Origin of the sequence: Pseudomonas sp. BN417 (assembly GCF_029871205.1) — a bacterium.
Classification (GTDB): domain Bacteria; phylum Pseudomonadota; class Gammaproteobacteria; order Pseudomonadales; family Pseudomonadaceae; genus Metapseudomonas.
In genome coordinates, this window is the sequence record NZ_SSOJ01000154.1 from 1 (window position 1) to 56,212 (window position 56,212).

The window sequence follows — 56,212 nt, forward strand, 5'->3', positions numbered from 1 at the left end:
CCCCGCACGCCTCTCGCGGCATCCATGCCGCTCGTCCCCCTGCGCAACGCTTCCGCTCGGCCTTCTGACGGGGCGGAGTCGCTGCCCCACCTCTTCTGCACAGGTTCAGGCAATGAGCAGGCATCAGGATTGCCGCGCCTTGTCAGGCGCGAGTCACCCCTCTCCCACTGGGAGAGGGGCCGGGGGTGAGGGAGGTGCCAGGCGGGTACGGAGATCTGAAAGACCCGTACTAGAGGCTTCTATTCGGCGCTGCAACAGCTAACGCAGACATAGCCAATTCATTCGCCAAGCAGACCGCAGGTCTGCCCTGCGATGCTTCCATGGGGGCTGCTGCGCAGCCCTAAGCGAATGAATTCGCCCCCACAGGAGAAGCGGCAGGCCGGCGCGCTTGGGCTCAACGCAGCAGCTTGGTATCCAGCACGTCCGACGCGCCGCCCATGATGTTCTCGCTGATCTCGACGAAGTCCTTGGTGCTGGCCTTGTTCAGGCGCATCAGACCGCGGGTTACGTCGTCCATGGAGCGCTTGCCGTCGGTGCGCAGGCGGATTTCCTTGTCCAGGTCCTGCAGCAGCAGCACGGCACGGGCGGTGACTGCACCGCTGGCGCGTTCGCCGCGCAGGCTTTCGACCTTGCCGCTCCACTGGCGCAGCTGCTTGCGGATCGCCTCGTAGCGGTCGTCGCCCATGCCGCCGGCGCGGCGCATCAGTTCGATGGCGTAGTACTCGGCGATGCCTTCGCTGATCCAGTCACTGCGATCGGTGTCCTTGATCCGGCTGAGCACATGGACCAGCTCATGCACCAGGGAGCTGGTGCCGTTCTCGCTCACCAGTGGTCGCGCCGAATGCATGAAGAAGGAATTGGGTGCGGACAGCCCGCCGCGCCACATGGGGTCCTTGGCGCCGACTATCAGCAGCTTGCCCGGCTCCCGCGGGAAGACTTCCTGGGCATGGGGCCAGACGAAGGTCAGCAGGGTGAGGATGTCCATGCGGCGCATATCTTCGCCCACGGGCGCACTGACGGTGACGTCGGTGCTGCCCAGAGTGGCGCGGCGGCTGCCGAGCTTGCCGGCCAGGACCCAGCCGGTGGGACGGTCGAACAGGCGCTCGGGATTGTCGATGCGGAAACGGTTCTTGCCGACCCGCGGCCAGCCGGTTTCCACCGTTTGCCAGCCCTTGGGCAGGTCGAACCCCAGGCGCGAGACCAGTTCGGTGCCATCCACCAGGTCGAGGCGCGCGCTCGGTACCAGGTCATCGCCGCGCAGCAGCGCCCAGTCCGGAGTCATGCGCGCATCGAAACGGCCGTCACCGCGCGGATGGCTGACCCGCACCTTGTAGCTCAGGCTGGCCTTGCCGCTGCCGGGCGTCCAGGTGCCGTGGGCCGGGTCGTCCTGGGTCCAGCTGCCGCTGGCCTTGAAGTCGCTGTAGTAGCCCTTGTTGCCCAGGTCGAAGCGCAAGCTGCGCACCGCCTCGCCCTTCTCCAGGATCAGGCTGACTTCCGCCTGGTCGCTCTCGGGCAGGAAACGCACCTGATAGTCGAGATCGACCCGCTTGGCCGCCCACAGCGGGGCGCTCAGGGTCAGCAGGAGGGAGGACAGCAGAAGCTGGGAACGGGCGGACATCGAGGATGGCTTCCTTGGTGGGTATGACGGTCAGTCCCTGAGACTCGAAAGACGGCGGTTTGATCCCTGCCTTGGCTCAGCCCGCGCGAAAAATCAGATAGTCCTCCCAATCGTCCTCGGCCACGCTGTTTTCACTGAGCATGCGCCCGGACTGGGAGATACCGGCCTTGTGCACCGCTTCGGGGTCATTGCAGACCAGGTGGTGCCAGGGCGGCAGGTCCTTGCCCTCGGCCACCAGGCGATAGCCGCAGGTGGGCGGCAGCCAGGCGAACTCGTCGGCCTGGGCCGGGGTGAGCTGGATGCAGTCCGCGACGAACTGGCGGCGGTTGGCGTAGTCGGTGCAACGGCAGGTGTTGAGGTCCAGCAGCTTGCAGGCGATGCGCGTGTAGTAGACGCTGCCGTCGTCCTCGTCTTCGAGTTTCTGCAGGCAGCAGAGGCCGCAGCCGTCGCAGAGGGACTCCCACTCCTCCTGATCGAGCTGTGCGAGGGTCTTGCGCTTCCAGAAGGGTTCGACTTTGGCGGCCATGGCGTACGGGGGAAAATTTCGGGGCGACTAGTCTAGTCGCGTCAAAGGTGTCGGCCAAGCATAGCTGACGCGCGGCGACTCAATAGCCGCGCTGGAAGTCCACCCAGCCACGCAACGGCTCGCCCGAGCGGTGTCTATTCAGGTTGTCGACGAAGAGTGCGGCCATGGCGCTGGGCAGCGTCGGCGCCGAACTGTGGCCGGTGATCTGCAGGTTGGGCGCGCTCCAGAACGGGTGCCAGGCGGGCAACGGTTCTTCGCGGCAGACATCGATCACCGCGCAGGCCAGCTGGCCGGCCTCGAGCGCCGCCACCAGGTCATGGTCCACCACCGCCACGCCGCGGCCGGCATTGATGAACAGCGCCGTGCTGCGCATCCGCGCGAAGAACGCGGCGTCGTAGAGATCGCGGGTGGCCGGGGTATCCGGCAGCAGGTTGACCACGCAGTCGGCCCAGCCGGCCTGCTCGGCCAGCGCATCCATGCCGAAGACCCGCTCGAATGGCTCCAGGGGCCGCGGCTCGCGGGCGATGCCATGGAGCTCGACGCCGAAGGGTTCGAGAAAGCCGGCAACGCTCTGGCCAATGTCGCCGCTGCCGACGATCAGCACCCGCTTGCCTTCCAGACTGCGCGGCAAGCGATTGTCCCAGCGCCGCTCGGCCTGCGCGGCGACTCGCGTGAGGAACTGCCGCTGGTGGGCCAGGAGGTAGGTGAGCACGTACTCGGCCATCACCTGGCCGAAGATGCCCACGGCGCGGGTCAGCTGGTAGTCATGGGGCAGGTCGCTGGCCAGCAGCGGGGTGATGCCGGCCCAGGTGGACTGCATCCATTCGGGCTTGCAGCCCTTGCGCAGGAGCTGCGCCAGCAGGTGGGGCTCGCCGAACCAGATCGGGCACTCCCGGGCGGCGTCCAGCAGGCGCCCCACCTCGCTGCCACCATGGAGCTGCAGGCCGGGCTCGGCGCGCAGCAGGTCGGCGTAGAGGGCGAACTCTTCTTCGGCGATCAGGATCTTCATCAGAGGGGGTCGTTCATCCGCAGCAGTTCTTCCGGCAGGTGCTCGATGTACTCGTCCTGGGCCGGCGGCATCTGCAGGTGATAGCCCTGTTTCTCGATGTTCTCCAGCACCTTGCCGATGTCCTCGCGGGCCAGCTGGCGCTCAGGGGTGAGCACCAGGTCGAAGGTGTGCTGCGGCGCGCCGAAAGCGCTCAGCAGGGCCTCGGGCACGCGGCTCAGGGCCTCGCGCTTGTCGACGTAGAGGTACATCTCGTTCTTGCGCGGGCTTTTGTAGATGGAGCAGATACGTTTCATGGTCAGGCTCGTGGGGCATGCCGTGCCGGCCGGCACGGCGGGGTGGTTCATTGGCCGTCGGCGGCCAGGGTATCCAGCAGGGCCTGGCCCATCAGCTCGCGGCGCCAGCCGCGCAAGCCCTCGGGCAGGCTGTAGGGGCCGTTGGGGAAGCCGCTTTTCAGCAAGGCCTCCAGGTGCTTCTTGCGCAACATCAGCTCGGGAGCCATCCCCAGGCGCTCGGCCTCGGCGTGGCCGACGGCACGGAGCTTCTTCAGCAGCGGCGCGGCGTCCGGCGGCAGCGGCTCAGGCAGTGTTTCGGGCCATTGATCCGGCGGCGTCTCGGCGGCCTCGCGAATCAATTTAAGCAGGGTATTGCCGTCCTGGCGCACGGTGCGCGGATGCATGTCGTCGATTCGCGCCAGGGCCACCAGGTTGTCCGGCTGGAAGCGCGCCAGGGGCCAGAGGCTGTGTTCGCGCAGGATGCGGTTGCGCGGCTGGTCACGCAGGCGTGCCTCGAGCTCGCGCCAGGCGCAGAGCTCGCGCAGCACGGCGAGCTGGGCACGGGACAGCTTCCAGGCCAGCTTGGCTTCGCGGTAGAGCTCCTCGGGCGCGATTTCACGGCGCAGGTTGGCCACCAGCTCGGCGCCGTCCTCCAACACCCAAGAGCGCTTGGGCTCGGTGAGGCGCGGTGCCAGCGCGGCATAGAGCTCGGCCAGGTGCTGCGCATCCTCGGCGGCGTAGCGAACCTGCATTTCGGTCAGCGGGCGCTGCAGCCAATCGGAGCGGGTCTCGTCCTTGGGCAGGTCGATGTCCAGCACGGCGTGGACCAGACGCGAATAGCCCATGGAATAGCCAATGCCCAGGTAGCCGGCGGCCAGCTGGGTGTCCAGCAGCGGCTGCGGCAGCGTGCCGGTCAGGCGCAGGAAGACCTCCAGGTCTTCGCTGCAGGCGTGGAGCACCTTGAGCACGGCGTCGTCTTCCAGCAGTGCGGCGAAGGCGGACCAGTCCTTGATCAACAGCGGGTCGATGAGGAAGGCGCGCTCGCCGTCACCGACCTGGACCAGGCCGGCCTTGGGATAGAAGGTGTCGACCCGCATGAACTCGGTGTCCAGGGCCACGAAGGGCAAACGCCGCCAGTCGGCACAATGTTTGGCCAGCTCGGCGTCGTCGCGAATCCAGATAATGTCGATGGCCACAGGGCTCTCCTTGAATCAGTGGCGCGCAGTATATATCGCGCAGCACCCTCGCTACGCGCCTTGCATCGATCCCGCCCCGTGGCGGCCAGGGCGCACGGGGCAGGCCGACGCCTAGGCGAGCGTCTCGCGCAAGCGTTGCACCAGGGCCGCCGAGCTGCGCTGCATGGGAGGGCGCAACTCATCCCGGATCAGGCCCTGCAATGCCAGCAGGCTCTTCACCGGCGCCGGATTGGGCTCGACGAACATCAGCTGGATCAGCGGCAGCAGTCCCTGGAAGATACTCCGCGCGGCGTCGAGCTCACCGGCGGCGACGCAATCGACCAGGCGCACGAACTCCTGTGGACGGATATGCGCAGAGGCGGCGATCGCCCCACGGCCGCCCATGCACAGAGTGGTGAAGATCTGCGCGTCCTCGCCGGTCAGCACATCCAGTTCGCCATCGGCGATCAGCGCCTGGGTGGTGTCGGGGTTGCCACCGCAGTCCTTGATCGCCACCACATTCGGGTGTTTGGCCAGCGTCCGCAGGGTGGCGAGCTCCAGCTTCACGCCGGTGCGGTAGGGAATGTCGTAGAGGATCACGGGCACCGTGGCGGCATCGGCGATGGCGCCGAACCAGCTCAGCAGGCCCTCCTGGGACGGGCGGATGTAATAAGGCGCCGGCACCAGCAGGCCGGCGATCGGGCGGCGCTGCACCTCGCGCTGAAAAGCCAGTACCTCGGCCAGGTTGTTGCCCGCCAGCCCCATCACCAGGCGATCACCGGGAACTTCGTCGAGCAATGCGTCCAGCACCGCCAATTGCTCATCCTTGGACAGCGCCGCGGCCTCGCCCGTGGTGCCACAGGCCACCAGCCCGGCCACGCCGGCGTCCAGCAGGTGCCGGGCCAGCCGGCGCAGGGCGGGAATGTCGACGGCACCGTCGTTGAAGGGGGTCACCAGGGCAACCCAGATTCCAGAAAACACAGGCATTGCAGATCTCCTTTGGCTGACCGTCAGAGTCGCCGTCGGAGGGATGCAAGGAGGGAGCGCTCAAGGGAGGGATCGACCTTCGCGCCTGGTGTCCTGTCAGCCCATCTGACGGGACAGCGCGCCCCGGTCAAATGAGCGACTGTTTCTTCGATTTGCCCGCGGCAACGCCAAACGCCAGCGCCTGGGCCGGGAGGTCCAGTGCGAAAGCGGCTGAGGGGGCGATGGCAGGCATTGAAAGCTCGGTTGAAAGCGACGAACCCGGATACTGCGAAAGCCGGCGGGCCGCTGTCAACTGCGGCCTGCCTGCTGGTGCAATATTCAGTCCTGGCGCCCGTGGCGGGTGGCTGCTAAAAAGCCCGCGCTCACCAGAACAAGGCCTCGGCCGGAACCACATTTCAGGGACACAAGAAGATGAAGAAGCTACTGGGCCTGCTCGCCCTTTTGATCGCCGCCCTGGCGATCTACCTCGCCGTTACCCCCTCCCCTATCGACCCGCAAGCCTGGGACGCACCAAAGGCGCCGACCATGACCGGCGTGCTGGAGCCCAACGACACCCTGATGAAGGCCGAGCTGATCGCCCTCGGCCAGGTGCATGGCCCCGAGGACACTGCCGTCGACGCCCAGGGCCGCCTCCTTGCCGGCCTGCATGACGGGCGCATCGTGCGCGTCAGTGCCGATGGCCAGCTGGAAACCTTCGCCGACACCGGCGGCCGCCCGCTGGGCATGGACTTCGACGCCGCCGGCAACCTGATCGTGGGCGACGCCTACAAGGGCCTGCTGCGCATCGACCCGCAGGGACAGATCACGGTGCTCGCGACTGAAGCCGAAGGCCTGCCCTTCCGCTTCACCGACGACCTGGATATCGCCCGTGACGGCCGCATCTACTTCACCGACGCCTCCAGCAAGTTCGAGCAGCCGGACTACTTGCTCGACCTGCTGGAAGCGCGCCCCCATGGCCGCCTGATGCGTTTCGACCCGGCCACCGGCAAGACCGAGGTACTGCTCAAGGATCTCTACTTCGCCAATGGTGTGGCCCTGTCTGCCAACGAGGACTTCGTGCTGGTCAACGAGACCTACCGCTACCGCATCACCCGCTACTGGCTGACGGGCGACAAGGCCGGCAGCCACGACATCTTCGTCGACAACCTGCCGGGCCTGCCGGACAACCTGCAGGGCGACCGCCAGGGCAGCTTCTGGGTCGCCCTGCCCTCCCCGCGCAAGGCCGATGCCGACTTCCTGCACACCCAGCCCTGGCTCAAGGCGCAGATCGCCAAGCTGCCACGCATGTTCTGGCCCAAGCCGGTGCCCTATGGCCTGGTGCTGCAGATTGACGAAAAAGGCGAAATCGTCCGTAGCCTGCACGACACCAGTGGCACCCACCTGCGCATGGTCACCTCGGCCAAGCCAGTGGGCGACTACCTCTACCTGGGCAGCCTGGACAATGATCGAATCGGCAAGCTGAAGATTCGTTGAGGGCAGAAACCCGGGCTCGGCCTACGGGGGCCGCTCCGCGGCCCTTTCGCGAATGAATTCGCTCCTACAACGGATGCGTAAGATTCCGCGAGCGAAGCGATACCCATCGGCAGACCTGCGGCCTGCTTGGCGAATGTATTCGCCCCTACAAGAGCCGTCACCTCGCGCGGCTCCTGGCCCATCAGCTCGCCGAGCCGGTCGACGCTGTACTGGCTGGCATCGACGGGTGCACTGACATGCACCGCCACCTTCTGCCCGCGCGACTTCAAGCGCGGGGGACCTTATGATGCCGACTGTCATCGTTTCGACACAGGTGGCCCGCCAGGCACCTGACCAAACGCACCCGGCACGGACCCAGCCCATGGACAAGAAAGACCTGCAGATCATCGCCCTCCTGCAGCAGGACGCTTCCATCTCCCTTGCGGAGCTCGCCGAGGCAGTGAACCTCTCGCCCACGCCATGCTGGCGGCGCCTGCAGAAGCTGCGCGAGGACGGGGTGATCACCAAGCAGGTGGCGCTCTGCGACGCCGAGCGGCTCAAGCTCGGGGTCACGGTCTTCGTCACCATTCGCACCAGCCGCCATAGCGACGACTGGACCCGGCAGTTCATCGAAGGCACCCGCGACATCCCCGAGATCGTCGAGATCTACCGCATGACCGGCGACGTCGACTACCTGCTGAAAATCGTGGTGCCCGATATCAAGGGCTACGACGCCGTATACAAGCGCCTGATCCGCGTCGCCGACCTGTCCGACGTCAGCTCCGGCTTCGCCATGGAAGTGATCAAGCACACCACGGCCCTCCCTCTGGATCACCTGGCGCAGCCGGGCGACCCATGATTTGCTCGCCGAAGCGACTACAAGAAAAATATTTCCAATAAATCCAGTGCAAGTAGATTTAATTTCTAGTTATAGCGGCATCCAGGCCCATCAAAGCAAAGAAATTCCCCGCTCCGATCGGTAATCTCTTCCCCATTCCAGAGGCTTTCCTGCCCGGCAGGCCCTGCGCCCATCCCGCTCTATTCGGCTCCAGAGGAACACCCAGGTGGACGACCGCAAACTGCATCTAGAAACGCTGCTGGCCCATGAGGGCCGTGAACGCGGCCTGGTCGGTGGCACCGTGAATACCCCGGTTTACCGCGCCTCGACCCTCCTCTTCCCCACCGTGGAAGCCCTGCACGCCCAGCACGGCAGCCTCAACACCTACGGCCGCCACGGCAATCCCACCACCCGTTCCCTGGAGCGCGCCCTGGCGGAACTGGAAGGTGCCCATGGCGCCATGCTCACGCCCAGCGGCCTGAGCGCCCTGACCACCGCCCTGTTGGCCACGCTCAAGCCCGGTGACCACCTGCTGGTGACCGACTCGGTCTACGATCCGACCCGCGCCTTCTGCGACGAAACCCTCAAGCGTTTCGGCATCGAGACCACCTACTACGACCCACTGATCGGCGGCGGCATCGCCGAACTGATGCGCCCGAACACCCGCGTGGTGTTCCTCGAGTCCCCCGGCTCCCTGACCTTCGAAATCCAGGATGTGCCCAGCATCGCCGAAGTCGCCCACGCCCACGGCGCGCTGGTGATGCTCGACAACACCTGGGGCACTCCGGTGCACTTCGCCTCCTTCAAGCATGGCGTGGACATCTCGATCCACGCCGCCACCAAGTACATAGTCGGTCACTCCGACGTACTGATGGGCGTGATCATGACCACCGAGGCGCTCTTCCCGCAGGTGCGCGGCTTCTATAAACAGCTGGGCCTCAGCGTCAGCGCCGACGATGCCTACCTGGCCCTGCGCGGCTTGCGCACCCTGTCCACCCGCCTGGAGCGTCACCAGCGCAATGCGGAAAAGATCGCCCACTGGCTGGCCGAGCAGCCGGAAGTGGAACGCATCCTCTACCCCGCCCTGCCCGGCGCGCCTGGCCACGAACTGTGGAAACGCGACTTCACCGGCGCCTGCGGCCTGTTCGGCGTGGAGTTCAAGGCGATGCCCGAGGAGGCGGTCCACGCCATGCTCGACCACATGCAACTGTTCGGCATGGGCTTCAGCTGGGGCGGCTTCGAGAGCCTGATCCTGCTCACCAATCCCAGCGCCCACCGCAGCGCCACCACCTGGAAGGCAGAGGGGCCGCTGGTGCGCCTGCACATCGGCCTGGAGCATCCGGACGACCTGATCGCCGACCTCGAGGCCGGCTTCCTGCGCCTGCGCGGCACCTGCAGATGACCCACCGGCGGCGCGGCTTCCGCGCCGCCGCCGATAGCGCGCGACAGTCCGTGCGGGCCTCCTTATGATGCTTGGCACAACAACGGTCACGACAAGGAACCCGCCATGTCGCTCGCGCAACTCATCAGCCCTGCCCAACTCAGCGCCCGCCAGGATGAACCGGGCCTGATCATCCTCGACTGCCGCTTCTCCCTCGACGACCCGGCCTACGGCCAGCGCAGCTATGCCGAGAGCCACATTCCCAAGGCGCGTTTCGCCGATCTGGAACACGACCTCTCCGGCTCCGTGACCAAGGGCGTGACCGGCCGCCATCCGCTGCCTGACCCGGCGGCACTTGCCGCACGCCTGCGCGACTGGGGCATCGACGCCGACAGCAGCATCGTCCTCTACGACGACGGCCCCGGCGCCTTCGCCGCCCGAGCCTGGTGGCTGCTGGCCTGGCTGGGCAAGCGCGATGGCGTGTGCCTGCTCGATGGCGGCCTCAAGGCCTGGCGCGACGCCGGGCTGCCGCTGACCGCCGTCGCGCCCGCGGTGAAACCCGGCCACTTCGACGGCCAGCCCGACTCCAGCCTCCTGGTGGACGCCGACGCCCTGCAGCAGCGCCTGGGCGATGCCGGCCTGACTTTGCTCGACGCCCGCGCCCTGCTGCGCTTCAAGGGTGAGGTGGAACCCATAGACCCGGTGGCCGGCCACATCCCCGGTGCCCAGTGCGCCGCTTTCACCGACAACCTCGGCGCCGATGGCCGCTTCCTTCCGGCCGATCAGCTGAAACAGCGCTTCGCCGCCATGCTCGGCGATCGTCCGGCGGACGAACTGGTGGCCTACTGCGGCTCCGGCGTCACCGCCTGCCACAACCTCTTCGCCCTGAGCCTCGCGGGCTACCCGCTGGCCCGGCTCTACGCCGGTTCCTGGAGTGAGTGGATCACCAACCCCACCCGGCCCCAGGCCACGGGCGAATAAAGCCGAAAAGTTGCGCCGGAAGGGTCTAAAACGCCCTTCCGCGCAGGCCGCCCTCTAATCACATGCAGCTATATAGACAATAACCAGAAGCCTGAAACAGTTTAAAAACAGGCCTTTACAGCATAAATATCGCACTAGACTTCAAATCGAGCGGCTAACTCCGCTCCCGGCGGGGCCCTTCCCTAGAACGATGAGAAGCTGCCAAACGCCCCGGCCCCGCCGGCATCATTCGCGAGGGCCAAATGGGCATTGCCGCCAGTGATCTCCGCCAGCATGTGATACGGCCGACGCTGCTCTACCTGCAGCGCCCCTCCTCCACCGCCGAAAGCCTGTTGCTGGGCGCCGCAGCCTGCCAGTCCGCCCTCGGCACGGCACTGGACTGCGGGCGGGGCCGCGGCCTCTATCGCATCAGCGACGAGCGCCACCAGCAGCTCTGGGACCAGCACCTGGCCCATGACCCGGAACTCGCCAGCCAGGTGCGCGGGCTGGCCAGCCAGCATGCCTTCCTCGCCGCGCCGCACCTCGAACTGATCGTCAACCTGCGCTATGCCACGGCCATTGCCTGGATGCTGGTGGAATCGAGCATCCTGGTCATGCCGGCGGCGGACGACCTGATCGGCATGGCCATGATCTGGCGCCAGGTGTTCCGCCCCGATGGCAGCCCGCGGGAATTCATCGAGGCTTGGCACCGCCACGTGGCTGACCTCAGCCAGGTCGCCTGATCACTACCCACTGACCGACCAGTCAGGAAACCCAACACCAAGGCACTCTGCACGATCACGACAAATGCCATCATTTTGTCTTTTGTTCGACAATCTTACACGGAATTTTGCCGGCGTTCCGAAGCTGGAAAGACCTGCGCAATCCTGATAGCGTGCCGCCCTTTGCACGCCCCTCAGGAATTCACCGTGATAAGCAGAGTATTCAAGACCGCCATCGCCGTGGCCGTCAGCGCCGCCTCCAGCTACAGCCTGGCAGCCGGCTTCGCCATCAACGAACAGAGCGTCAGCAGCATGGGCACCGCCTTCGCCGGCCGCTCATCCTCGGCCGATGACGCCACCACGGTATTCGGCAACCCTGCAGGCATGGCACGCATCAAGCGCGAGCAGATCAGCGCCGGCGCCGCGCTGATCTTCGCCAAGACCGACATCGATGACGCCCGCGGTACCTTTGGCGGCAGCAACGACGGTGACATGGTCCCCACCGTGGGCGTGCCCATGGGCTATTACGTCAAGCCGCTCGATGATAAATGGGCCTTCGGCCTGGGCGTCTACGTGCCGTTCGGCCTGATCACCGACTATGAAAGCGGCTTCGCCGGCCGCTACTTCGGCGACCGCAGCGAAGTGCGCGTGATCACCCTGCAACCCACGGTCAGCTACCGCATCAACGACCAGTTGTCCGTCGGCTTCGGCCCGACCATCAACCGTATCGACGGCGAACTGACCTCCGCCATACTCAACCCGCTCTCCCCGGGCAGAAATGACGGCAAGGTGAAGGTCAAGGGTGACGATACCGCCCTCGGTTTCAACGCCGGCGTGCTCTTCGAACTGGACCCACGCACCCGATTCGGCCTGACCTACCATTCCAAGGTGGACTACACCCTCAAGGGCGATACCACCGTTTCGGGCAGCGGATTCGTGCTGGGCAGCTCGGCCGGCAAGTACGACGCCTCGCTTGACCTGGAAACCCCGGAGTCCGTCGACTTCTCCGTGACCCACGACCTGAACGACGCCTGGACCCTCTACGCCGGCAGCACCTGGACCCGCTGGAGCCGCCTGGAAGAAATCAAGGTGGAGAACAAGGGCGTTGGCGGCCTGCTAAAGCCGGCCCTGAGCACCATCACCGAAGAGCAGGACTGGCGCGACACCTGGTCGTACGCCGTCGGCGCCGCCTACAAACTGAACCGGCAGTGGACCCTGCGCGCCGGCCTGGCCTACGACCAGTCCCCGGCCCGCAACGAGTTCCGCTCGCCGCGCATCCCCACCGACGACCGCAAGATCCTCAGCCTGGGCGCTGCCTGGAGCCCGAACGACGACATGACCATCGACGTCGCCTACTCCTACCTGAAGGAGGATGACGCCAAGATCGACCAGTCCAGCCCCAGCAAGGGCTCCTACCAGGCCACCTACAAGAACAGCGCCCACGGACTGGGAGCGCAGGTTACCTACCGGTTCTGAGTCACGGGAAGCACAAAAGCCAGTCAGAAACAGACTGGCTTTTTTTATGGTTCTTCGCGGCTTTCCCCGCTAATCCGTGAAGTACCAAAACGGTACTTCGCGGATTCGGGGGAGATGAAAGACACGTCAGATTGGCAATCTGGTGTGAGGGGCTTGAGGTTCTATTACTCAGCCCATTGCTGAGTGGGCTTCGGGTCTCTGTTTCGCCCTCCCGGGCGAGTCCCTTTGGCAGTCGCCCCAAAGGAACCAAAGGGCTTGCCCCTGCATCCGGCCCGGCTGCGCCGGGTCCCCTTGCTCCATCGTCGCTCCGGGGGCCCGGCGCGAAGGGCCATCCATGGCCCTACGCGCCTCTCGCGGCATCCATGCCGCTCGTCCCCCTACGCAACGATTCCGCTCGGCCTCCTGACGGGGCAGAGTCGCTGCCCCACCATTTGTGCTCGGCTTCAGTTCTACATGGGCTTCAGGAAGGCTTTGGACTCGCCGGCTAAGTCACCCCTCGCCCGCCTGCGGGAGAGGGGCCGGGGGAGAGGGAAGCATCCGACAGCCCGGAGCAACACTAGGACATACACAATGTTGCCAATCCAGGGTGAACATCACCTCCCCTGAATTCCGCGATGAACCATAAAAAAACCCCGCCAGAAGGCGGGGCCAAGTTAAAGGAGCGGAATCTTTCGACTGCTTAGAACACGTACTGAGCGCGAACCACGAAGCCGTCGCCATCGTCGTCGCCAACGGCGTTGGTGGCGTTGTCCACCTTGGTCATGACGTAGTAGCCGCCGATCTTGACCGCTTCGTTGGCGTACCAGTTCACGCCGACGTTGTGCACCTTGGCTTCGACGTCGTCGATGTTGGCGAAGGCGCCGTTGTCGTCTTCAGCGCTGATGTTGTCGTAGCGGTAGAACACTTCCCAGGCACCCAGGCCCTTGTTGGCCGGCTTGATCTTGTCGAACTTGCCCAGTTTGTAGTCGCGGGCTTCGCCGGTCAGGGTGTAGGCCAGTTGTACGTAGTAGCCATCGGCTTCGATGTCATCGCGGTTGGCAGCCTTGGCTTCCACTTCGCGCTTCAGGTATTCGCTCTGGATGGAGAAGGGACCCGCGGCGAAGGCAGCTTCCAGGCCCCAGGTGCTGTCGTTGTCGAACGCGCCGACCGGGGTGTTGTTGGCGCCGGCCAGGACCAGGCGGTTGCCGTTGTTGCCGGCATCCTGGCCACCGTCGGTGCTCACGCCACGCATGCCCAGACGGCTGCGGATACGGCCGTCGAAGGCAGTGTCTTGCAGGTCACGGGCGGCGTAGTTGACGCCGAGGTGCAGGACGTTGCCGGCCTCGTGCATCGGGGCGAACACGCCGCGCAGGTTGTACTGCTTGACGCTATCGCCGTCTTCGTCCTGGTTGGTGGCGTCGTTGGCCATGATGCCGGCCGAACCGTACAGCGAGGCGCCATAGTTGCCGGAAACCTGCACGCCCATGCCGCCGTTGTGGGAGTTGACGTAGTCGGCCAGGTCATAGGCAGCGGTACGCTCCTGGGCGGTAACCCACTTGGAGCTGGTAGCTTTCTCCAGACCGAAATCGGGGTCGAAACGGCCCACCTTGATGGCGATGGGCGCGAAGCCGAGGTAGGAGACGGACGCTTCGTCGAAGTAGCCGTCGCCGTTGGCGTCGCCGTTACTGCCGCCACGGTTGTCGCCGCCGGCGTTGTGGGAGAAGTCGTAGTTGACCTGGTAGGCCCAGTCGGTGAAGGCGATACCACCGATCTCCAGGAAGGCGCGGCGGAAGTAGCCGGCGTCTGCGGTGTCGCCATTCACGGTGTAGAAACCGTCGAAGCGGCTGTAGTCAGCCTGCAAGCGGCCACCCAGCTTGAAGCTGAAGGCCTTGTCGGTGGTGCCAACTTCAAGGCCGCCTTTGGTCTTGACGACGATATCGGCGCCGTCAGTGGTAACGGTACCGGCGAAAGCCTGGGCGGAAATGGCCAGGGCCATGGCGCTGGCGGCAAAACCGGCGAAGTGCTTACGGATCATCGAAGAATTCCCCTATTGGTCTTTAGCGTTAGAAAACACTCGAGCGGTGGGCTCGTCGGTGCTGGTGGGGAATCTTGGCGACGGGTTATTTCAGCCCGGTTGCTTCTATATAAATATTTTGTGACAACGGAACTTTTTTACTTCGAATTATTATAAGCAACGAACCGCTCTAGCACGGGCATTTGCGCCATTTTTTACGTCTCGACGGGGGTGCGCGGAAGTGAAAAAGGCAGGTTGCGCGTTTCGGGAATCGCGACTACCAAGAGGGCGGGATGGGCGCGTTGCCAGCCGGGCAACACGCCTGGCTCAGAGGAATTCCCGGCGTTTCTGCGCCAGATGCGCGGCCAGGTCGTCGACCTCGGCGGCCTGCGTTTCCGGCATATGCCGCAGTACCGCCTGGGTCAGCTTCATCTGCTTGATGAAGCGCCGGCAGTTGCGGCAGAGCATCAGGTGGCGGCGCACGGCCATGCGCTCACGGAAGCTCAGCTCGCCATCGAGGATGGCGCTGGAACGGGCAACCAGCTCCTTGCAGCTCAGCATTGGCCTGTCTCCTCGAAGTGTTCCAGCGTGGCGAATACCTTCAAGCGCCCGCGATGCAGCAGCACCCGGACATTGGAGAGCGAAACCTCGAGTAAATTACAGATCTCCTCCAGCTCCAGGCCCTGGCGCTCGCGCAGCAGCAGCACGCTGCGCTGCAGGTCCGAGAGGCTCAGCAGGGTCTTCTCCAGGCACTGACGCAGTTCCTCCTCGGTGAGCAGAGCCTCGGGCGAGTCCTCGTGCCAGGCGAAGGGCGCCGTGGCCCAGTGACCGTCCTCGGCGAAGCGGCTGTCGCCCACCGAGCCATGAGGAGCCGGCAGATCATCGAGCAGCACTTCGCGGCGGTTCTGCTTGAGGCGGCTGCGAGCGGTGTTGGCGACTATGGTCAGCAGCCAGGTCTTGAGGCTGGAACGCTGCTGGAAACCTTCCAGGTTGCGCACCACGGCCAGCCAGGCGTCCTGCACCACTTCGTCGGCATGGCGATTGCCGACTATGGCGTAGGCCACGGCGCGCATGGCGCCCTGATACGCCTGGATCATCTCCCGATAGGCGCCTTGCTCCCCGGCCAGCAGCCGGGGCAGCAGGTCAGCATCGGCCGGCTGGCTCATCAGCGCTTGCGCAGGATCACACTGCCGATGGAGTAACCGGCGCCGAAGGAGCTGAGCACGCCCAGGGAGCCGCTGGGCAGGTCGTCCTGGTGCTTGTGGAAGGCGATCACCGAGCCGGCGGAGCTGGTGTTGGCGTAGGTGTCGAGGATCACCGGCGCCTCCTGCGGCTCGGCATCGCGACCCAACAGCTTGCGGGCGATCAGCAGGTTCATGTTGAGGTTGGCCTGGTGCAGCCAGAAGCGCTTCACGTCACCGACGACCAGCTTGTTCTCTTCGAGGTGTGCGGCGATCAGTTCGGCGACCATCGGGCAGACGTCCTTGAACACCTTGCGGCCTTCCTGCACGAACAGCTTGTCGCGGGCGCCCACGCCCTCTTCCGCAGCGCGGTTGAGGAAGCCGAAGTTGTTGCGGATGTTGTTGGAGAACTGGGTCAGGAGCTTGGTGCCGACCACCTCGAACTGGTGCCTGGAGGTGGCCTGGTCGGCACGTTCGATGATCACCGCGGTGGCGGCGTCACCGAAGATGAAGTGGCTGTCGCGGTCGCGGAAATTCAGGTGACCGGTGCAGATTTCCGGGTTGACCATCAGGATCGCGCGGGCCTGGCCGGTCTGCACCGCGTTGGTCGCGGCCTGGATGCCGAAGGTGGCCGAGGAGCAGGCGACGTTCATGTCGTAGCCGAAGCCGTCGATGCCGAGGGCGGCCTGCACTTCGATGGCCACCGCCGGGTAGGCGCGCTGCAGGTTGGAGCAGGCGACGATCACACCATCGATATCGGCCGGGGTCTTGCCGGCACGCTCCAGGGCTTGCTTCGCGGCGGCCACGGCCATCTCGCAGAGGATGCCCCACTCGTCATTGGAGCGTTCCGGAATGCGCGGTGTCATGCGCTTGGGATCGAGGATGCCATCCTTGTCCACCACGAAGCGGCTCTTGATGCCGGAGGCTTTCTCGATGAAGGCCACGCTGGATTCGGCCAGGGCTTCGATTTCGCCACGCTCGATGGCGGCGGCGTTCTCCGCGTTGAAGGCCTGCACGTAGGCATTGAAGGAGGCCACCAACTCTTCGTTGGAAATGCTGTTAGGCGGGGTGTACAGGCCGGTGCCACTGATCACGACGTTGTGCACGGTCGATCCTCTCGTTACTGGGCTGCCCAGGGAGCAGCCGGTTAAGCATTCAGCCGTCGGCTTCATGGGGCTGACGGCGAGAAGGGGTTGCCCGCCACGGGGGCGAGACAAGCGATTCATCCTGGCATCTGTTCCTGTCACGCCTTCCAGCCTGGGAAGGAGCACGGAGATCGCCGCAGGTCGATGCGAAGGTTAACTCCAGAAATGGCCCGTGGCGACGGGGACTTTGGCCAGAATTACGCCTAAATCGAGTGGATAAATAGTCAAAGTTGGACTACCCATCCACTTTCCTCCCCTCACCCCGGCTCGCGCACCCAAGGCGCACCACGACACCGATTCCGTGCATTTCGGCCTGTCCGGGCTTCAATCCGCTGTCGACGGACGGTATGGTGCGCGGCTACTACCCGCCAATCGGAGAATGCTCGATGAGCCTGCATGGCACCTATGATCCGCAGAACGTCTTCGCCCAGATCATTCGCGGCGAGGCCCCCTGCTACAAACTCTACGAAGACGACGATGTGCTCGCCTTCCTCGATATCTTCCCGCAGTCCCTGGGCCACACCCTGGTGATTCCCAAGCGCTCCGACGCGCGCAATATCCTGGAAGTCGATACCGAGGCCCTGGCCAAGGTGATGGCCGTGACGCAACGACTGACCCGCGTGCTGGTGAAGGAACTCGAACCGGCCGGGGTGCAGGTGGCGCAGTTCAACGGCGCGCCGGCGGGGCAGACGGTGTTCCACATCCACATGCACATCGTTCCGCGCTTCGAGGGCGAATCGCTGGCCATCCACGCCAGCCAGAAGGCCGATCCGCAGGAGCTGGAAACCCTGCAGGCGCGCCTGCTCAAGCACCTCTGAACGCGCTCGACCGCGAACGTTGGGCTTCGCTTGGCTCAGCCGCGACCTACAGGCAGGTTCGCGTTTCTGTGGGGGCGAACTCATTCGCGAAATGGCCGCAGCGCGGTCCCGTAGGTTGGCGCTGAGGAACGAAGCCCAACACAGCGGTTCGACCGCGAACGTTGGGCTTCGCTTGGCTCAGCCGCAACCTACAGGCAGGTTCGCGTTTCTGTGGGGGCGAATTCATTCGCGAAAGGACCGCAACGCGGTCCCGTAGGTTGGCGCTGAGGAACGAAGCCCAACACGGCGGGCTCGACCGCGAGCGTTGGGCTTCGCTTGGCTCAGCCACAACCTACAGGCAGGCTCGCATTTCTGTGGGAGCGAATTCATTCGCGAATGACGAGCTGCGTTACTTGCCGTAGCCCTTCAACGCCTCCAGCCAGGCGGGGTCCAGGCAGTTCTGCTCCACATCCAGCCCTTGCGCCTCCATCGCCTCGCGGTGCTGGTCGATCTCGCGCGCCATCTGGCTGAGATCGGAAAGATTGCCGTCCAGCTGGTGCATCTGGGTCAGGCCCAGGTGATAGAAGCGCAATAGCTTCATCGCCGCCGGATCACCCGAGGCGACGCCCTCCTTGATCCGGTGCATGGCATTGCCAATGCGCATCAGGCTGCGTTTGAGCTGCCAGCCGTAGACGGCCGGGGCCATCCAGGGCCGCGGCCAGAGCTGGACGCGCACCAGGGCGACGGTGAGGGCGAGGCCCGCCAGCACGCCCAGCAGGTTCCAGCGAAAGTTGTCGCCACCCGGGGTACCGAACAGCTGCACGCAGAAGGTGGAAAGCAACAAGGCCAGGGCGATGAACAGGCCGGCGATCACCAGGGTGATACGCCGCGTCTGCTGCCGATAGAGCTCGGGGCTCATGGGGCGGATTTCGAACATCGGACGGGATTCCTCCAGGATCGGTAGGAGGCCTCAGGCCTCCACCTCTTTCCATTGCTTGGCCATGCGTTTGTCGGAGACCGCCATGCGGGTGCCCAGTTGCTGGGCGAACAGGGACACGCGGTACTCCTCCAGCATCCAGCGATAGAGCACCAGGCTGGGGTCGCGCTTGCCCTCCTGGGCGTGCTTGGCCAGGCGCGCCTGGTACTGCTCCCAATAGCCGGCCAGCTCGCCGGACCAGACGCGGTCGCGCTGCAGCTGCGCGGCGATCTTGTCGAAGCGCTGCTCGATGGCCTTGAGGTAGCGCGGCAGCTCCTTCAGCCATTCAGCCGGAGTTTCGCGGACGAACCCCGGATAGACCAGGTTGCCCAGCTGCGCCTTGATGTCGTTGAGCGCCACCGCCTGGGCCAGGTCGATGCGGCCCTTGAAGCGCTTCTGCAGGCCGTGCCAGAGTTTGAGGATGTCCAGGGTCAACCTGGCCAGGCGCTCGGCATGCTCGGCCCAGGCGCCGCGCTTCTTCTCGGCCAGGGAGGCCAGGGCGGCGCCGTCGCGGGGCAGGCTGGCTTCGCCATCGAGGATGCAGCTGTCCAGGCTGGCCAGGAGGATGTCCTCCACCAGGGCATCAACCCGTCCGAGGTCGCGATAGAGCAGGCCCAGCTCGGTGAGCCCCGGCAGCTTGCCGCGGAGGAACTTGGCGGTGTCCGCCAGCTGTTGCAGCAGCAGACGCTGCAAGGCGCGGCGGTGCTGCCACTCGGCCTCGGCCTGGGTCGGGAAGCGGCCTTCCTTGACGGTACCGCCCTCCTCTACCAGCGCCGGGTAGACGGTCATCGAGAGGCCGGCGACCTTCTGCTGCGTCTTCTCCGCTACCTGGGCGAAGCCCGAGGCTTGCACCGGTTTCTGTTCCTTCTGCTCCTGGGGGATGGCCAGGGCGGCCTGGCTGGCTTCGGCGAAACGCGCGGTGATCTCGGCCAGGTCGCGGCCTTCGCCGAGGAACTTGCCGCGGGCGTCCACCACTTCCAGGTTCATCTTCAGGTGGCTTTCCAGCTGAGCGGCGGCCTCGCTCCAGGCCTCTTCCGGCACGCGGGCGCCGGTCATGCGCGTGAGCTCGCGGCCCAGCGCCTCGGACAGCGAGCCCTGGCCGAAGACCAGCTTGTCCAGCGCCGCCTTGACGAAGTCCGGCACCGGCACGAAGTTCTTGCGGATCGCCTTGGGCAGGTTGCGCACCAAGGCCACGCACTTGGTTTCCAGCAGGCCGGGCACCAGCCACTCCAGGCGTTCGGCCGGCAGTTGCGGCAGCAGCGGCGCCGGCACCCGCAGGGTCACGCCGTCGCGGACGTGTCCAGGCTCGAAGTGGTAGGAAAGCGGCAATTCCAGCTCGCCCAGGCGCAGCTTGTCCGGGTACTGCGCAGCGGTGACTTCGCTGGCTTCACGGGCCAACACGTCTTCCTCGCGCATGATGAGCAGGTCGGGGTTCTGCGCCCGTTCGCGCTCGTACCACTTCTCGAAGCTGGCGGTCTGGTAGATGTCCGCCGGCAAGCGCGCGGCGTAGTAGGCGAAAAGGGTTTCCTCGTCGGCGAGGATGTCGCGACGACGGGCCTTGGCTTCCAGTTCGTCGAGCCTTTCCAGCAGCTGCCGGTTGGCGGCCAGGCATTTCGCCCTGCTGTGGATCTCGCCCCGCACCAGGCCTTCGCGGATGAACAGCTCGCGGGAGACTTCCGGGTCGATCGGGCCGTAGTGGACGGCGCGGCGGCCGACGATGATCAAGCCGTAAAGGGTGACCTGCTCGAAGGCCACCACCTGGCCACGGCGTTTCTCCCAGTGGGGTTCCAGGTGGTTTTTCTTCACCAGGTGGGCGGCCAGCGGCTCCAGCCAGTCCGGCTCGATCTTCGCCACCATGCGCGCGAACAGCTTGGTGGTTTCCACCAGCTCGGCGGCCATGATCCATTGCGGACGCTTCCTGGCGATGGCGGTGCCGGGGTGGATCCAGAAACGCCGCTGGCGTGCGCCGAGGTAGTCGCCCTCCTCGGTCTTCTGGCCGATCTGGCTGAGCAGGCCGCAGAGGATCGCCTTGTGCACCTTGGCGTAGTCGATGCTGCGCTCCCCGGGCTCCCCGGATTCTGCACTCTTGTAGGAGCCAGCTTGCTGGCGAACACTGGCGTCCTTCGGGACCTTGCGAGGTTCGCCAGCAAGCTGGCTCCTACCCTTGTCCGCGCCCGGGAAGAGCTTCAGTTCGCGGCAGATCAGCACCAGTTGGCGGTGGGCATCGCGCCATTCGCGCAGGCGCAGGTAGTTGAGGAAGTTCTTCCGGCACCAGCTGCGCAGCGGGTTGGACCCCAGCGCCTGGCGCTGTTCCTCGAAGCCGCGCCAGAGGTTGATCAGCGCGGCGAAGTCGGAGTCCACGTCCTTCCACTGGGCATGGGCCTGATCGGCGGCCTGCTGGCGCTCGATGGGCCGCTCGCGCGGATCCTGCACCGAGAGCGCGGCGGCGATCACCAGCACCTCGTCGAGGCTGCCCTGGTGGACGCCTTCCAGCACCATCCGGCCCAGGCGCGGGTCGATGGGCAGGCGCGCCAGCTGGCGGCCGATCGGGGTGAGCTGACCCTCGCGGTTCACCGCCGAGAGTTCCTGCAGCAGGGTGAAGCCGTCCTTGATCGCCTTGCCGTCCGGCGGCTCGATGAAGGGGAAGGCCTCGATGTCGCCCAGGCGCAGGTGGAGCATCTGCAGGATCACCGCCGCCAGGTTGGTGCGCAGGATCTCCGGGTCGGTGAAGTCCGGCCGGGAAAGGAAATCCTCCTCGCTGTAGAGGCGCACGCAGATGCCCGGCTCGACCCGGCCGCAACGGCCTTTGCGCTGGTTGGCGCTGGCCTGGGACACGGCCTCCACCGGCAGGCGCTGGACCTTGGCGCGGTAGCTGTAGCGGCTGATGCGCGCGGTGCCGCTGTCGATCACGTAGCGGATGCCTGGCACCGTCAGCGAGGTTTCTGCGACGTTGGTGGCCAGCACTATCTTGCGGCCCGCCATGGGCTGGAAGATCTTCTGCTGCTCGGCCGGTGTCAGCCGTGCATAGAGCGGCAGCACTTCGGTGTGCCGCAAGTTGGCCTTGCGCAGCACCTCGGCGCAGTCGCGGATCTCGCGCTCCCCGGGGAGGAATACCAGCACGTCCCCAGGGCGCTTGCCCACTTCGCGCTCATGGGCCGCAATCTCGTCCAGGGAGCGGAGGATGCCCTGGTCCACGGACAGGTCGTCGAACAGCGCCTCGCCGTCCTCATCCACCTCGGCAGCCAGCGGGCGATACCAGGTGTCCACCGGGTAGGTGCGGCCTGAGACCTCGATGATGGGTGCTTCGCTGAAATGCTTCGAGAAGCGCTCCAGGTCGATGGTGGCGGAGGTAATGATCAGCTTGAGGTCGGGCCGGCGCGGCAGCAATGTCTTGAGGTAGCCGAGGAGGAAGTCGATGTTCAGGCTGCGCTCGTGGGCCTCGTCGACGATGATGGTGTCGTAGCGCTCGAGGAAACGGTCGTGCTGGGTTTCGGCCAGCAGGATGCCGTCGGTCATCAGCTTGATCAGGCTGCGCTCGTTGGACTGGTCCTCGAAGCGAACCTGGTAGCCCACCAACTCGCCCAGGGGGCTGCCGATCTCCTCAGCCACGCGGGTCGCGACGCTGCGTGCCGCCAATCGGCGCGGCTGGGTATGGCCGATCAGGCCGTGAGCGCCGCGGCCGATCTCCAGGCAGATCTTCGGCAGCTGGGTGGTCTTGCCCGATCCGGTCTCACCGGCGATCACCAGTACCTGGTGCTTCTCTAGCGCGGCCTTGATCTCGTCGCGCTTGGCGGCGATGGGCAGGGCATCGTCGTAACGCATCACCGGCACGCTGGCGCGGCGCGCCTCGGCCCTCGCCACCGAAGCCTGGAAGCGCTCGGCCCACTGTGTCAGCTTCGCCTCGTCCGGGTTCTTGCGCAGCTCGTGGAGCTGCCGGCGCAGGCGATGGCGATCGGCGCCCATGGCCTGGTCAAGACGTTTCAAGAGTTGTTCGGGGCTGGGGGCTTGCTCGCTCATCGGGTCCGTTCGGTCAGGCAGGTCTGTTCGACAAGGGCGGGATTGTCGCAGATTTCCCCTGCCGAGGGCGGCGACCTATAGGGGCGAATTCATTCGCCCCTGCACAGCAATTGGGGCCACGGACTTGTGGGAGCGATTTCAATCGCGATGCAAGCCGCAGGCTTGCCCTACCTCACCGCATCGAAAGTGCTGCATCATCCTTTTCGCGAATGAATTCGCTCCCACAATTTCCCCCCGAAACGACAAGGCCCCGCGTTTGCGGGGCCTTGCGTGGCGGGAGCGGGATCAGGCCTTGACCTGCTCCTTCTTCGCGTTGAGCTTCTTCAGCTCTTCGTCACGCAGTTCGCGGCGCAGGATCTTGCCGACGTTGGTGGTCGGCAGGCTGTCGCGGAACTCGATGGCGCGGGGCACCTTGTAGCCGGTGACGTTGCTGCGCATGTGCTCCATCACCTGCTCCTTGGTCAGGCTGACGCCGGGCTTGGCCACCACGAACATCTTGATCGCCTCGCCGGATTTCTCGTCCGGCACGCCGATGGCGGCGCACTGCAGCACGCCTGGCAGGGTCACCAGTACGTCTTCCAGCTCGTTCGGGTACACGTTGAAGCCGGACACCAGGATCATGTCTTTCTTGCGATCGACGATGCGCATGAAGCCGTCGTCCTGGATCACCGCGATGTCGCCGGTCTTCAGCCAGCCGTCGGCGTCGAGGATTTCGTCGGTAGCCTCCTGGCGTTGCCAGTAGCCCTTCATGACCTGGGGACCCTTGACGCAGAGTTCGCCCGGGGCGCCCCGCCCGACATCATTGCCGGCGTCGTCCACCACCTTGCACTGGGTGGACGGAACCGGGATACCGATGGTGCCGATCTGGTTGTTCTCGAAGGTGTTCACCGACACCACCGGGCTGGTCTCGGTCATGCCGTAGCCTTCGCAGATGGCGCAGCCGGTGACCTCTTCCCAGCGCTCGGCCGCGGCCTGTTGCAAGGCCATGCCGCCGGAGAAGGTGGCCTTCAGCGAGGAGAAGTCCAGGTTGCGGAAATCCTGGTTGTTGCACAGCGCCACGAACAGGGTGTTCAGGCCGACGAAGCCGGTGAACTTCCACTGCGCCAGCTCCTTGGTCATGGCCGGCAGATCGCGCGGGTTGCTGATCAGGATGTTGTGGCCGCCGATCAGCATCATCGCCATGCAATGGAAGGTAAAAGCGTAGATGTGATAGAGCGGCAGCGGGGCGATGAGGATCTCGCTGCCCTCACTCATGTTGGCCCCCATCAGCGCCTTGACCTGGAGCATGTTGGCCACCAGGTTGCGGTGGGTCAGCATCGCGCCCTTGGCCACGCCCGTGGTGCCGCCGGTGTACTGCAACACGGCGATGTCGCCGCTCGACGGGCTGGCTTCGGCTACGGCGCGGCCACGACCCTTGGCCAGGGCGTCGTTGAGCTTGACCGCCTGGGGCAGCTTGAAGGGCGGCACCATCTTCTTCACATGCTTGATCACGGCATTGACCAGGATGCGCTTGAAGGCCGGCAGCAGGTCGCCCACTTCAGTGACTATGACGTGCTTGACACCGGTCTTCGGCAGCACGTCCTCGGCCAGGTGGGCCATGTTGGCCAGGCAGACCAGCGCCTTGGCGCCGGCGTCGTTGAATTGGTGCTCCATCTCCCGCGCGGTGTACAGCGGGTTGGTGTTGACCACCACCATGCCGGCGCGGATGGCGCCGAACACGACCACCGGGTATTGCAGGATGTTCGGCAACTGCACGGCGATGCGGTCGCCGGGCTTGAGGTCGGTGTGGTTCTGCAGGTAGGCGGCGAAGGCACCGGACAGTTCATAGAGCTCACCGTAGGTGAGGGTCTTGCCCAGGTTGCTGAATGCAGGCTTGTCGGCAAAGCGTTGGCAGGACTGCTTCAGTACCGCCTGGACATTGGGGTACTGATCGGCATTGATCTCGGCAGGTACGCCCGCTGGATACTTGTCCTTCCAGAAGTTTTCGGTCATGGAAGCCCACTCCTAAGCAACAGCTGATTTTCACTGTCCTCGAGGACAGTTATTTGTTGTGTTCTGTGCGATTGTGCGCCCGTCCGGGCAAAAAAACGCGCCGAGAGTAGCAGCTTTGCCAAAGGGCCACCAGCACCAAACCTGCCCTAGCCAGTCACAAAAATGACTAGACCCCGACAATCAGGTCATTTTTGGAGTTCCAGCTCTAATCCACCGGCAATCCGCGGAATACGGGGCTTTCACGGGTACTGAGGGAAGCGTGACGCGGATTGGGCACGGGGCTCGAGGAAGCGGAACGGATGAAGCGGGGCAGGACGGATCGCCCGCCCCGCCCTTTCGTATCAGGCGAAGTCGCGCAGCTCGCGACGGAGGATCTTGCCCACCGGGGTCATCGGCAGGGCGTCCTTCAGCACGATGTGCTTGGGCACCTTGTAGCCGGTGAAGTTTTCCTTGCAGTAGGCCTTCAGCTCCTCGACGCTGACGCCACCCTCGCGGGCCACCACGAAGAGCTTCACCGCTTCGCCGGACTTGTCGTCGGGCACGCCGATGGCCGCGCAGCTGGCCACCTTGGGATGCGCCATGACCACGTCCTCGATCTCGTTCGGGTAGACGTTGAAGCCGGACACTATGATCAGGTCCTTCTTGCGGTCGACGATGCGCACATAGCCATCCGGGTCGATCACCGCGATATCGCCGGTCTTCAGCCAGCCGTCGGCATCCAGCACCTCGGCGGTCGCCTCGGGGCGCTGCCAGTAACCCTTCATCACCTGCGGACCCTTGATGCAGAGCTCGCCACGCTCGCCCAGCGGCAGTTCGTTGCCGTTGTCGTCGATGGTCTTGAAGGCGGTGCCCGGCACCGGGATGCCCACGCTGCCCAGGCGCGCCTGGCTGCCGTAGGGGTTGGTGCTGGCCACGGGCGAAGTCTCGGTCAGGCCATAGCCTTCCACCACCGAGCAGCCGGTCATGGATTGCCAGCGCTCGGCCGTGGCCTTGACCAGGGCAGTGCCGCCGGAATTGGTGACCTTGAGGTTGGAGAAGTCGAGGCTCTTGAACTCGGGGTGGTCCATCAGCGCGACGAACAGGGTGTTAAGCCCCAGCAGCGCGGAGAAGCGCCACTTCTTCAGCTCCTTGATGAAGCCGCCGATATCCCGCGGGTTGGTGATGAGGATGTTGTGGTTGCCGTTGACCATCATGCACATGCAGTTCGCGGTGAAGGCATAGATGTGGTACAGCGGCAGCGGCGCGATCATGATCTCCTGGCCCTGCTTCATCAGCGGCGCGCCGTCCGGCCCCTGCTGCGACAGGCAGGCATCCACCTGCTGCATGTTGGCCACCAGGTTGCCGTGGGTCAGCATGGCGCCCTTGGCCACCCCGGTGGTGCCGCCGGTGTACTGCAGCACGGCGATGTCGTCCAGGCCCACCCGGACCGGCTTCAGCGCATGGCCCTGGCCCTGCTTCAGCGCCTCCTTGAAGGGCACCGCCTGGGGCAGGTGGAAGTCGGGGACCATCTTCTTCACCTTCTTCACCAGGGTGTTCACCAGCCAGCCCTTGAGGCTCGGCAGCATGTCGCCCATGCGCGCCTCGATCAGGTACTCGATCTCGGTGTCGGGCAGCACCTCTTCGACCAGCTTGCCGAACAGGTTGATGTAGACCAGCGCACGTACCCCGGCGTCCTTGAACTGGTGACGCATCTCGCGGGGGGTGTAGAGGGGGTTGGTGTTGACCACGATCAGCCCGGCACGCAGGGCGCCGAACACGGCGATGGGGTATTGCAGGACATTGGGCATCTGCACGGCGATGCGGTCGCCGGGTTTGAGGTCGGTGTTTTTCTGCAGGTAGGCGGCGAAGGCGGCGGACTGGCGGTCCAGCTCGGCATAGGTCAGGGTCACGCCCAGGTTGCTGAAGGCCGGGCGGTCGGCGAATTTCTTGCAGGACCGCTCGAACACCTCGATCACCGACTTGTAGGCGGCCAGATCGATATGGTTGGGCACGCCGGCCGGGCGTTTGTCGCTCCAGAAATCAGGTTGCATTTGTTCTTGTCCTCTTAGCCCTGAAAATGTCTGGCCCGCGCTGCGGGGCTGCCCGGAACTTAGCAGCTCCCTGGCAGGGCGCAAATACTCCAGCGGGCGTCATTGACCGCGTGAATCTTGCCGCTCAAGTGTTGCACTTCATGGAACCGGCCGGTCACCATTGGATGCTTTGCGTCATGCGACCGCCTGTGCACAATGCGCCCACGCCCCTGGCAAAGGATCCGCTATGCGCCACGATGCTTTCTGGCTCGACTCCAGCGATGCAGTGCCCCTGTACGTCAACCACTGGTCCGGCGATAGCCCGCCGCGCGCGGTGATCATGCTGTCCCACGGCATGGCCGAGCACAGTGGCCGCTATGCCCGCCTGGGCGAGGCCCTGGTCGCTGCCGGATTCGAGCTTTACGCCCTTGATCAGCGCGGCCACGGGCGCAGCGCGGAGCACGGCACCCTCGGCCAGTACGCCGCGGAGGACGGCTGGAGCAAGGTGGTCGGCGACCTCGCCAGCCTCAACCACCATATCCGCCAGCAGCATCCCCGTGCCCCCATCTTCCTCCTGGGCCACAGCATGGGCAGCTACATCGGCCAGGCCTACCTGATGCATCACAGTTGCAGCCTGCAAGGCGCCATCCTCTCCGGCTCCAACTATCAGCCGGTGGCGCTGTACCGGATGGCCAGGCTGGTGGCCCGCTTCGAACGCTGGCGCCAGGGCAAGGAGGGCCGCAGCGCGCTGATCGAGTTCCTCTCCTTCGGCTCCTTCAACAAGACCTTCAAGCCCAACCGCACGGCCTTCGACTGGCTGAGCCGCGACCCGCAGGAAGTGGACAAGTACGTGGACGACCCGCTCTGCGGCTTCCGCTGCACCAACCAGTTGTGGCTCGACCTGCTCGGCGGGCTTCAGAACATCACCTCGCCGAAACACCTGGCGCAGATCGACCCCGACCTGCCGCTGCTGGTGATCGGCGGCGAGCGCGACCCGGTCAGCGAAGGCCGGCGCCTGCAGCAACTGGCCAAGGCCCTGCGCCTGGCCGGCATCAGGGACGTGCAACTGAACCTCTACCCCGACGCCCGCCACGAGCTGCTCAACGAGAGCAACCGAGACGAGGTGACCCAAGACCTGATCGACTGGCTGGAGCAGGCCCTTGCCCACAGTCGACACCATCAACCGCAAGCCAAGGAGACCGCATGAGCCAGGTAACCAACTTCACCTACGACGCCCTGGAAGTCGGCCAGAAAGCCACCTTCTCCACCACCGTCGAAGAGCGCCACATCCAGCTGTTCGCCGCCGTCTCCGGCGACCGCAACCCGGTGCACCTGGACGCCGAGTACGCCGCCGGCACCATGTTCAAGGAGCGCATCGCCCACGGCATGTTCACCGGCGCCCTGATCAGCGCCGCCATCGCCTGCGAAATGCCCGGCCCGGGCAGCATCTACCTCGGCCAGCAGCTCAAGTTCACCCGGCCGGTGAAACTGGGCGACAGCCTGACCGTGGAACTGGAAATCCTCGAGAAACTGCCGAAGAATCGCGTGCGCATCGCCACCCGCGTGTTCAACCAGAACACTGAACAAGTGGTGGATGGCGAAGCCGAAGTGCTGGCACCCAAGCAGCAGCTGTCGGTGGAACTGCCGGAGCTGCCACCGATCACCATCGGCTGACGTTTGCTGGAAATGAAAAAAGCCCGGATCGAATCCGGGCTTTTTCGTTGGGCTGTCACGACCTTGTGGGAGCGAATTCATTCGCGAATCGGGCCGAAGGGCCGTCCTGCGCGACTGGAGGAAACGGGTAGCGGTGCTGCCCTTCGCGATTGAAATCGCTCCTACTCCCCCACCGTCACACTCGCCGTCATCCCCGCGCTCAACTGCACGTCATCCGGCACCTTGTCCAGCTTGATCCGCACCGGAATCCGCTGGGCCAGGCGCACCCAGTTGAAAGTGGGTTCGACATTGGCCAGCAACTGGGTATCCGGGCTGGCGTTGCGGTCGGTGATACCGCGGCTGATGCTTTCGACCTTGCCCGACAGCGGCTCGCCGGCGCTCATCAGCCAGACCTTCACCGGCGCGCCCACCTTGATGCGCGGCAGCTTGGTTTCCTCGAAGTAGGCCTGTACGTAGAAGGAGCCATCGTCCACCAGCGCCATTACCGGCTGGCCGGCACTCACGTAGTTGCCCTGGGCGAGACGAAGGTTGGTGACCTGGCCACTGCGCGGCGCGCGCAATTCGCTGCGGGCCAGGTTCAGCTCGGCCACCTTGAGTTCGGCTTGGGCCTCGCGGAACTCGGCGCGGGCAACCTCAGCGGTGATCAGGGCGTTCTCCCGCAGCTCTTCACTAATGGCCTGCGTCCCCAGGTGGGCGCGGCGAGAGGCTTCGTGCTCATGCAGGCGCAATTGATGCTGACGGGTATCGGCCACGGCGCGTGCCTTTTCCAGCGCCGCCTGGTAGCGCTCACGGTCGACGGACAGCAGCAGGTCGCCAGTCTTCACCTGCTGGTTGTCCTGAACCTTGAGGTCCATTACCCAGCCGGACACATCCGGCGAAATCACCACCACATCGGCACGCACCCGCGCATCACGGGTCCAGGGGGCAAGCATGTAGTGCTGCCAGAGCCAATAGCCGGACACCAGTGCCGCCACGACCAGGGCGAGGGTTACCAGCACACGCAACATGGAACGCATTTCTCTCTCCTTCACCACTGCCCGGTCAGCGCTACCAGCGCGGCCAGCACACAGACATACAAAGCAGAATCGAACAGCGCTTCATGCCAGATCCAGCGGGTCGCGCCAATCCGGGCCAGGCCGAAGCGCAATACGCCGGTCACCAGCAAAGCCAGCACTGCGTAGATCAGAAAGGGGCTGAGCAGCACACCGCCCAGGGACCATTCACGCAAGCCCATGGCTCGCCTCCTGTTGTTCACACCATTGCCGCCAGCTCTGCTGCAACTGCAACAGGGCCGCCTGGGCCAGGCGGCGATCGATACTGCTGCCTGCGGCGCGCAGGGCGGCCAGCAGTTCCCCGGCAGGTTCATCCAGGGCCTCGGCGCGGCCGGGCGCGGGACCTTGCAGCAGGATGCGCTCGAGGTGCCGGAGGAAGCGCTGCTCCGATGCCCCCAAGGGCTTGTCGGCGGCCGCCAGGCAGCGTCGCAGGTGCAACAGTTCGTCGCCCAGGTCGAGGCTGGCGACGCCGTCGTCCCAGCGGCTGCGGCTCTGTTCCGGCAACACCGGGTAAAGCCGCGCAAGCTGCAGCAGGCGGTCGGCCATGCGCCCGCCGAACCAGTTTTCCGCGCCCGCCAGGGCCACGCCGGTCAGGCGCGCCAGGTCGGCCAGGGTCGCCTTGAGCAGGCGACGACCATGCCAGACCGGGTTGCGCAGCTTGATAAGACGGAAAGACAACACCGCGAAACCCACCCCCAGCAGCATGGAGATGGCCTCGTTGAAGAACAGGCCGACATCGAAGCGCATGATGTTCTGCGGCGCACAGAGCACGATGAAATGCAGGCAGAACGACGTGGCCGTGGCCCCCAGCGCTGGCTTGGCCATCCCCAAGGCGCCGAAGAACAGCGGCACGCCGAGGGCCAGGCAGAGCATGGCGAAGCCACTGAGCTGGGGCAGCAACACCTGGCCGACGAAGAACGCCACTGGCAGCGCGTAGAGGATGCCGCGCAAGAAAAAGAAGCCGATCTGCTCGGCGTTCTCGCGGCTGGCGAACAGACTGCAGATCACGCAGGTGAGGGTCAGGGCGCCGACTGCCGAGGTCCAGCCAGTGGCCAGCCAGAAGGCCGAGAGGCCGAGAAAGGCCAGGGCGCTGCGCAGGCCATAGATGGTCGCGGTCTGCAGGTCGCGGTGGGTGGATAGCGATGGCGGCGCGTCAGGCGGCGCCTCGCCCCGTTCCACCGCGTGCATCGAGCCCACCGCCGATGCAGCCTGGCGCATCAGCACCGCCATGCGGCCCAGGCAGTACTGCTGGATGGTCGAGAGGTCCTCATCCTCGGAGGCGAGCAGCAAGCGGTCGCGCAGCTCGTCCAGGCGCGGCACGTCGGGCTCGGCCAGGGCCTGCTCCACCTCCTCCAGGCAGGACCGCAGCCGTGCGGCCTCCGTTTCGCTCAGCTGGCGCCATTGCCGCGCCACGCCGCGGGCCAGGCGCAACAGGCTGAGCAGGTCCTGACTGAGCACACGCAAGGCCATGGCACGCTGGCGCCCGCGGTTGCCCTCGAACCAGGCGTGCTCGCGCTGGGCGTCCACCGCCACGATGCGCCCCAGCACGCCGAGCAGGCCTTGGCGCTCCTGGCGTTCGCCCTTCAGCGCCGAGAGCGCCGCCTGAATGCCGCATTGCCAGGCGTCCCGCGCCTGACGCGCAAGCTGGCGCTCCACCCGTTGCGGCCAGAGCAGAGCGCTGGTCAGGGTGGCGCAGAGGATGCCGAGGCAGATTTCCGTACAGCGCGCCACGGCCTGGTCGAACACCGTCAGCGGATGAGCGATCGCCGGCAGGCCGATGATGGCCACGGTGTAACCGGCCAGCACGAAGGAATAGGACCAGGCACTGCGCATCAGCGTCGAGGCGGCGGTGCAGATACCCAGCCAGGTGGCCAGCGCCAATAGGAAGAGCCAGGGCGTCTGGGCGAAGAGTCCCATGATGACGACCGACATGGCCGTCCCCACCAGGGTGCCGAGCAACCGCGCCAAGCCCTTCTGCACCACCATGCCTGATAGCGGCTGGGCGACGATGAAGGCGGTCATCAACGCCCATTGCGGCTGTTCCAGGCCGAAGCGGAAGGCGCACCAGAGCGCCAGGCCACCGCCCAGCAGGGTCTTGATGACGAATTGCAGCGCCGGAATATCGGGCGCCAGGAAGGCACGCAGGGTGTCGCGCACGGGCAAGGTCCAAGGATGATCCAGATTGAAGATAGCCCGCCGGAATCGGCAAGCCATACGCAAAACTTATTATTAGCTGGCTAACTGTTTTCGTCCAGAGGGGATTCTTACGTTCGTCGGTTGCTCGTTGCTAATTAATTAAATGAATATTTAAATAAATCCATCTTCACTGTCCGGAGACTATCCCGTGACCCGCAGCCGCTCCCCCGGCCGACCCACAGGCGATTCCCAGGCCCAGCGCGAACGCCTGCTGGACGCCGCCACCGACGCCTTCGCCCATATCGGCATCCACGCCGCCAGCCTGCGCGGCATCGCCCAGCAGGCCGGGGTGACGCCAGCCCTGGTCAATTACTACTTCGGCAACAAGGAACGCTTGGTTGACGCCCTGGTGGAAGAGCGCCTGCTGCCACTGTTCCAGGGCATGGCCGAGCGCCTGCAACAGGTGGGCGACGACCCATTGGAGTTGGTCACTGCCTTCGTTCGCGGCATGAGCGCCAACCTCAGCCGCAACCCCTGGCTGCCGCCACTCTGGGTGCGCGAAGTGCTCTGCGAAGGCGGCGCCCTGCGCGAACTGCTGCCCACCCGCTTCGCCCCCATGGTGCCCATCCTGATGGCCCAGCGCTTCGCCGCGGCCCAGGCCGGCGGCCGTATGAACCCCGATATCGATCCGCGCCTGCTGGTGGTCTCGCTGGTCGGCATGGTGATGCTGCCCTACGCCGCCGGCCCGCTCTGGCGCGGCATCTTCACCAGCCCGGAAATCGGTGACGAAGCCATGGTCAAGCACATACTGGCCCTGCTGGAACGCGGCCTGGAGGTAAAGCAATGAACAGGCTGCTGCCCTGCCTGCTGGTATTCACCCTGCTTGGCGGCTGCGAAGACCCGGCCCGCGAGCCGCTGCTCGGCACCCTGGAATGGGACCGCATCGGCCTGCCCGCCGAAGCCTCGGAAACCATCCTCGCCTGGCGCGTGGCCGAGGGCGACCGGGTGGAGGCCGGCCAGTTGCTGCTGGAACTGGACCCGCGCCGTCTCGATGCCCGCCTCGAAGAGGCCCGCGGCGATGTCGGCCAGGCCAAGGCCAGGTTGGAGGAACTGAGCGCCGGCGCGCGCAGCGAAACCATGGACGCCGCCCGCGCCACCCTCAACCGCAACCGCGCCGAACTCACTGATGCCGAGCGCACCTTCCAGCGCATTTCTGCGCTGTACCAGCGGCGCCAGGTCGCCATTGCCGAACTGGACCGTGCCCGCGCCGCCCGCGACCAGGCACGCGCCGCCGTGAGCAATGCCGACGCCCAGTTGCGCGAACTCACCAACGGCACCCGCCCGGAACAAATCGAGCAGGCCACCGCCTTGCTCCAGGCCGCCCAGGGCCGGCTGGCGCAGCTGCGGGTCACCCGCGAGCACCTCAGCCTGCGCGCGCCCCGCGCCGGACGGGTCGACGCCCTGCCCTTCAAGCCCGGAGACCAGCCGCCGCTGAACGCCGAACTGGTCAGCCTGCTGGTGGGTGAGGCGCCCTATGCAAGGGTCTATGTGCCGGCTTCGGTCCGCCCGCAGATCGCCATTGGCGACGCGCTTAAAGTGAAGGTGGAAGGCGTGCCCGAGCCCTTCGATGCGACCGTGCGCAGCATCGCCAGCGAGTCCAGCTTCACCCCCTACTTCGCCCTCACCGGCGAAGACGCCAGCCGCCTGGTCTACCGCGCCGAACTGGTGCTGCAGGGCGAGGCCGCGCGCCAGTTGCCCGCCGGCCTGCCGGTGCAGGCGGAGCGAGTGAGCCATGAACAGCAATGAAGCGGTGATCCGCGCAAGCCACCTGACCAAGCGCTTCGGCCAGCTCACCGCCGTTGACGGGCTGGACCTGCACGTCGACCGCGCCGAGGTGTTCGGCTTCCTTGGCCCCAACGGCAGCGGCAAGTCCACCACCATCCGCATGCTCTGTGGCCTGCTGCTGCCCAGCGCCGGCGAAATCGAGGTACTCGGCTGCCAGATCCCCCGCGACGCCGAAGCCCTGAAGCGGCGCATCGGCTACATGACCCAGAAGTTCTCCCTCTACGAAGACCTGACGGTGTACGAGAACCTGGAATTCCTCGCCACTGTCCAGGACATGGACCGCCGCGAGGCGCGCCAGCGCATCGAGGAGTTGCTGGAGCGCTACTGGCTGGCCGACCGCCGCAAGCAGCTGGCCGGAACCATGAGCGGCGGCCAGAAGCAGCGCCTGGCGCTGGCCGGCGCCGTGCTGCACAAGCCCGACCTGCTGCTGCTGGACGAACCCACCAGCGCCGTGGACCCGCAGTCGCGCCGGGAATTCTGGGACTCGCTGTTCGAGCTGGCCGAAGCCGGCACCACGCTGCTGGTCTCGACCCACTACATGGACGAGGCGGAACGCTGCACCCGCCTCGGCATCCTCGACGCCGGCCGGCTAGTGGCCGACGGCAGCCCCGCCGACCTGATGGCCGCCCTGCCCGGCCGCCCGCTGCTCGTGGAGTGCGCCCAGCCGCGCCAGGCCCAGCGCGCCCTGCAGGGCGCCGAGGAAGTCATCGCCATGGCCCAGATCGGCGCCTCGCTACGGGTGCTCAGCGCCGTCAGCGATGCCCGCGAACGCATCGCCCGGCGCCTGGCCGACCAGGGCATAGAAGCCGAAGTGAGGGACACCGAGGCCAACCTCGAGGACGTCTTCGTCGCCGTCACCCACCGCCCGCTCGAACGGGCTGGAGCGCCATCATGAACCTGCGCCGCCTGGGGGCCATCGTCCACAAGGAACTGCGCCAGCTGCGCCGCGACCGCCTGACCTTCGCCATGATCGTCGGCATCCCCATCATGCAGCTGGTGCTCTTCGGCTACGCCATCAACATGGACGTGCGCGGCCTGCACGCGGCCGTGCTGGACCAGGCCGACACCGCGCGCTCCCGCGAGGTGGTGGCGGAGCTCGGCGCCAGCCAGGTGCTGGACTTCCGCTACCACCTGGCCACCCCGCAGCAGCTCGACAAGCTGCTGCGCGAAGGCAGCATCAGCGCCGCCCTGGTGGTGCCGCCGGACTTCGAGGCACGCCTGCAGGAACGCGACCGCCCACCGCTGCAGCTGGTGGTGGACGGCTCCGACCAGGTGGTGCAGGCCTCCGCCCGCCAACTGGCGGCCTATCCCCTGCCCGGCTGGCCCAGCCTCACCGGCGTGCAGGTGGTGAACTTCTACAACCCCGAACGCCTGGCGCCGCTGAACACGGTGCCGGGGCTGATCGGCGTGATCCTCACCATGACCATGGTGCTGTTCACCGCCATCGCCCTGGTACGCGAACGCGAGCGCGGCAACATGGAACTGCTGATCACCACGCCGCTGTCCCCCTGGGAACTGACCCTGGGCAAGGTGCTGCCCTTCGTCGGCATCGGCCTGGTGCAGGTAACGGTGATCCTGCTGGTGGGCCTCTGGCTGTTCGAGGTGCCGGTGCGCGGCTCGCTGCTGGAACTCTACGGCGCGTCCCTGGTGTTCATCTTCGCCAGCCTGACCCTGGGGGTGTTCATCTCCACCCTGGCGCGCAGCCAGTTCCAGGCGATGCAGATGGCCTTTTTCACCTTCCTGCCGCAGATCCTGCTGTCCGGCTTCATGTTCCCCTTCGCCGGCATGCCCAAGGCGGCGCAGTGGATAGCCGAGGTGCTGCCGCTGACCCACTTCCTGCGCCTGGCCCGCGGCATCATGCTGCGCGGTGCCGGGCTGGCGGACCTCTGGCTGGAGTTGGTGGTGCTGGTGGTGTTCACCCTGGTGATGCTGACCATCGCTGTGATGCGGGTGCACAAGCGGTTGGATTGAGTTGCAGGCCAGACGGTTGGCTTTTCTGTGGGGGCGAATTCATTCGCCAAGGGCAGCGTAGCTGCCCCATGGACCTCGTAGGGCAAGCCTTCGGCCTGCTCAGCGATTGAAATCGCCCCCACAAAAGCATGGCCGACCCAACCGTGAATTCCGGATTGCATGCGGGCTACGGGCTGGACCGCTCTTCTGTGGGGGCGAATTCATTCGCCAAGGGCAGCAAAGCTGCCCCCTACTGGACCGAAGGGCGGTCCTTCGGCCCGCATAGCGATTGAAATCGCCCCCACAAGGTTCCGTTCAACCTTGCAGGGAGATCAGGCCAGCAACCCCGCCATGGTCCGCTCACCCAGCGCCGGGCCCACGCTCATGCCCACGCCGCTGTGCATCAGCACGGCGGTCACCCCCGGCGCCGCCTTGAGCACCGAGAAGGGTCCCGGCCCACGGGCGCCGTAGACGCCCTGCCAGCGCTCGACCACCTGCAGGCGGGTGCCCAGGGTGTGTTCGGCCAGGTCCAGGAGGATGTCGTCAATCGCCTCGGCATTGAAGGGCGAGGCGTCGCTGCCGTAGTGGTGGGAGTCGCCGATGATCAGCTCGCCATAGGGCGTCGGGCTGACCAGCAGGTGGATGCCGTGCTCCTCCAGTTCTGGCTGCTGGTTCTGGATCTGCTCGCGGATGGCCTCGGCCTCCGGCAGGTCGGCGAAGGCGCCGTAGTGCACGCAGCTCAAACCAGTGAGCACCGCCTGGTTCAGGCCGAAGTCGCGTTCCGGGCGCACCCGCAGCATCTGCAGGCGACAGACCTGGGGCTGCAGCGGGGCAATCTGCTCGGCCAGCAATGTCTGGTAGTCGTGGCCGGCGCAGACCACTATCTGCTCCGCCCGGCAACTGCCCTTGGTGCTGTGGATAACCCCCGGCTCGACATCGCGCACCAGGGTGGAGAAATGGAACTCGACGCCATGCTCACGGCGCAGGTATTCCACCAGCGCGGGGATGGCTTCGCGGGAATAGAGCTGCTGGTCGTCCAGCCCCAGCAACGCGGCGCGGTGATGGCTGAACTGGCCCCGGTAGAGGTCGTGCAGGCGCTCACCACGCAGCAGTTCCACGCAATAGCCATGCTCCGGCGCGCGTACTTCGCAGAAGGCTTCGAGCAGTTCTTCCTCGGCGCGGGTACGGGCGAACAGCAGGGAGCCGTTGCTGCGCAGGTGGAACCCAGCGACCTCGGCCCAGCGGGCCCAGATGTGACGGCTGTCACGGGCCAGGGCATGCATGGGGCCCGGCGGCTGGCCGGTGACCAGGGCCTGGCCGAAGTTGCGCACAGAGGCGCCCAGGGGCGTCGCGCTACGTTCGAAGACGCTGACGCGCAGGCCGCGCCGGGCGGCGGCGTAGGCGTGGGAAAGGCCGAGGATGCCGGCGCCGACTATGGCGATATCGGTGTCTTGCAGGGGCATGGAGTTCTCCTGGTGTCACGTCCCCTCTCCCCCGCCCTCTCCCTGAAGGGAGAGGGGGTCGCCCCAGCGCGGGGCGGACGACGCGTTCATCCGGAAAGCAATCCGGATTCGCTCCAGAAGTCCCGGCGCGAACCCATGTTAATCGTTGCACCGATCAGCTCCCTCTCCCTTCAGGGAGAGGGTTGGGGAGAGGGAGCTGTCGGCCTCGCGCCTCACTGCTGCGGCAGCTTCTCGGACTTGCCGTCGTAGCGCTTGCGCCATTCGGCGAGGATCTGGTCGCGGTTCTGCGAGGCCCAGGCGAAGTCGTTCTTGATCAGGCGCTGCTCGTAGTCGGCCGGCAGTTCGGTCTGCGGCTTGGCGATGCCGGGGGCGGCGAGCACGGCGAAGTTTTCCTTGTACAGCTCCATGGCCGCCGGGCTGGCGGAGAAGTCGGCGAGCTTCTTCGCTGCGTCCATCTGATCGGTGCCCTTGACGATGCCGGTGGCTTCGATTTCCCAGCCCAGGCCTTCCTTCGGCAGGACGATGTCCAACGGAGCGCCCTGGCGCTTCAGTTGCACAGCCGGGTATTCGAAGGAGATGCCGATGGGGAACTCGCCGGCGGCAGCCAGCTTGCACGGCTTGGAGCCGGAATGAACGTACTGGCCGATGTTCTGGTGCAGGCCATCCATGAAGGCCCAGCCCTGCTTCTCGCCGAAGGTCTGCAGCCAGGCGCTGACGTCGAGGAAGCCGGTGCCGGAAGAGGCCGGGTTCGGCATCACGATCTTGCCCTTGTATTCAGGCTTGGTCAGGTCTTCCCAGCTGCCGGGCTTGGCCAGGCCCTGCTTCTCCGCCTCCACGGTGTTGAAGCAGATGGTGGCGGCCCACACGTCCATGCCTACCCAGGCCGGCGGGTTGGCGGCGTCACGGTAGTTGGCGCCGATGGTCTCCAGGTGCTTGGGCGCGTACTTCTCCAGCATGCCTTGCTGGTCGAGGATGGCCAGGCTGGAAGCCGCCAGGCCCCAGACGGCGTCGGCCTGCGGGCTGTCTTTCTCGGCCAGCAGCTTGGCGGTGATGATGCCGGTGGAGTCGCGCACCCACTTGATCTCGATGTCCGGGTTCTGCGCTTCGAAGGCTTTCTTGTAGGCCGACAGCTGTTCGGCTTCCAGGGCGGTGTAGACGGTCAGCTCGGAGGCGGCGTGGGCCTGGAGGCTGAAGCCGGCCACTGCGGCAGCGGCGAGGGCGAGGCGTTTGAACATGGAAAGCTCCTTGTCGGGGTTGGCTTGCGGTTTGTGGTTGTTCAGTGGGTGCGCCAGGCCTGGGAGCGGCGCAGCAGGCCGCGCGAGGCCCCGGCCAGCAGCAGGGATACGGCGGCGGAGGTGAGCAGGATCAGGGTGGACATGGCGGCCGCGCCGCCGACGTTGCCGGCGTCGTCCATGTTCAGCACGGCGACGGCGGCGAGGATGCTGTCCGGGCTGTAGAGGAAGATGGCGGCGGACACCGTGGTCATGGCCGAGACGAACAGGTAGCGGACGATATCCAGCAGCGCCGGCAGGCAGATCGGCACGGTCACCTTCAGGTAGTGGCGCCAGAGCGGAGCCTTGAGCGACAACGCCGCGGCCTCGAACTCGCCGTCCAGCTGGCGCAGGGCAGTGGTGGCGGTCATCTGCGCAGTCGTGAGGAAGTGCGCGATGGAGCAGATCACCAGCAGGGTCATGCTGCCGTAGAGCGCGTGCAGCGGATTACCCGGCAGGTTGAAGAAGAAGACGTAGCCGAGGCCCAGCACCAGGCCGGGAACCGCCATGGGCACGAAGCTGAGCAGGCGCAAGGCCTGGGTCAGCCAGCGCTGGCCGCGGGTCTTCTCCATCAGGTAGGCGCCGGTGAAGATCAGCGCGCTGCCGAAGAGAGCCGTGCAGGTGGCGAGGGTCAGACTGTTGCGGTAGGCCAGCCAGCCGCCGCCGGCGGTTTCCTCGAAGGCGTAATGGCGCAGGGACAGCGACAGGTTGTAGGGCCAGAACTTCACCAGCGACGAATACACCGCCATGCCCAGCACCAGCAGAAGGATCGCGCAGACCACCAGCACCAGGGCCAGGAAGCAGGCATCGCGCACCTTCGACGGCGCCGGATGGAAGACCTGGGCGCGGCCGCTCATGGCCTCTCCCTGGCGACGGCGCAGCCAGGCATCCACGCCGAAGCTGAGCAGCGCCGGCAGCAGCAACACCATGCCGATCAGCGCGCCACGGCCGAACTGCTGCTGGCCCACCACGGCCTTGTAGGCCTCCAGCGCCAGCACCTGGTAGTCGCCCCCCACGACCACGGGCACGCCGAAGTCGGTGATGGTCAGGGTAAAGACCAGGCAGAAGGCGGCGAAGGCGGCCTGGCGGGTGGCCGGCCAGGTGATGCTGCGGAAGGCCTTCCAGGGGCCGGCGCCCATGCTGGCGGCGGCGTCGAACAAACGCGCATCGGCCATCGCCAGCGCAGAAAGCAGCACCATCAGCGCATGGGGGAAGGTGTAGATGGCTTCGCCCAGCACTATGCCCCAGAAGCCGTAGATATTCTCCGGCAGCCAGCCGCGCAGCAGGCCCTGGTTGCCGAACAGGTAGATCAGCGCGATGCCCGGCAGCATCGAGGGCGCCAGCAACGGCAGCAGGGAAATCCCCCGCCACAGGCCCTTGGCCGGGATCAGCGTGCGCTGCAGGGCATAGGCGAAGAGGTAGGCGGTCGGCACCACGATGGCGGCGACGCTCAAGGACACCTTCAGGCTATTGCCCAGCAGCCAGTGGAAGTTGGCGCTGGCCAGCAGTTCCCTGGCCGCTGCCAGGCCGCCGCCCTGCCCTGCTTCACCGCTGAAGCCGCGCCAGAAGATCGCCAGCAGCGGCAGCAGCACGGCCAGGGTCAGCAGACCGAGGAACAGATACTTGCCGCCCTGCACGAAGAAGCGGTCGCCCAGGTCGGCGCGCGGCGCGCCCTTGGCCAGGGACTTGTCCTGCGTCATCACGGCATCCATCTCAGGCGAACACCTGCAGGCTGCGGGACGGCAGGGCGACCCAGATATCCGGGGTGCCCAGGCGCGGGAGGATCGAAGGGTCCAGCTCGGCCAGCAGTGCATGGCCCGGCAGCTGTTCCAGTTCGAAGCTCATGCGGCAGCGGTTGCCGAGGAAGGTGATCTCCCGCACCTGGGCGCGGAAGCGGTTGTCCTGCTGCTCGGAAGGATTGATGGCGACCGCTTCCGGGCGGCAGAACAGGCGGCCGCTGGCAGCGCTCGCGGCGCTTTCCGGCAGGCGCAGGTCGAGGCCGCCGACGCGGACGTGGCCGTCCCGGCGCGAGTCGAAGGGCAGCCAGTTGCCCTGGCCGACGAACTCGGCGACGAAGGGCGTGGCCGGCTGGCGATAGATCTCCTGCGGGGTGCCGTACTGCTCCACGCGGCCCTGGTTCATCACTGCGATGCGGTCGGCCATCAGCATGGCCTCGTCCTGGTTGTGCGTCACCATGAGGGTGGTGATGCCGAGCTGCTTCTGCAGCTGGCGCAGCTCGGTGCACAGGTGCTCGCGGACGCGGGCGTCCAGCGCAGACATGGGTTCGTCCAGGAGCAGCAGCGAAGGCTTCGGCGCCAGCGCGCGGGCCAGGGCCACGCGCTGCTGCTGACCGCCGGAGAGCTGCCCGGGATACTTCTTCTCGCTGCCGGAAAGACCCACCAGTTCCAGCATCTCCGCCACGCGCAGGCGCGCCTGCTCACGGCTGCTGCCGGCCAGGCCGTAGGCGATGTTCTGCTCCACCGTCAGGTTGGGGAACAGCGCATAGGACTGGAACAGGATGCCGTAGTCACGGGCCTGGGGCGGCAGGCGCGAAATGTCGCGCGCACCGATGTGCAGGCTGCCGCTGTCCTGCTGCTCCAGGCCGGCGATGCAGCGCAGCAAGGTGGTCTTGCCACAACCGGAGGGCCCCAGCAGGCACACCAGCTCGCCCTCGGCGATATCCAGGCTCACCCCACCCAGGGCGGTGAAGTGGCCGAAGCGCTTGTGGATATCGCGCACCCGCATATGGGTGGCGTGCTGGTCGGATTGAGACATTGCGGTACCTCGCTGAGCGGTTGGCGTGCACGGGTGCACGACTCGACGAGGGTGATGCTAGGGAAGCAATGCGAACGTCAGATGGCGGTTGGCGCAAAGATGCCGATAGTGGCATTGGCGGATTTGGGATGTGGGACGAAGCCTGTTTCGCGTTGGGCGACGTTGCGTCGCCTCGGGCTTGTCCATAGATAGGCGTTCACCTACCATCTGGCTACGCCAATGACGCACGATGAACCAGGTTGATATTCATCGAAACCCCGGTATTCACCCGCCAGATCACGGCCTTGCTCGATGACGATCAGTACAAGGAACTTCAGCTACAACTGATCATGAACCCGGAAGCGGGCGACCTGATACAGGGCACGGGCGGCCTGCGCAATATCAGGGTCGCGGCAAAAGGACAAGGCAAGCGAGGCGGCGGCCGGGTCATCTACTACCACTTTGTATCCGCCTCACAAATAGCCTTCCTGCTGGCCTACCCGAAGGGTGAACAGGAAGACCTGAGCAGCGACCAGAAGAAGGCGTTGCGCCAGGTGATCGAGAACTGGAGGTAACCATGGACAAGCACCTGTTCGACGAACTGCTCGAAAGCGTCACCCAGATGGATGAGATCCGTCGCGGCGAGCGCCAGCCCTCGCGCGAGTTCCACGTCGATGCCGTGAAGGTGCGTGGGATTCGCCGCCTGACCGGGCTGTCGCAAGCGCGCTTTGCCGAGACCATCGACGTGGCGGTCGGCACCCTGCGCAACTGGGAACAGGGACGCCGTACCCCGGAAGGCCCCGCGCGCGCCCTGCTCCGCGCCATCAGCAACGACCCGGAGCACGTCCTGGCCGCGCTCAAGCGCTAGCGGATGGGCGCGGGGGCCGTGCGGACCACCCCCGGATTTCATCCGGGCTACGGAACTTCGGCGCTGGCAGGCGCGAATTCATTCGCGCCTACAGGGGCAGCGCCAGCGCCAGGAACGCCGCCGGTAGGCGCGCCTGGCGACGCTCCTTGAGGCAGTAGAGGTATTCGTCGATCAGCGGCGCGCCCTTGAGTTCGATCACCCGCAGTTCCGGGTTATCCGGCACTTCGTGGCGGGCGATGATGCTGATGCCGAGGTTGCGGATCACCGCCTCGCGGATGGATTCGCGGCTGCCGATTTCCAGCAGCGGGCCCACTGCGATACCGGCGTCCTTGAGCATGGTCTCGGTGAGCTGGCGGGTGGTGGAGCCGGGTTCGCGCATCAGCAGGCAATGGCCCTTGAGGTCTTGCAGCTCCACGGATTTGCGCTTGGCCAGGGGGTGTTCGCGGTGCACGGCGAGCACCAGCGGGTCGCTGCCGAGGACGATGCGGGTGAGGCGGGCGTCGTCGAGACGTTGCGAAGAGGCGGCGAGGTCGACGCGGTACTCCTCCAGGGCTTCGATCACCTGCTGGGAGTTGCCAATCTCCAGGGACACGTCGGTCTGCGGAAAACGCTCGCGGAAGGCCCGCACCAGATCGAGGATGTAGTAAGGCGCGGTGGCGCCGATGCGCAGGGTGCCCTGCATCTGCCCGCAGTTGCGCAGGAAGAACTCGATATCGGCTTCCTGCTGCAGCAGCACCTTGACCATGGGCAGCAACCGCGCACCCTCCTCGCTCACGGTCAGGCGACGGCCACCGCGATGGAACAGCTCGACGCCGTACTGGCCTTCCAGGTTGCGGATCTGGGTGGTCACCGTGGGCTGGCTGAGGCCGAGCTTCTTCGCCGCCTGGGTGATGCTGCCCAGTCGAGCGACCATGTAGAAGGCCTTGAGCTCAGCGCTGAGCATGGCACGGGTTCTGGGAGGCGGGATGGGGCACGGCCGGGACCTTGGGCTGTGGTGGAATCCGGGCATTCTGCCCTTGAGCACGCGGCGACGCCACGGGCATCGCCCCTGGGTGCTACCTTTGCCAACCAGCAGAGAACGCCAACAAGCCTCGAAGCAACCCATGACTGATCGCGCGCTCTTTCCTCGCTACATTGCCCTGCTCTGCCTGCTGGCAAGCGAGCAATTGGCCGCAGCCGATCCACAACCCATGGAAGCACCCGCGCTGGTCATCAGCGGCAGCCGCTACCGGGCACCGGCCTTCGACCTGCCGTTCTCGGTGGACCGGGTGGACCCGGTGGAACGGGCGCAGCCGGGCATCAACCTGTCCGAGCAGCTGTCGGGTGTGCCCGGCCTGGCCATCCAGAACCGCCAGAACTATGCCCAGGAGGCGCAGCTTTCCTCGCGCGGCTTCGGTGCCCGCTCGGCGTTCGGAGTACGCGGAATCAAGTTGCTCAGCGACGGTATCCCGGCCAGCACCCCGGACGGCCAGGGCCAGACCTCCAGCTTCGACCTGGATGTGCTGGACCATATGGAAGTGCTGCGCGGCCCCTTCGCCACGACTTACGGCAGCAACTCCGGCGGCGTGGTGCAGCTCTTCTCCCGTGACGGCGAAGGTCCGCCGCGCCTGTCCGGCGGCGCCATCCTGGGCGCCTGGGGCACCCAGCGGGAAAGGCTTACAGCCGAGGGCGGCGACGCTCGCGCCGGCTTCATCTTCAACCGCTCCCATTTCGAGACTGACGGTTATCGCGACCACAGCGCGGCCATCGTCGACAAGACATTCGGCAAGCTGACCCTGCGCCCCGACGCCGACAGCAAGCTGGCGCTGATCTACAACGACCTCAACCAGAACGGCACCCAGGACCCGCAGGGCCTGACCTGGGAGGCCTACCGCCAGGACCCGCGTTCGGTGTCGGCCAACACCCTCCTGTTCAACACCCGCAAGACGGTGGACCAGCGCCAGGGCGGCCTCAACTACGAGCGCTCGTTTGGCGAGGCCACCTGGCAGACCACGCTCTACACCGGCACGCGGCGGGTGATCCAGTTCCAGTCGATCCCCGTGGCGGTGCAGGCCAACCCGCGCCTCTCGGGCGGGGTGATCGACTTCAAACGGGATTACCAGGGCATCGGCAGCCGTTGGATACAGCCCTTCGACACCGATGTGGGCCGCTTCACCGCCACGGCCGGCGTCGGCTACGACCAGTCCAGTGACGACCGCCAGGGCTACGAGAACTTCGTTGGCGACACCCTGGGCGTGAAAGGTGCGCTACGCCGTGATGAGCGGGATGACGTGACCAGCACCTCGCCCTACCTGCAGCTTTCCTGGGAATACGGCGACTTCAAGGTGCTGGGTGGACTGCGCCACAACGAAGTGGAGTTCGAGGTGGACGACCACTACCTGGCCAACGGCGACGACAGCGGCAGCGTCACCTACCGCAAGACCACACCCAGCCTGGGTGTGACCTACGCCCTGACCCCGCAGCTGAACCTCTACACCAGTTGGGCCCGGGGCTTTGAGACACCCACCCTGAACGAGCTTTCCTACTCCGGCCCCGATGCCAGCTTCGGGTTCGACCTCAAGCCTGCCACCAGCGAGCAGTACGAGCTGGGCGCCAAGGCCCTGCTGCCAGGCAACGGCAATCTCAACGCAGCGCTGTTCCACATCGTTACCGAAGACGAACTGGTGGTGGCCTCCTCCATCGGCGGCCGCACCCAGTTCCAGAATGCCGCGCAAACCCGCCGCCGGGGCCTGGAGGTCAACCTGGAGCAGCCCCTGGGCCAGGACTGGCGGGTAGAGCTGGCCTACACCTGGCTGGACGCCAGGTACAGCAAGGCCTTCGTCAGCGCGGGCGAGCTGATTCCGTCGAGCCGGCGCATGCCCGGCATCGCCGAGCACAACCTCTTCACCACCCTGGCCTGGACACCGAAACCGGGTATAAGCACCGGCCTCGAAGGCCAGCTGCGCAGCAGCGTGGAGGTGGAAGACAGCAACCAGGCCCGCGCCGCGCCGGGCTACGCCCTGGCCAACTGGTACCTGCGCTTCGAGCAGAAGCTGCGCCCCTGGACCTTCAGCCAGACCCTGCGTGTGGATAACCTGTTTGACCGCGACTACATCGGCTCGGTGATCATCGGCGAAAGCAACGAGCGCTTCTATGAACCCGGCGCCGGGCGCAGCTGGTATGCGGGGGTGAACCTGGAGTACGCCTTCGACTAGCGGTCGCGGGCGGGAACGTTCCTGGCGTCCTTGCGGACGGCTACCGGCGTTTCACCGAATCGCTTGCGGAAAATCTTCCCAAGGTAGCTGGTGTCCGCGACGCCTATTTCGTCGGCGATCACAGCCAGGCTGTGGCTGGAATTGAGTAGGCGCCACTTCACGTGCTGGAGCCGCATCTCGTTCCAATACTCCTTCGCTGTCATGCCTTGGCTGGCGATGAACAGGCGATCCAGCTGCCGGCGGCTGACACCCACCAGTTCGGCCAATTGTTCCGCTGTGCGGTCTGACGCCATCAGGTGGCGCATCAACGCGACGGCGCGGTCGACATGCCGGCCACGAGCGCCATCGGCGTCCAGCGAACGCAGCGGGTGCTGGCTGCTGCGCGACTCGTCCACCAACATGTCGGCCAACCCCTTCAGCGCCCTGACTCGCCCACACGCCTGCGCCAACAGCTCCACCGCCACGTCGATGGCGGCCGTGCCGCCGGCACAGGAAATACGGTCACGGTCAAAGCAGTAGAGCTGCTCGCTCTGCACCTGGATACGCGGATAGGACGCGCGAAACTCCGCGACATGGCGCCAGTGGAGCGCTACCCGGTGGCTGGTAAGGAGCCCGCAGGCAGCCAGGAGGAAACTGGCATTGTCGATGCTGACCAGCTTCACGCCCTGTCCGGCCGCTGTACGCAACAGCCGCTTGTAGCGTGGGGCGAGCGCCTCCGTGGCACGGGCACTGCGTCCACCGAACACCACAAGGTAGTCGTAATCGACGAAGCGGATATCCGCGACCGTTGCCTCCACCTGAACGGCCGCGCCGCTGCTCGACACCACGTACCCCGGTTCGAGGCCGAGGATTGTCCAGGAGCAGTAGCGCTGACGGCTGTAGTCCTCGTCATCCGCGGTGAAGCGCAGCTTGTCGAGGAAGCCACCGAACGGCAGCAGGGCGAACTCCGGCAGGGGTAGCAGCAGGAAGCGGATGTCGGGGGTGACCGCGTCATTGGCCATGCTCGGAGCGTCCATATTCTTCCACAGGATGTCCGGATAATACCGCAGCCCAGGGCTCGTTCTGCTGCACCATCCCCCCCATCGAGCAAGAGAAACGGCAAATGGCCCTGGATACCTGGTTCATCTACTTCATCGCGACCATCGGCCTGGCGCTGACCCCGGGCCCCAACAGCTTGCTGGCACTGACCCATGGCGCTCTATACGGGTCGCAGCGAACGCTCTTCACCATTACTGGCGGCGTGACCGGCTTCAGTTGTCTGATCGCCCTGGCGATGTTCGGCCTGGGTGCCCTGCTCCAGGCCTCGTCTTCGGTGCTCGAAGTCCTCAAGTGGGTGGGGGGTGCCTACCTGCTCTGGCTGGGACTTCAACTCTGGCGAGCACCTGCGCTGCACCTCACGCCCGTGGTCGGCACCGGCGCACCCGGTGCGGCAGGCCTGTTTCGCCAGGGATTCCTTTCGGCAGTGGCCAACCCCAAGGTGCTGCTCTTCTATGGGGCCTTCCTCCCCCAGTTCCTGGACCCGCAGCGTTCGCTGGTGCCGCAGTTCGTGGTGATGGCCGCCACCTTCGCCGCCATCGAGTTCCTGGTGGAGTACCTGCTGGCGCGGCTGGCCTTCCGCATCCGGCCCTGGATGGAGCGTGGGGGCAAGGGCTTCAATCGCTTCTGCGGGACGCTGTTCGCCCTGATCGGCGCAGCATTGCCGATGGCCAGATAGGCAAGCGACTGGCGAGTGAAGGAACAGCTGGAAATCGACATCAGGTAATAGTTGTCTCCGCCCCAAAGTGATCGGCCGCCTAATGGTGATCCTGCTGGTTGGCGGCCTGGTTTACAGCCGCCTCAATCGCTTCAACCCAGGACGCATTGCCAATTGCCTGCGCAATAGCGCGTGCGCCCACCATCGCCGCAAAAATGACCATCGCAGGGCGCCCGGCTGCGTGCTGATCGCGACGCTTGGACCGATGTTCCTTAGTGGTCAGCTAAGCCTATCGGCCTTAAGTGCGCCGGCCATCCTCATGGCGGCCGGTTTCCCTGCTCCTTGGCCTCCGGCGAGAGCACCAGTCACTGCCTCGCCAGAGTCAAACAGAGCCTTGCCCCCCCGCTCTCAAAATTCCTTCAACTTCCGCACGAACAAGGCAAGCAATTGCGACTGGCTGCCGATACTCAGCTTCTCGTAGAGACTGCGCCGGTGCACCTTCACCGTTCCCGGGCTGATCCGCAGCCGCTGCGACACCGAGATATTGGAGTGCCCCTCCAACAACAGCCGCGCCACCTCGCACTCCCGCGCGGTCAACACGTCCCGACCGAACTGCTCGAATACCTCACCCACCTTGTGGCTCAGGTCATCGGCAGCACAGTGGCCGTCCTGCCGATGCACCGCCCAGGCCGAACGCACCACCTGCTCCACCACCGGCGCCGCACCGCGCAGCAACTGCCGCTCTTCCTCACTGGAAGCCACCGTACCCCGCAGCCGCATCAGCGACAGCACCGCCCTGCTCTCCTCCCCCAGGCTGATGATGAAACCCAGCTTCTCGGACAAGGCCAGATCGCGGTAATAGGTACGGAAATACTCGGTGTCACGGAAGCGCTCAGGCGCCAGCCGCCGCATGCTGTACAGCCCATCAGCCTGATCGAATACGCATGCCAGGTAGAACGGGTCCAGCAGATAGGGCCCGGCCTGGTAGTCGCTGACGAAGAGCTGCCGCAGGTCCGGCGGGAAGGTGTTGAACAGCGCCAGCGGCGGATGCCGACCTTCGTAGATGAATAGCGCGAAGTGGTCGGTGAAGGTCAGGCGTTGCAGCCAGTCGGTGAGCGCCTGTAATTGAGGGCGACCGGGAGGTTTCGCCAGTACATCGGCAACGTCCTGGGTCCATTCGGTTAGCTGTCCGTGCATTGGATGGAACCTCACAATCCATCGAAGTAAGGCGGGGGATATCCAGGGACAGGTGGTTGGCTTCCCTCCTTGTGCGCGCAGCGCTCTCGACAGCCATGTCTGAGTCGCGCTGTGGATCACTGACCAGATTTCTGTTCAAGCCTTTGTCGCCACTGAACTTGCGCCCGCGCGAGCAAAACCGAGCTCTTGCCCCGGCGTTAGAGGCACGGGCATAGTGTCCATCCCTGTTAAATCTTGTTCGACGACAAGGATTCTTGAGCAGAAATCTGCTCAAGTCAAGAGATTTTGACCAGAAAATTACTCATACCGGTTGGCGTAGGAACTCGCCTGAGAGAAGAGCGCGAACGGCTGGGCAAGAACCAGACAGAGTTCGGCGCTCTCGTTGGCGTTAGCCGCGGAACTCAGAAAGCCTACGAACTCGAACACAGCTCTCCCGATGTCAGCTACCTCTCGAAACTCCAGGATTTGGAAGTCGACGTGCAATACGTAGTAACGGGCGCCCGGAACGATGTCGCCCGTGGCTCTCTCACTGAGCTTGAGACAACTCTCCTGCAAGCCTTCAGGGTCCTCTCCACCAGTGATCAAGAAACGCTTGCCCGGATAGCTGTCGCGCTGTCCGGCACGCCGCCTTCCGCCGCCTGACATCTCAGCAGGCAGGCCAAATGGAATTGGATCAGGCGTTTGGACGAGCCTTCGTCGCAAAAAAGGGGACGGTGCAAAAAGGGGACCGTACGCTAAACGCCTAGGAAACAGGATTCACCGATCTGTCTAAGCGTCCAGCCAAGTCACCTTCCGAACTCCAGCATTAAGGGCGATGGTGTCCGCGTATTTTTAAGCGGACGCGATCGTCCTTAACGTCAGGATTTCCATGCGCCAACGAAGCTCTTACCCAAACCGTTCAAGGCCCAGGTTTTTCAGGAGGAGCGCTCTCGAGCGCCCTTCCCGGCTGGCGGTGAAACGAATGCCGTAGGTGGTTCGGCTATGCTCAGGTGAACTGGATCTGCTTCGATCGCATTGCGCAGATCAGTTGTGGGTTGCCCGTGATGTCCCTGGAACGGGCCGCGTGGCAACCTTCCAGCCACTCCAGCTGCCTGTCGGATGGTGGTCTTCTTGCGCAGCCTGCAATCGCTCGAGGCATTCCTCTGGAAGGTCGCGACCTGGCCCATTTCCTTTTCGCGAACGCTCTGGCGAGTGCTACGCAACCCCATCGCCGTTTCGCTCTATACCCGACGACAGCTCGAGCAGCAGCCTGACCGGCGCTTCAGGGGCATGCTCAGCCCACCGCTGATGCTGGTCCTTTCCATCGTCCTTGCCCATCTCCTCGGCTTCGCCATACCGGATCGACCTTCGCCATTGGTGTCCGGCGAGTTGCTGACGCTGCTGGTGCGCAGCTTCAGCTACGGCCTGTACGCGCTGATGCCGGCCATGGCCATGCTGCGGGTGCGGCAAGTCCGCGTGAGCCGCACCACCCTGCGCGAGCCCTTCTACATCCAGTGCTACCTGGCCTCCCCTCTTTCCATCGTGCTGATCGCGGCCAACCTGCTGGCAGGCATCCAAGTAGCGCTGGCGATGTTTCTCACCACCCTCGCCTGCATCTGGTACTTGTTCTCGCAGATCGCCCTGCTGCGCCGGCTCCTCGACTTGCCCCTGCTGCCGGCCACCTTCATCGCCATTTCCAGGTTCGTCGTCGCCACCCTGATCGTCCTGGCCCTGATGGATCTGCTGCGGTCCACATCCGTTACGCATATCGGTTGACCAACGCAACTCCATGTCTGGGTGCATACCGATCTGTCTCACTTCAATGAGCAGTTTCTGCACGCCCATGGCGTGTTGCCGTCAAAGTGGCGAGCGCAGCGGCAAGCGCAAGAAAGCGCATGACCAACCGCCACATCGCCACACCGACGAGACGCTTCTAGCTGAGCGATGCCGCTTGCTGAAGGCTTAGCGAACGGGTTTCAGGTGCCAGCATCCAGGACATCAGCAGACCGAACTGCGTGATGATCGCCGCTGCGTACATCGTCTGGGAGACACCACCTATAGCGGACGTCAACGGCACCCCCGATGATGCAGCGGCATTGCCATCCAACGGGGCGTCACGCTGACGGCGCTCGGCCCTAAGCGCTGGTTAACCCTTCAGCGCAGCCTCGATCGCGGCGATATCAATCTTTTGCATGCCCATCATCGCTTCGAACGCGCGCTTGGCCGCTGTTCGATCAGGATTGGTAATGGCGGCCGTCAACACGCGTGGTGTGATCTGCCACGACAGGCCCCATTTGTCCTTGCACCATCCGCATGCGCTTGCCTGGCCACCATGACCGATGATTGCGTTCCACAAGCGGTCGGTCTCGGCTTGGTCATCGGTCGCAACCTGGAACGAGAATGCCTCGTTATGTTTGAACGCCGCCCCTCCGTTCAGACCAAGGCAAGGGATGCCCATCACCGTGAACTCGACAGTCAAGACATCGCCCTGCTTGCCAGCAGGATAGTCGCCAGGCGCGCGATGGACAGCGCCCACCACACTGTCCGGGAACGTCTCGGCATAGAACGTCGCAGCATCCAGCGCAGTGCCGTCATACCAGAGGCATATCGTGTTTTTGCTGATCATCTTGGTTCTCCACGATTGGGACTGGTCATGGATTCTAGCCGCGCAGCCAGCCTGTCGCTTCCCGACCCACAGCAGCCAGTCGGCATAACAGTTTTCAACCAATCGCCGGAACAATGTGGCTGCTTCACCCAACCCCTTCTCGTATCATCAGCGCCTTCGCATCTGGAACGAACTGTGTGAAATCGCCAACTGGAAAAGCTCCGGCTGCCCCTGATGGGACGAAGTGGGACGTAGGCGAGGCTGTCAATCAGCTCTCGTGGGACGACTTGCGCATCATCAAGACGCTCAGTGATTGCGGCAATCGTTCGGCTACGGCCAAGAAGCTTGGCATCAATGTATCCACCGTTTCGCGCCGAGTTGCTCAAGTTGAGCGAACGCTCGGCATCGCACTGTTCGATCACCGCAAATCAGGGTATCTGCTCACCGCCGAGGGTGCTGAATTGCGAGCACTCGCCGAGCGAGTGGAGCTGGATATCGTCAGCGTCACGCGGCGTGTTTCGCGTTCAGGCCAAGGCCCCCTCGGGAAACTTCGAATTACCACCAGCGACTCGCTGCTGCTGTACTTCTTCACCCCCATCATCGCGGACTTCAAGGCCCTGAACGAGGGGATCACCATCGAGGTGCTGGTGGGCAATGAAACCCTTAGCCTCGCCCGGGATGAATCGGATATCGCGATTCGAGCGACGAGAAAACCTGCAGAAAGCCTGGTGGGACGTAAACTGGCGAACATTGCCTGGGCACCTTACTGCTGCGCCAAGCAGATAACCTTGCCCCTTTTCGAAGAGAGCCAGGCATGGGTGTCATACTCCGCAGCGCTCTGCGGTTTGAAGGCGACAAGCTATGTCGAAAGCAGAGTCGCTGCTGAGCGCATAGCGTACCGCACCGATTCTGTTGCAGCAGCAAGCGCTGCAATCGCGGCGGGTCTGGGATTTGGATTCCTTCCCTGCATGTTGGGCGACAAAACCCCAGGGTTGGTACGCGCCGGCCCGGTGGTGCCAGAGCTTCAGGATGAGTTGTGGCTGCTGACTCACCAGGACATTCGAAAATCGTGGCGAGTCAAAGCATTCATGACCTTCTGCGCTGCTGCCGTGGCCAGTCAAAAGCCCTTGGTCGAGGGGCAATTGATACTCCCGGTCACCTAGATCTAAACCGGGAGTGCAGCTCAGATGTCTCGGGCGCCAATCACGGCCTTGCACACGATCTCAATCAGCTGCGGACGCTGGGCAAGCCTCGACACCCCAATGATATTGCTCGCGCACTGGGGCCGCTCAGTGCCATAGGCCGCCTTGCGCACTTTGCCGACTACCGCGAACGCAGCGTCCATGTCCAGCACATAAAGCGTTTCCTCGACAACATCTTGCATAGTTGCGCCATACAAGGCGAGCAGCTTCGAAATGTTGTCGTAAGAGACCCGCATCTGCTCTCCCATCGTAGAGAAATCACTGGGCTTACCGTCGGCGTTCAGCGGCGCCGGGGCTACCAGATGACCTTCCTCATCATGGTTGAATTGACCTGATACGTAGATCTCGTTTCCTACCCGCCGTGCCTGCGGATAGCCATACGCCTCCTCCCAGGAAACGCCCCAGTAGGCGGTCTGCTTGTTGAACGGTTGTGAAGCTGCCATTGCATTCTCCTGCACATGAGGGACCGGCTTGATCCGAATGGGTGGGCGAATGCTAGCAGCGCGATCGCGTATTTGATGGCTCATAAATGAGCCGACATGAGCGCAAAAATGCGCCACCGACAGGCGCCTTGTTTCGTTATCTTTTTGCTCGTCCTCAAGCAGTGACGCTGAGGAGTGCACTCGTGGCTACGGTAATGCCTGCAAGGTGCGGGCCCCGAGACTTGTGCGATTGAACATCATCAAGCTGAAAGGAAACAAAAATGAGCAATCCTAAAACTGAAGTCCTGACTCCGCTTAATAGCCAACTGATCTTCATCGATCAGCAGCCACAGATGGCCTTCGGCGTTCAGAGCATTGACCGGCAAACGCTGAAAAACAATACCGTTGCCTTGGCCAAGGCAGCGAAGATTTTTAATGTCCCCACCACCTTCACCACGGTTGAGACAGAAAGCTTCTCAGGTCACACCTACCCCGAGCTACTCGCTGTGTTCCCGGACGCCCCGCTGCTGGAGCGCACCTCCATGAACTCCTGGGATGATCAGAAGGTACGCGACGCACTCAAGAGAAATGGTCGCAACAAGATCATCGTCTCCGGCTTGTGGACCGAGGTATGCAATGCCACCTTCGCCCTGTCGGCAATGAACGATGCCGGCTATGAAATTTATATGGTTGCAGACGCCTCCGGCGGCACCACCAAAGAAGCCCACGATTACGCCATGCAGCGCATGATCCAGGCCGGCGTGGTACCGGTGACCTGGCAGCAGGTGCTGCTGGAATGGCAACGGGACTGGAAGAACCGCGACACCTACGACGCCGTAATGGAACTGGTAAAGGAACATTCTGGTGCATATGGCATGGGCGTCGACTACGCCTACACCATGGTGCACAAGGCGCCTGAGCGCGTTCAGCATGGCCCCACCTTGCCGCCTGTCGCTGCATCTGTCTGAGCCATCGCCAGCCCCTGCCCTGGGGGCTGTTCACGGACTTGCGAAGGGTGCGCAGTCGACTGAACCGAGTCAACGAGCCTGGCCTGGAACCTCTGGGGATTTCCAATGCCCAGCGCTGTTCGAGTCAGGCGCTCGCATCCTGTTACCTGGATTAATGGATGTGTATGAACAAGGACAAATCTACCGTGCTGGCGACTCTCACACTGGCTTCGACAGGGCAACTCAAATCCTGGCAGATAAGAACTGCCAAACAACTGATGCTGGACAGGCTGGATACCGGCATTTCAGTGACTGAACTAGCCGAAGCTTGCGCATTGTCGCGCAGTCACTTCTCACGCATGTTCAAGGAAAGCACCCGGATGCCCCCGCAGCGATGGCTGCGTGAACAGCGGGTCATGAAGAGCAGAGAGTTATTGAAGGCTTCCACGATGTTGCTCGCAGAGATCGCGCTGGAATGCGGCTTCTGCGATCAATCTCACTTCTGCCGTACATTCGTGAAGGCTGAAGGCATGACACCGCAGGCTTGGCAGCAACAAGCAATCTGCCCGATTCCGGTCGTTGCTTGAGACGGTAAGGCATCATCAACGCGCGAGCGAGCCCAAGCGGACTGAGGTGTAACCCCCTTGAAAATCAATTTGTTACAGCTGCAGACGATTTTTTAAAAAGCTTGCACGCTAAATTGTTGAGCGACAACTTATTGCGAATTATTAGCACGCAAATATTTAAAGCGATAACAGAATCCCCTGAAGACATTCAAAGTGAGGAAAGCCATGAAAGTTCTCTACACCGCAGTCGCAACCGCAACCGGTGGTCGTGATGGCCGAGCCATCTCCAGCGACAAGAACCTCGACGTGAAACTGACCACTCCGAAGGAATTGGGCGGTGCCGGTGGTGATGCCACCAACCCTGAGCAACTGTTCGCCGCTGGTTACTCGGCCTGCTTCATCGGTGCACTGAAGTTCGTCGCCAGCCAGAGCAAACGCAGCATTCCAGCCGACGCCTCGATCACTGCGCGGGTCGGCATTGGCCAGATCCCAGGCGGCTTTGGCCTGGATATCGACCTGAACATCAACCTGCCAGGCCTGGAGCAAGCCGATGCACAAGCGTTGGTGGAAGCGGCCCACCAAGTGTGCCCGTACTCCAACGCAACCCGTGGCAACGTCGATGTCCGTATGCACGTCACCGTCTAACTTCCCGCCTCACCAGAAACAGGAGATATGAAATGAACGTTTTGAACAAAACACTCGTTGGCTCGCTCCTTGCCTTGTCGATCGGTAACGCATTCGCTGACTCTGGCGTCGAACACAACACCCAGGCATTCCTCGATGCACTGAACTCAGGCAGTGGTAAACCCATCGAGCAGCTTTCGCCGAAGGACGCCCGCGCGGTACTGACCGGCGCTCAGGCCGGGGTAAAACTGACACTGCCCAAGGCGGATGTCAGCGAGAAGACCATCACCGTCGACGGCCAGGACATCAGCTTGACCATCGTGCGTCCGGCGGGTGTGAAGGGGACCTTGCCTGTGTTCATGTACTTCCACGGCGGTGGCTGGGTGCTCGGCGACTTCCCGACCCATGAGCGCCTGGTGCGCGATCTGGTCGTCGGGTCCGGGGCGGTGGCGGTGTTCGTCAATTACACCCCGTCCCCTGAAGCGCACTACCCGACGGCGATCAACCAGGCCTACGGGGCAACCAAATGGGTGGCCGAGCACGGCAAGGAAATCAATGTAGACGGTAAGCGCCTGGCGGTAGCGGGCAACAGCGTCGGCGGCAACATGGCAGCCGTGGTCAGCCTGATGGCCAAGGATAAAGGTACCCCGGCCATTAAGTACCAGGCGCTGCTGTGGCCAGTGACCGACGCCAACTTCGAGACAGCGTCGTACAACCAGTACGCCGAGGGGCACTTCCTCACCAAGAACATGATGAAGTGGTTCTGGGACAACTACACCACCGACCCCAAGCAACGTGCCGAGATCTACGCCTCGCCGCTGCGCGCTACCACTGAGCAGTTGAAAGGCCTGCCGCCAGCGCTCGTCCAGACCGCGAGTGCCGATGTGCTGCGTGACGAAGGGGAAGCCTACGCTCGCAAACTGGACCAAGCCGGCGTGCCGGTCACTGCGGTGCGCTACAACGGCATGATCCATGATTACGGCTTGCTGAACGTGGTCAGCCAGGTTCCGGCGGTACGCTCTGCAATGCTGCAGGTTTCCGAAGAGCTGAAGGTTCATTTGAAGTGACCCCCCACTCAAGACCGGAGATGTATGCCATGAACTGGTAATCACCGCCGGAAACGAAAAACCCGCTAAACAGCGGGCTTTTTCGTTTCCGGTGTAGCGTTAGCAGCCCTCCGCCAAGGGCACCTATGGGTCGGTTGCGGTCATTCTCAATCGGCTCCTAGCGACCCTTTGCAGACACTCATAACGTTTGACATGAGAAGCGTCGCCCGGCTTGCCGGCTGACGTCCTATCGATGGAAGGGTTAGACCTGCTCGAGGAAGCGCTTGATCTCGGCATTTACCACCTCTGGCCGAGTGATCGGACCCATATGCCCAAGTTCCTCGAACTCTACGGCGCGTACGCGGGGAAGTGCCGGAATCAAGAGCTGGGCGACACCTTGCGCCGAAGCAGTCGAGCGCTTGCCGGCCATGTACAGGATGGGTACATCGAGCCGGTGAAACATCTGGATGGGCGTGGGCTCAGTGAACAGCGCATGGCCCCATCTGCGCACGTTTGCCACGGAGTCCACTATCGGCTGCCGACGGTGCTCCGGGGTGTTTGCCCAAGCCCCCTCACCCATCCAGTAATCGATGAACACCTTCGCGGCCGCGTCGCGGTCGCCACGATCCAATGCAGCACCGGCAGCAGAGACCGCATCGCGAATGCCATCAGCGCGATTAGGAGGTGGCGTAAACGCGTCGATGAGCGAAAACAACGTTGGCTCGTACAGCACCAGCGCTCGCACGCGGGTCGGGGCCGCGAGGGCAGCCTTTAACGCCACGGCCGCACCATAGGAGTGACCGACCAAAGTGACTGGTGACTGCAAGCGAGCCAAGACAGGCTCAATGAACGCGACCTCATCTGCAAGTGATATGAATCGATCGGAGTGCCAGTCTGGACTATTGCCTGACCCGTAGGAGTCCAGCGCCAGGACGCGGTGGGTCGGAGACAAGAGGTCCATCAGACTACGCCATTGGCTGGAACTGCTGGCGTTGCAGTGGATGCACACGACGGCCGCGCCGCAACCGGCTTCACGGACATATGGTTCAGGTAGGGTCATATGCGCTCCGAGGAGTTGTAGGCGGGTCTAACGTTTGAGCCAAGCGCCTTGCCGGTGGCGGCCTCAGCTTTGCCTCGCTACAAGACTCTGCGCCGTTTCAGGCGTTTCTATCGCCCCACTCGCAAGTGCAATGAGTCT

The 56,212-nt window shown here is 64.6% G+C and carries 52 protein-coding genes and 1 pseudogene (1 of these 53 cut by a window edge); 24 read left to right on the plus strand and 29 right to left on the minus strand.

The genetic code is table 11. The features are described from left to right. Positions 1-394 precede the first annotated feature (394 nt). The 6 genes from E8F11_RS24715 to dapA form a co-directional block, all read right to left on the minus strand. On the minus strand, positions 395-1,618 hold the full coding sequence (locus E8F11_RS24715; protein ID WP_280291556.1) for a hypothetical protein: 1,224 nt from the start codon (positions 1,616-1,618) through the stop codon (positions 395-397). A 76-nt stretch (positions 1,619-1,694) separates the two neighbouring features. Beyond that, positions 1,695-2,144, minus strand: a complete 450-nt coding sequence (locus tag E8F11_RS24720) for a YcgN family cysteine cluster protein (protein ID WP_280291557.1) — start codon at positions 2,142-2,144, stop codon at positions 1,695-1,697. Positions 2,145-2,223: 79 nt separating this feature from the next. Beyond that, a complete protein-coding gene (locus tag E8F11_RS24725) occupies positions 2,224-3,153 on the minus strand; it encodes a D-2-hydroxyacid dehydrogenase (RefSeq protein ID WP_280291558.1) in 930 nt (309 codons plus the stop codon). Continuing rightward, complete coding sequence (locus E8F11_RS24730; protein WP_280291559.1) at positions 3,153-3,446, minus strand: YcgL domain-containing protein; 294 nt, start codon at positions 3,444-3,446, stop codon at positions 3,153-3,155. Before E8F11_RS24730 ends, E8F11_RS24725 begins: the two co-directional genes overlap by 1 nt. Positions 3,447-3,493: 47 nt before the next feature. After that, positions 3,494-4,621, minus strand: a complete 1,128-nt coding sequence (rnd, locus tag E8F11_RS24735) for a ribonuclease D (protein WP_280291560.1) — start codon at positions 4,619-4,621, stop codon at positions 3,494-3,496. 111 nt (positions 4,622-4,732) lie between these two features. Continuing rightward, the gene (dapA, locus tag E8F11_RS24740) at positions 4,733-5,587 is read right to left on the minus strand and encodes a 4-hydroxy-tetrahydrodipicolinate synthase (protein WP_280291561.1); all 855 of its coding nucleotides are present in this window, start codon (positions 5,585-5,587) and stop codon (positions 4,733-4,735) included. A 411-nt stretch (positions 5,588-5,998) separates the two neighbouring features. Between dapA and E8F11_RS24745 the strand changes: the two genes are divergently transcribed. The 6 genes from E8F11_RS24745 to E8F11_RS24770 all read left to right on the plus strand — a co-directional run bounded on the left by E8F11_RS24745 (position 5,999) and on the right by E8F11_RS24770 (position 12,416). Next, positions 5,999-7,060, plus strand: a complete 1,062-nt coding sequence (locus tag E8F11_RS24745; RefSeq protein WP_280291562.1) for an SMP-30/gluconolactonase/LRE family protein — start codon at positions 5,999-6,001, stop codon at positions 7,058-7,060. Positions 7,061-7,421: 361 nt separating this feature from the next. Then, a complete protein-coding gene (locus E8F11_RS24750) occupies positions 7,422-7,898 on the plus strand; it encodes an Lrp/AsnC family transcriptional regulator (RefSeq protein ID WP_280291563.1) in 477 nt (158 codons plus the stop codon). 205 nt (positions 7,899-8,103) lie between these two features. Next, positions 8,104-9,279 carry a cystathionine beta-lyase gene (gene metC / locus E8F11_RS24755; RefSeq protein WP_280291564.1) on the plus strand — a complete coding sequence of 392 codons (1,176 nt, stop codon included), beginning with the start codon at positions 8,104-8,106 and terminating at the stop codon, positions 9,277-9,279. Positions 9,280-9,384: 105 nt separating this feature from the next. Then, positions 9,385-10,239 (plus strand): sulfurtransferase, encoded by an 855-nt coding sequence (locus E8F11_RS24760; protein ID WP_280291565.1) that lies wholly within the window; start codon positions 9,385-9,387, stop codon positions 10,237-10,239. 242 nt (positions 10,240-10,481) lie between these two features. Next, a complete protein-coding gene (locus E8F11_RS24765; protein ID WP_280291566.1) occupies positions 10,482-10,961 on the plus strand; it encodes a hypothetical protein in 480 nt (159 codons plus the stop codon). Between the two features lie 186 nt (positions 10,962-11,147). Next, positions 11,148-12,416 (plus strand): outer membrane protein transport protein, encoded by a 1,269-nt coding sequence (locus E8F11_RS24770; RefSeq protein WP_280291567.1) that lies wholly within the window; start codon positions 11,148-11,150, stop codon positions 12,414-12,416. A 679-nt stretch (positions 12,417-13,095) separates the two neighbouring features. On the opposite strand, the gene E8F11_RS24775 is transcribed toward E8F11_RS24770, so the two are convergent. The 4 genes from E8F11_RS24775 to E8F11_RS24790 all read right to left on the minus strand — a co-directional run bounded on the left by E8F11_RS24775 (position 13,096) and on the right by E8F11_RS24790 (position 16,696). Beyond that, positions 13,096-14,430: a porin gene (locus tag E8F11_RS24775; protein WP_280291568.1), complete on the minus strand. Its 1,335-nt coding sequence runs from the start codon at positions 14,428-14,430 to the stop codon at positions 13,096-13,098. Between the two features lie 306 nt (positions 14,431-14,736). Then, entirely contained in the window at positions 14,737-14,970 is a 234-nt protein-coding gene (locus tag E8F11_RS24780) for a zf-HC2 domain-containing protein (RefSeq protein WP_280291569.1), read from the minus strand. Beyond that, positions 14,964-15,575, minus strand: coding sequence for an RNA polymerase sigma factor (locus E8F11_RS24785; RefSeq protein WP_280291570.1), 612 nt, complete (start codon positions 15,573-15,575; stop codon positions 14,964-14,966). Before E8F11_RS24785 ends, E8F11_RS24780 begins: the two co-directional genes overlap by 7 nt. Next, on the minus strand, positions 15,575-16,696 hold the full coding sequence (locus E8F11_RS24790) for a beta-ketoacyl-ACP synthase III (RefSeq protein WP_280291571.1): 1,122 nt from the start codon (positions 16,694-16,696) through the stop codon (positions 15,575-15,577). The genes E8F11_RS24785 and E8F11_RS24790 overlap by 1 nt, the downstream gene beginning before the upstream one ends. Before the next feature lie 425 nt (positions 16,697-17,121). On the opposite strand from E8F11_RS24790, the gene E8F11_RS24795 reads away from it, so the two are divergent. After that, a complete protein-coding gene (locus E8F11_RS24795) occupies positions 17,122-17,553 on the plus strand; it encodes an HIT family protein (RefSeq protein WP_280291572.1) in 432 nt (143 codons plus the stop codon). A gap of 388 nt (positions 17,554-17,941) precedes the next feature. Here E8F11_RS24795 and E8F11_RS24800 read toward each other — a convergent pair whose 3' ends face one another. From E8F11_RS24800 to fadD2, 4 genes are all read right to left on the minus strand, one after another. After that, on the minus strand, positions 17,942-18,469 hold the full coding sequence (locus tag E8F11_RS24800; RefSeq protein WP_280291573.1) for a DUF3087 domain-containing protein: 528 nt from the start codon (positions 18,467-18,469) through the stop codon (positions 17,942-17,944). 33 nt (positions 18,470-18,502) lie between these two features. Then, positions 18,503-22,525 (minus strand): ATP-dependent RNA helicase HrpA, encoded by a 4,023-nt coding sequence (hrpA, locus tag E8F11_RS24805; RefSeq protein ID WP_280291574.1) that lies wholly within the window; start codon positions 22,523-22,525, stop codon positions 18,503-18,505. Positions 22,526-22,810: 285 nt separating this feature from the next. Further along, positions 22,811-24,517: a long-chain-fatty-acid--CoA ligase FadD1 gene (gene fadD1, locus E8F11_RS24810; protein ID WP_280291575.1), complete on the minus strand. Its 1,707-nt coding sequence runs from the start codon at positions 24,515-24,517 to the stop codon at positions 22,811-22,813. A gap of 341 nt (positions 24,518-24,858) precedes the next feature. After that, the gene (gene fadD2, locus E8F11_RS24815; RefSeq protein ID WP_280291576.1) at positions 24,859-26,547 is read right to left on the minus strand and encodes a long-chain-fatty-acid--CoA ligase FadD2; all 1,689 of its coding nucleotides are present in this window, start codon (positions 26,545-26,547) and stop codon (positions 24,859-24,861) included. Between the two features lie 226 nt (positions 26,548-26,773). Between fadD2 and E8F11_RS24820 the strand changes: the two genes are divergently transcribed. Further along, positions 26,774-27,733 (plus strand): alpha/beta hydrolase, encoded by a 960-nt coding sequence (locus E8F11_RS24820; protein WP_280291577.1) that lies wholly within the window; start codon positions 26,774-26,776, stop codon positions 27,731-27,733. Further along, on the plus strand, positions 27,730-28,200 hold the full coding sequence (locus E8F11_RS24825) for a MaoC family dehydratase (RefSeq protein WP_280291578.1): 471 nt from the start codon (positions 27,730-27,732) through the stop codon (positions 28,198-28,200). The genes E8F11_RS24820 and E8F11_RS24825 overlap by 4 nt, the downstream gene beginning before the upstream one ends. A gap of 161 nt (positions 28,201-28,361) precedes the next feature. Here the strand turns inward: E8F11_RS24825 and E8F11_RS24830 are convergent, their stop codons facing one another. From E8F11_RS24830 to E8F11_RS24840, 3 genes are read right to left on the minus strand one after another with little or no spacing between them, the layout of a single operon-like run. Beyond that, on the minus strand, positions 28,362-29,216 hold the full coding sequence (locus E8F11_RS24830) for an HlyD family secretion protein (protein ID WP_280291579.1): 855 nt from the start codon (positions 29,214-29,216) through the stop codon (positions 28,362-28,364). A gap of 11 nt (positions 29,217-29,227) precedes the next feature. Further along, positions 29,228-29,434 (minus strand): DUF1656 domain-containing protein, encoded by a 207-nt coding sequence (locus tag E8F11_RS24835; protein ID WP_280291580.1) that lies wholly within the window; start codon positions 29,432-29,434, stop codon positions 29,228-29,230. After that, positions 29,421-31,409 carry an FUSC family protein gene (locus E8F11_RS24840; protein ID WP_280291581.1) on the minus strand — a complete coding sequence of 663 codons (1,989 nt, stop codon included), beginning with the start codon at positions 31,407-31,409 and terminating at the stop codon, positions 29,421-29,423. Before E8F11_RS24840 ends, E8F11_RS24835 begins: the two co-directional genes overlap by 14 nt. 187 nt (positions 31,410-31,596) lie before the next feature. Between E8F11_RS24840 and E8F11_RS24845 the strand changes: the two genes are divergently transcribed. The 4 genes from E8F11_RS24845 to E8F11_RS24860 are packed head-to-tail and all read left to right on the plus strand — an operon-like array spanning position 31,597 to position 35,204. Next, positions 31,597-32,235, plus strand: a complete 639-nt coding sequence (locus tag E8F11_RS24845) for a TetR/AcrR family transcriptional regulator (RefSeq protein ID WP_280291582.1) — start codon at positions 31,597-31,599, stop codon at positions 32,233-32,235. Then, positions 32,232-33,194 (plus strand): biotin/lipoyl-binding protein, encoded by a 963-nt coding sequence (locus E8F11_RS24850; protein WP_280291583.1) that lies wholly within the window; start codon positions 32,232-32,234, stop codon positions 33,192-33,194. Before E8F11_RS24845 ends, E8F11_RS24850 begins: the two co-directional genes overlap by 4 nt. After that, positions 33,181-34,128: an ABC transporter ATP-binding protein gene (locus E8F11_RS24855; RefSeq protein ID WP_280291584.1), complete on the plus strand. Its 948-nt coding sequence runs from the start codon at positions 33,181-33,183 to the stop codon at positions 34,126-34,128. Before E8F11_RS24850 ends, E8F11_RS24855 begins: the two co-directional genes overlap by 14 nt. Continuing rightward, on the plus strand, positions 34,125-35,204 hold the full coding sequence (locus E8F11_RS24860) for an ABC transporter permease (protein ID WP_280291585.1): 1,080 nt from the start codon (positions 34,125-34,127) through the stop codon (positions 35,202-35,204). The genes E8F11_RS24855 and E8F11_RS24860 overlap by 4 nt, the downstream gene beginning before the upstream one ends. A gap of 311 nt (positions 35,205-35,515) precedes the next feature. On the opposite strand, the gene E8F11_RS24865 is transcribed toward E8F11_RS24860, so the two are convergent. The 4 genes from E8F11_RS24865 to E8F11_RS24880 form a co-directional block, all read right to left on the minus strand. Continuing rightward, positions 35,516-36,646, minus strand: coding sequence for a TIGR03364 family FAD-dependent oxidoreductase (locus tag E8F11_RS24865; protein WP_280291586.1), 1,131 nt, complete (start codon positions 36,644-36,646; stop codon positions 35,516-35,518). Positions 36,647-36,858: 212 nt separating this feature from the next. After that, positions 36,859-37,881, minus strand: a complete 1,023-nt coding sequence (locus tag E8F11_RS24870; protein ID WP_280291587.1) for a putative 2-aminoethylphosphonate ABC transporter substrate-binding protein — start codon at positions 37,879-37,881, stop codon at positions 36,859-36,861. Between the two features lie 41 nt (positions 37,882-37,922). Then, entirely contained in the window at positions 37,923-39,629 is a 1,707-nt protein-coding gene (locus E8F11_RS24875; protein ID WP_280291588.1) for a putative 2-aminoethylphosphonate ABC transporter permease subunit, read from the minus strand. Between the two features lies 1 nt (position 39,630). Next, positions 39,631-40,692 carry a putative 2-aminoethylphosphonate ABC transporter ATP-binding protein gene (locus tag E8F11_RS24880; RefSeq protein WP_280291589.1) on the minus strand — a complete coding sequence of 354 codons (1,062 nt, stop codon included), beginning with the start codon at positions 40,690-40,692 and terminating at the stop codon, positions 39,631-39,633. A gap of 239 nt (positions 40,693-40,931) precedes the next feature. On the opposite strand from E8F11_RS24880, the gene E8F11_RS24885 reads away from it, so the two are divergent. Then, on the plus strand, positions 40,932-41,246 hold the full coding sequence (locus tag E8F11_RS24885) for a type II toxin-antitoxin system RelE/ParE family toxin (protein WP_280291590.1): 315 nt from the start codon (positions 40,932-40,934) through the stop codon (positions 41,244-41,246). 2 nt (positions 41,247-41,248) lie between these two features. Next, positions 41,249-41,539, plus strand: coding sequence for a helix-turn-helix domain-containing protein (locus E8F11_RS24890; protein ID WP_280291591.1), 291 nt, complete (start codon positions 41,249-41,251; stop codon positions 41,537-41,539). Positions 41,540-41,627: 88 nt separating this feature from the next. On the opposite strand, the gene E8F11_RS24895 is transcribed toward E8F11_RS24890, so the two are convergent. Then, on the minus strand, positions 41,628-42,482 hold the full coding sequence (locus E8F11_RS24895) for a LysR family transcriptional regulator (RefSeq protein WP_280291592.1): 855 nt from the start codon (positions 42,480-42,482) through the stop codon (positions 41,628-41,630). A 160-nt stretch (positions 42,483-42,642) separates the two neighbouring features. On the opposite strand from E8F11_RS24895, the gene E8F11_RS24900 reads away from it, so the two are divergent. Beyond that, complete coding sequence (locus E8F11_RS24900) at positions 42,643-44,733, plus strand: TonB-dependent receptor (RefSeq protein ID WP_348529792.1); 2,091 nt, start codon at positions 42,643-42,645, stop codon at positions 44,731-44,733. On the opposite strand, the gene E8F11_RS24905 is transcribed toward E8F11_RS24900, so the two are convergent. Then, positions 44,730-45,734, minus strand: coding sequence for a helix-turn-helix domain-containing protein (locus tag E8F11_RS24905; RefSeq protein ID WP_280291593.1), 1,005 nt, complete (start codon positions 45,732-45,734; stop codon positions 44,730-44,732). The two genes, E8F11_RS24900 and E8F11_RS24905, sit on opposite strands and share 4 nt — an antisense overlap. A 101-nt stretch (positions 45,735-45,835) precedes the next feature. On the opposite strand from E8F11_RS24905, the gene E8F11_RS24910 reads away from it, so the two are divergent. Further along, positions 45,836-46,447, plus strand: a complete 612-nt coding sequence (locus E8F11_RS24910; RefSeq protein WP_280291594.1) for a LysE family transporter — start codon at positions 45,836-45,838, stop codon at positions 46,445-46,447. Between the two features lie 387 nt (positions 46,448-46,834). Here the strand turns inward: E8F11_RS24910 and E8F11_RS24915 are convergent, their stop codons facing one another. Next, positions 46,835-47,623 (minus strand): LuxR C-terminal-related transcriptional regulator, encoded by a 789-nt coding sequence (locus tag E8F11_RS24915; protein ID WP_280291595.1) that lies wholly within the window; start codon positions 47,621-47,623, stop codon positions 46,835-46,837. A gap of 285 nt (positions 47,624-47,908) precedes the next feature. On the opposite strand from E8F11_RS24915, the gene E8F11_RS24920 reads away from it, so the two are divergent. Both E8F11_RS24920 and E8F11_RS24925 read left to right on the plus strand, forming a co-directional pair. Next, positions 47,909-48,265 carry a helix-turn-helix transcriptional regulator gene (locus E8F11_RS24920; RefSeq protein WP_280291596.1) on the plus strand — a complete coding sequence of 119 codons (357 nt, stop codon included), beginning with the start codon at positions 47,909-47,911 and terminating at the stop codon, positions 48,263-48,265. 468 nt (positions 48,266-48,733) lie between these two features. Further along, positions 48,734-49,378, plus strand: coding sequence for a hypothetical protein (locus tag E8F11_RS24925; protein ID WP_280291597.1), 645 nt, complete (start codon positions 48,734-48,736; stop codon positions 49,376-49,378). A gap of 157 nt (positions 49,379-49,535) precedes the next feature. Here E8F11_RS24925 and E8F11_RS30205 read toward each other — a convergent pair. Both E8F11_RS30205 and E8F11_RS24930 read right to left on the minus strand, forming a co-directional pair. Beyond that, positions 49,536-49,679: pseudogene (locus E8F11_RS30205) on the minus strand (MFS transporter); the annotation flags it as partial. A gap of 69 nt (positions 49,680-49,748) precedes the next feature. Further along, positions 49,749-50,228: a VOC family protein gene (locus E8F11_RS24930; RefSeq protein ID WP_280291598.1), complete on the minus strand. Its 480-nt coding sequence runs from the start codon at positions 50,226-50,228 to the stop codon at positions 49,749-49,751. A 266-nt stretch (positions 50,229-50,494) separates the two neighbouring features. On the opposite strand from E8F11_RS24930, the gene E8F11_RS24935 reads away from it, so the two are divergent. After that, positions 50,495-51,370, plus strand: coding sequence for a LysR family transcriptional regulator (locus E8F11_RS24935; protein ID WP_280291599.1), 876 nt, complete (start codon positions 50,495-50,497; stop codon positions 51,368-51,370). 20 nt (positions 51,371-51,390) lie between these two features. Here E8F11_RS24935 and E8F11_RS24940 read toward each other — a convergent pair whose 3' ends face one another. Then, complete coding sequence (locus E8F11_RS24940; RefSeq protein ID WP_280291600.1) at positions 51,391-51,852, minus strand: Rid family hydrolase; 462 nt, start codon at positions 51,850-51,852, stop codon at positions 51,391-51,393. A gap of 260 nt (positions 51,853-52,112) precedes the next feature. Between E8F11_RS24940 and E8F11_RS24945 the strand changes: the two genes are divergently transcribed. The 4 genes from E8F11_RS24945 to E8F11_RS24960 all read left to right on the plus strand — a co-directional run bounded on the left by E8F11_RS24945 (position 52,113) and on the right by E8F11_RS24960 (position 55,035). Next, positions 52,113-52,799 (plus strand): hydrolase, encoded by a 687-nt coding sequence (locus E8F11_RS24945; RefSeq protein WP_280291601.1) that lies wholly within the window; start codon positions 52,113-52,115, stop codon positions 52,797-52,799. A gap of 164 nt (positions 52,800-52,963) precedes the next feature. Next, positions 52,964-53,365 carry an AraC family transcriptional regulator gene (locus E8F11_RS24950; protein ID WP_280291602.1) on the plus strand — a complete coding sequence of 134 codons (402 nt, stop codon included), beginning with the start codon at positions 52,964-52,966 and terminating at the stop codon, positions 53,363-53,365. A 204-nt stretch (positions 53,366-53,569) separates the two neighbouring features. Further along, positions 53,570-53,989, plus strand: a complete 420-nt coding sequence (locus tag E8F11_RS24955) for an organic hydroperoxide resistance protein (protein ID WP_280291603.1) — start codon at positions 53,570-53,572, stop codon at positions 53,987-53,989. A gap of 32 nt (positions 53,990-54,021) precedes the next feature. Beyond that, positions 54,022-55,035: an alpha/beta hydrolase gene (locus tag E8F11_RS24960; protein ID WP_280291604.1), complete on the plus strand. Its 1,014-nt coding sequence runs from the start codon at positions 54,022-54,024 to the stop codon at positions 55,033-55,035. A 241-nt stretch (positions 55,036-55,276) separates the two neighbouring features. Here E8F11_RS24960 and E8F11_RS24965 read toward each other — a convergent pair whose 3' ends face one another. Beyond that, the gene (locus E8F11_RS24965; RefSeq protein ID WP_280291605.1) at positions 55,277-56,074 is read right to left on the minus strand and encodes an alpha/beta fold hydrolase; all 798 of its coding nucleotides are present in this window, start codon (positions 56,072-56,074) and stop codon (positions 55,277-55,279) included. Between the two features lie 63 nt (positions 56,075-56,137). Then, positions 56,138-56,212 carry the final stretch of a hypothetical protein gene (locus tag E8F11_RS24970; RefSeq protein ID WP_280291628.1) on the minus strand. The gene runs 390 nt beyond the window's last position, so the window shows 75 of its 465 coding nt (coding positions 391-465); the start codon falls outside the window, past its right edge — the gene reads right to left on this strand; the stop codon is at positions 56,138-56,140.

Excerpts from the sequence above, each read along its gene's own strand:
- E8F11_RS24715 (WP_280291556.1), bottom strand. The coding sequence starts at position 1,618 with ATGTCCGCCCGTTCCCAGCTTCTGCTGTCCTCCCTCCTGCTGACCCTG.
- E8F11_RS24720 (WP_280291557.1), bottom strand. The coding sequence starts at position 2,144 with ATGGCCGCCAAAGTCGAACCCTTCTGGAAGCGCAAGACCCTCGCACAG.
- E8F11_RS24725 (WP_280291558.1), bottom strand. The coding sequence starts at position 3,153 with ATGAAGATCCTGATCGCCGAAGAAGAGTTCGCCCTCTACGCCGACCTG.
- E8F11_RS24730 (WP_280291559.1), bottom strand. The coding sequence starts at position 3,446 with ATGAAACGTATCTGCTCCATCTACAAAAGCCCGCGCAAGAACGAGATG.
- dapA (WP_280291561.1), bottom strand. The coding sequence starts at position 5,587 with ATGCCTGTGTTTTCTGGAATCTGGGTTGCCCTGGTGACCCCCTTCAAC.
- E8F11_RS24745 (WP_280291562.1), top strand. The coding sequence starts at position 5,999 with ATGAAGAAGCTACTGGGCCTGCTCGCCCTTTTGATCGCCGCCCTGGCG.
- E8F11_RS24750 (WP_280291563.1), top strand. The coding sequence starts at position 7,422 with ATGGACAAGAAAGACCTGCAGATCATCGCCCTCCTGCAGCAGGACGCT.
- E8F11_RS24760 (WP_280291565.1), top strand. The coding sequence starts at position 9,385 with ATGTCGCTCGCGCAACTCATCAGCCCTGCCCAACTCAGCGCCCGCCAG.
- E8F11_RS24765 (WP_280291566.1), top strand. The coding sequence starts at position 10,482 with ATGGGCATTGCCGCCAGTGATCTCCGCCAGCATGTGATACGGCCGACG.
- E8F11_RS24775 (WP_280291568.1), bottom strand. The coding sequence starts at position 14,430 with ATGATCCGTAAGCACTTCGCCGGTTTTGCCGCCAGCGCCATGGCCCTG.
- E8F11_RS24780 (WP_280291569.1), bottom strand. The coding sequence starts at position 14,970 with ATGCTGAGCTGCAAGGAGCTGGTTGCCCGTTCCAGCGCCATCCTCGAT.
- E8F11_RS24785 (WP_280291570.1), bottom strand. The coding sequence starts at position 15,575 with ATGAGCCAGCCGGCCGATGCTGACCTGCTGCCCCGGCTGCTGGCCGGG.
- E8F11_RS24795 (WP_280291572.1), top strand. The coding sequence starts at position 17,122 with ATGAGCCTGCATGGCACCTATGATCCGCAGAACGTCTTCGCCCAGATC.
- E8F11_RS24800 (WP_280291573.1), bottom strand. The coding sequence starts at position 18,469 with ATGTTCGAAATCCGCCCCATGAGCCCCGAGCTCTATCGGCAGCAGACG.
- hrpA (WP_280291574.1), bottom strand. The coding sequence starts at position 22,525 with ATGAGCGAGCAAGCCCCCAGCCCCGAACAACTCTTGAAACGTCTTGAC.
- fadD1 (WP_280291575.1), bottom strand. The coding sequence starts at position 24,517 with ATGACCGAAAACTTCTGGAAGGACAAGTATCCAGCGGGCGTACCTGCC.
- fadD2 (WP_280291576.1), bottom strand. The coding sequence starts at position 26,547 with ATGCAACCTGATTTCTGGAGCGACAAACGCCCGGCCGGCGTGCCCAAC.
- E8F11_RS24820 (WP_280291577.1), top strand. The coding sequence starts at position 26,774 with ATGCGCCACGATGCTTTCTGGCTCGACTCCAGCGATGCAGTGCCCCTG.
- E8F11_RS24825 (WP_280291578.1), top strand. The coding sequence starts at position 27,730 with ATGAGCCAGGTAACCAACTTCACCTACGACGCCCTGGAAGTCGGCCAG.
- E8F11_RS24830 (WP_280291579.1), bottom strand. The coding sequence starts at position 29,216 with ATGCGTTCCATGTTGCGTGTGCTGGTAACCCTCGCCCTGGTCGTGGCG.
- E8F11_RS24835 (WP_280291580.1), bottom strand. The coding sequence starts at position 29,434 with ATGGGCTTGCGTGAATGGTCCCTGGGCGGTGTGCTGCTCAGCCCCTTT.
- E8F11_RS24850 (WP_280291583.1), top strand. The coding sequence starts at position 32,232 with ATGAACAGGCTGCTGCCCTGCCTGCTGGTATTCACCCTGCTTGGCGGC.
- E8F11_RS24855 (WP_280291584.1), top strand. The coding sequence starts at position 33,181 with ATGAACAGCAATGAAGCGGTGATCCGCGCAAGCCACCTGACCAAGCGC.
- E8F11_RS24860 (WP_280291585.1), top strand. The coding sequence starts at position 34,125 with ATGAACCTGCGCCGCCTGGGGGCCATCGTCCACAAGGAACTGCGCCAG.
- E8F11_RS24865 (WP_280291586.1), bottom strand. The coding sequence starts at position 36,646 with ATGCCCCTGCAAGACACCGATATCGCCATAGTCGGCGCCGGCATCCTC.
- E8F11_RS24870 (WP_280291587.1), bottom strand. The coding sequence starts at position 37,881 with ATGTTCAAACGCCTCGCCCTCGCCGCTGCCGCAGTGGCCGGCTTCAGC.
- E8F11_RS24875 (WP_280291588.1), bottom strand. The coding sequence starts at position 39,629 with ATGGATGCCGTGATGACGCAGGACAAGTCCCTGGCCAAGGGCGCGCCG.
- E8F11_RS24880 (WP_280291589.1), bottom strand. The coding sequence starts at position 40,692 with ATGTCTCAATCCGACCAGCACGCCACCCATATGCGGGTGCGCGATATC.
- E8F11_RS24890 (WP_280291591.1), top strand. The coding sequence starts at position 41,249 with ATGGACAAGCACCTGTTCGACGAACTGCTCGAAAGCGTCACCCAGATG.
- E8F11_RS24895 (WP_280291592.1), bottom strand. The coding sequence starts at position 42,482 with ATGCTCAGCGCTGAGCTCAAGGCCTTCTACATGGTCGCTCGACTGGGC.
- E8F11_RS24900 (WP_348529792.1), top strand. The coding sequence starts at position 42,643 with ATGACTGATCGCGCGCTCTTTCCTCGCTACATTGCCCTGCTCTGCCTG.
- E8F11_RS24905 (WP_280291593.1), bottom strand. The coding sequence starts at position 45,734 with ATGGCCAATGACGCGGTCACCCCCGACATCCGCTTCCTGCTGCTACCC.
- E8F11_RS24910 (WP_280291594.1), top strand. The coding sequence starts at position 45,836 with ATGGCCCTGGATACCTGGTTCATCTACTTCATCGCGACCATCGGCCTG.
- E8F11_RS24915 (WP_280291595.1), bottom strand. The coding sequence starts at position 47,623 with ATGCACGGACAGCTAACCGAATGGACCCAGGACGTTGCCGATGTACTG.
- E8F11_RS24930 (WP_280291598.1), bottom strand. The coding sequence starts at position 50,228 with ATGATCAGCAAAAACACGATATGCCTCTGGTATGACGGCACTGCGCTG.
- E8F11_RS24940 (WP_280291600.1), bottom strand. The coding sequence starts at position 51,852 with ATGGCAGCTTCACAACCGTTCAACAAGCAGACCGCCTACTGGGGCGTT.
- E8F11_RS24945 (WP_280291601.1), top strand. The coding sequence starts at position 52,113 with ATGAGCAATCCTAAAACTGAAGTCCTGACTCCGCTTAATAGCCAACTG.
- E8F11_RS24950 (WP_280291602.1), top strand. The coding sequence starts at position 52,964 with ATGAACAAGGACAAATCTACCGTGCTGGCGACTCTCACACTGGCTTCG.
- E8F11_RS24955 (WP_280291603.1), top strand. The coding sequence starts at position 53,570 with ATGAAAGTTCTCTACACCGCAGTCGCAACCGCAACCGGTGGTCGTGAT.
- E8F11_RS24960 (WP_280291604.1), top strand. The coding sequence starts at position 54,022 with ATGAACGTTTTGAACAAAACACTCGTTGGCTCGCTCCTTGCCTTGTCG.
- E8F11_RS24965 (WP_280291605.1), bottom strand. The coding sequence starts at position 56,074 with ATGACCCTACCTGAACCATATGTCCGTGAAGCCGGTTGCGGCGCGGCC.